The sequence below is a fragment of the Dietzia sp. IBK-p2-15D genome, from assembly GCF_057773105.1.
The window spans coordinates 392,527-450,197 of the sequence record NZ_JBYMTK010000002.1; the positions used below are offsets into that span (position 1 = coordinate 392,527).

Annotated in this window: 43 protein-coding genes and 1 pseudogene (2 of these 44 only partly in view); 17 read left to right on the forward strand and 27 right to left on the reverse strand. The window is 71.7% G+C overall.

Features of this window, described 5'->3' with window-relative positions:
• Nucleotides 1-22: the 5' end (the start) of a ferredoxin gene (locus AC3DEV_RS04770; RefSeq protein WP_007633389.1), read on the reverse strand. Its footprint begins 170 nt before the window's first position; only the first 22 of its 192 coding nucleotides appear in the window; the start codon lies at nt 20-22; the stop codon falls past the left edge of the window.
• Between the two features lie 148 nt (nt 23-170).
• Between AC3DEV_RS04770 and AC3DEV_RS04775 the strand changes: the two genes are divergently transcribed.
• Nucleotides 171-644, forward strand: a complete 474-nt coding sequence (locus AC3DEV_RS04775; RefSeq protein ID WP_472981852.1) for a PaaI family thioesterase — start codon at nt 171-173, stop codon at nt 642-644.
• A 94-nt stretch (nt 645-738) separates the two neighbouring features.
• A complete protein-coding gene (locus AC3DEV_RS04780) occupies nt 739-1,938 on the forward strand; it encodes a TerC/Alx family metal homeostasis membrane protein (protein ID WP_067714756.1) in 1,200 nt (399 codons plus the stop codon).
• Between the two features lie 61 nt (nt 1,939-1,999).
• On the opposite strand, the gene AC3DEV_RS04785 is transcribed toward AC3DEV_RS04780, so the two are convergent.
• The 6 genes and pseudogenes from AC3DEV_RS04785 to AC3DEV_RS04810 form a co-directional block, all read right to left on the reverse strand.
• A complete protein-coding gene (locus AC3DEV_RS04785) occupies nt 2,000-3,046 on the reverse strand; it encodes a hypothetical protein (RefSeq protein WP_472981853.1) in 1,047 nt (348 codons plus the stop codon).
• A 112-nt stretch (nt 3,047-3,158) separates the two neighbouring features.
• Entirely contained in the window at nt 3,159-3,902 is a 744-nt protein-coding gene (locus tag AC3DEV_RS04790; RefSeq protein WP_488371441.1) for a potassium channel family protein, read from the reverse strand.
• 32 nt (nt 3,903-3,934) lie between these two features.
• Nucleotides 3,935-5,806, reverse strand: coding sequence for a glycosyltransferase (locus AC3DEV_RS04795; RefSeq protein WP_488371442.1), 1,872 nt, complete (start codon nt 5,804-5,806; stop codon nt 3,935-3,937).
• 25 nt (nt 5,807-5,831) lie between these two features.
• A complete protein-coding gene (locus tag AC3DEV_RS04800; RefSeq protein ID WP_488371443.1) occupies nt 5,832-7,208 on the reverse strand; it encodes a DUF6541 family protein in 1,377 nt (458 codons plus the stop codon).
• Nucleotides 7,209-7,233: 25 nt separating this feature from the next.
• Nucleotides 7,234-7,890, reverse strand: a pseudogene (locus tag AC3DEV_RS04805) (DUF6541 family protein); the annotation flags it as partial.
• Between the two features lie 5 nt (nt 7,891-7,895).
• Nucleotides 7,896-8,420 carry a GtrA family protein gene (locus AC3DEV_RS04810; RefSeq protein WP_488371444.1) on the reverse strand — a complete coding sequence of 175 codons (525 nt, stop codon included), beginning with the start codon at nt 8,418-8,420 and terminating at the stop codon, nt 7,896-7,898.
• A 322-nt stretch (nt 8,421-8,742) separates the two neighbouring features.
• Here AC3DEV_RS04810 and AC3DEV_RS04815 point away from each other — a divergent pair, with 322 nt between their 5' ends.
• Entirely contained in the window at nt 8,743-8,925 is a 183-nt protein-coding gene (locus AC3DEV_RS04815; protein WP_067714780.1) for a hypothetical protein, read from the forward strand.
• Between the two features lie 91 nt (nt 8,926-9,016).
• Here the strand turns inward: AC3DEV_RS04815 and AC3DEV_RS04820 are convergent, their stop codons facing one another.
• Nucleotides 9,017-9,787, reverse strand: coding sequence for an ABC transporter permease (locus tag AC3DEV_RS04820; protein WP_488371445.1), 771 nt, complete (start codon nt 9,785-9,787; stop codon nt 9,017-9,019).
• 102 nt (nt 9,788-9,889) lie between these two features.
• On the opposite strand from AC3DEV_RS04820, the gene AC3DEV_RS04825 reads away from it, so the two are divergent.
• From AC3DEV_RS04825 to AC3DEV_RS04860, 8 genes are all read left to right on the forward strand, one after another.
• Nucleotides 9,890-11,284: a lipase family protein gene (locus AC3DEV_RS04825; RefSeq protein WP_488371446.1), complete on the forward strand. Its 1,395-nt coding sequence runs from the start codon at nt 9,890-9,892 to the stop codon at nt 11,282-11,284.
• A 96-nt stretch (nt 11,285-11,380) separates the two neighbouring features.
• The gene (dprE1, locus tag AC3DEV_RS04830) at nt 11,381-12,844 is read left to right on the forward strand and encodes a decaprenylphosphoryl-beta-D-ribose oxidase (protein ID WP_488371447.1); all 1,464 of its coding nucleotides are present in this window, start codon (nt 11,381-11,383) and stop codon (nt 12,842-12,844) included.
• A gap of 108 nt (nt 12,845-12,952) precedes the next feature.
• Nucleotides 12,953-13,459 (forward strand): hypothetical protein, encoded by a 507-nt coding sequence (locus tag AC3DEV_RS04835; protein WP_472981860.1) that lies wholly within the window; start codon nt 12,953-12,955, stop codon nt 13,457-13,459.
• Nucleotides 13,460-13,551: 92 nt separating this feature from the next.
• Nucleotides 13,552-14,313 carry a decaprenylphospho-beta-D-erythro-pentofuranosid-2-ulose 2-reductase gene (dprE2, locus tag AC3DEV_RS04840; protein ID WP_259821031.1) on the forward strand — a complete coding sequence of 254 codons (762 nt, stop codon included), beginning with the start codon at nt 13,552-13,554 and terminating at the stop codon, nt 14,311-14,313.
• Nucleotides 14,314-14,315: 2 nt separating this feature from the next.
• On the forward strand, nt 14,316-16,280 hold the full coding sequence (locus AC3DEV_RS04845; protein ID WP_488371448.1) for a galactan 5-O-arabinofuranosyltransferase: 1,965 nt from the start codon (nt 14,316-14,318) through the stop codon (nt 16,278-16,280).
• A 13-nt stretch (nt 16,281-16,293) separates the two neighbouring features.
• On the forward strand, nt 16,294-19,725 hold the full coding sequence (locus tag AC3DEV_RS04850) for an arabinosyltransferase domain-containing protein (protein ID WP_488371497.1): 3,432 nt from the start codon (nt 16,294-16,296) through the stop codon (nt 19,723-19,725).
• A 22-nt stretch (nt 19,726-19,747) separates the two neighbouring features.
• On the forward strand, nt 19,748-23,113 hold the full coding sequence (locus AC3DEV_RS04855) for an arabinosyltransferase domain-containing protein (RefSeq protein ID WP_488371449.1): 3,366 nt from the start codon (nt 19,748-19,750) through the stop codon (nt 23,111-23,113).
• Between the two features lie 76 nt (nt 23,114-23,189).
• Complete coding sequence (locus tag AC3DEV_RS04860; protein WP_120284990.1) at nt 23,190-23,705, forward strand: copper chaperone PCu(A)C domain-containing protein; 516 nt, start codon at nt 23,190-23,192, stop codon at nt 23,703-23,705.
• A gap of 27 nt (nt 23,706-23,732) precedes the next feature.
• Here AC3DEV_RS04860 and AC3DEV_RS04865 read toward each other — a convergent pair whose 3' ends face one another.
• From AC3DEV_RS04865 to AC3DEV_RS04915, 11 genes are all read right to left on the reverse strand, one after another.
• Nucleotides 23,733-25,286 carry an acyl-CoA carboxylase subunit beta gene (locus AC3DEV_RS04865; RefSeq protein WP_341254837.1) on the reverse strand — a complete coding sequence of 518 codons (1,554 nt, stop codon included), beginning with the start codon at nt 25,284-25,286 and terminating at the stop codon, nt 23,733-23,735.
• Nucleotides 25,283-30,352 carry a polyketide synthase Pks13 gene (pks13, locus tag AC3DEV_RS04870; protein ID WP_488371450.1) on the reverse strand — a complete coding sequence of 1,690 codons (5,070 nt, stop codon included), beginning with the start codon at nt 30,350-30,352 and terminating at the stop codon, nt 25,283-25,285. Before pks13 ends, AC3DEV_RS04865 begins: the two co-directional genes overlap by 4 nt.
• A gap of 91 nt (nt 30,353-30,443) precedes the next feature.
• Nucleotides 30,444-32,390: a long-chain-fatty-acid--AMP ligase FadD32 gene (gene fadD32 / locus AC3DEV_RS04875; RefSeq protein WP_067714808.1), complete on the reverse strand. Its 1,947-nt coding sequence runs from the start codon at nt 32,388-32,390 to the stop codon at nt 30,444-30,446.
• A gap of 175 nt (nt 32,391-32,565) precedes the next feature.
• The gene (locus AC3DEV_RS04880) at nt 32,566-33,531 is read right to left on the reverse strand and encodes a cutinase family protein (protein WP_082923820.1); all 966 of its coding nucleotides are present in this window, start codon (nt 33,529-33,531) and stop codon (nt 32,566-32,568) included.
• 177 nt (nt 33,532-33,708) lie between these two features.
• On the reverse strand, nt 33,709-34,203 hold the full coding sequence (locus tag AC3DEV_RS04885; protein WP_069388637.1) for a DUF732 domain-containing protein: 495 nt from the start codon (nt 34,201-34,203) through the stop codon (nt 33,709-33,711).
• Nucleotides 34,200-36,158: an alpha/beta hydrolase-fold protein gene (locus AC3DEV_RS04890; protein ID WP_069388638.1), complete on the reverse strand. Its 1,959-nt coding sequence runs from the start codon at nt 36,156-36,158 to the stop codon at nt 34,200-34,202. The genes AC3DEV_RS04885 and AC3DEV_RS04890 overlap by 4 nt, the downstream gene beginning before the upstream one ends.
• Before the next feature lie 240 nt (nt 36,159-36,398).
• Nucleotides 36,399-37,526, reverse strand: a complete 1,128-nt coding sequence (locus AC3DEV_RS04895) for an alpha/beta hydrolase (protein ID WP_488371452.1) — start codon at nt 37,524-37,526, stop codon at nt 36,399-36,401.
• Between the two features lie 195 nt (nt 37,527-37,721).
• A complete protein-coding gene (locus AC3DEV_RS04900) occupies nt 37,722-39,788 on the reverse strand; it encodes an arabinofuranosyltransferase AftB family protein (protein WP_488371453.1) in 2,067 nt (688 codons plus the stop codon).
• Nucleotides 39,789-39,804: 16 nt separating this feature from the next.
• On the reverse strand, nt 39,805-40,842 hold the full coding sequence (locus AC3DEV_RS04905) for a decaprenyl-phosphate phosphoribosyltransferase (protein ID WP_067714824.1): 1,038 nt from the start codon (nt 40,840-40,842) through the stop codon (nt 39,805-39,807).
• Nucleotides 40,839-41,474, reverse strand: coding sequence for a phosphatase PAP2 family protein (locus AC3DEV_RS04910; protein ID WP_067714827.1), 636 nt, complete (start codon nt 41,472-41,474; stop codon nt 40,839-40,841). The genes AC3DEV_RS04905 and AC3DEV_RS04910 overlap by 4 nt, the downstream gene beginning before the upstream one ends.
• On the reverse strand, nt 41,458-43,458 hold the full coding sequence (locus AC3DEV_RS04915; RefSeq protein WP_185951029.1) for a glycosyltransferase: 2,001 nt from the start codon (nt 43,456-43,458) through the stop codon (nt 41,458-41,460). The genes AC3DEV_RS04910 and AC3DEV_RS04915 overlap by 17 nt, the downstream gene beginning before the upstream one ends.
• Before the next feature lie 174 nt (nt 43,459-43,632).
• Between AC3DEV_RS04915 and AC3DEV_RS04920 the strand changes: the two genes are divergently transcribed.
• A complete protein-coding gene (locus AC3DEV_RS04920) occupies nt 43,633-44,370 on the forward strand; it encodes a peptidylprolyl isomerase (RefSeq protein ID WP_488371454.1) in 738 nt (245 codons plus the stop codon).
• A 33-nt stretch (nt 44,371-44,403) separates the two neighbouring features.
• On the opposite strand, the gene AC3DEV_RS04925 is transcribed toward AC3DEV_RS04920, so the two are convergent.
• Nucleotides 44,404-45,846: a DUF5129 domain-containing protein gene (locus tag AC3DEV_RS04925; RefSeq protein WP_488371455.1), complete on the reverse strand. Its 1,443-nt coding sequence runs from the start codon at nt 45,844-45,846 to the stop codon at nt 44,404-44,406.
• Nucleotides 45,847-45,910: 64 nt separating this feature from the next.
• Here AC3DEV_RS04925 and AC3DEV_RS04930 point away from each other — a divergent pair, with 64 nt between their 5' ends.
• On the forward strand, nt 45,911-47,296 hold the full coding sequence (locus AC3DEV_RS04930; protein ID WP_488371456.1) for a hypothetical protein: 1,386 nt from the start codon (nt 45,911-45,913) through the stop codon (nt 47,294-47,296).
• A gap of 79 nt (nt 47,297-47,375) precedes the next feature.
• Here AC3DEV_RS04930 and glf read toward each other — a convergent pair whose 3' ends face one another.
• A complete protein-coding gene (glf, locus tag AC3DEV_RS04935) occupies nt 47,376-48,578 on the reverse strand; it encodes a UDP-galactopyranose mutase (RefSeq protein ID WP_488371457.1) in 1,203 nt (400 codons plus the stop codon).
• 409 nt (nt 48,579-48,987) lie between these two features.
• Here glf and AC3DEV_RS04940 point away from each other — a divergent pair, with 409 nt between their 5' ends.
• Nucleotides 48,988-51,165 carry an N-acetylmuramoyl-L-alanine amidase gene (locus tag AC3DEV_RS04940; RefSeq protein WP_488371458.1) on the forward strand — a complete coding sequence of 726 codons (2,178 nt, stop codon included), beginning with the start codon at nt 48,988-48,990 and terminating at the stop codon, nt 51,163-51,165.
• Between the two features lie 180 nt (nt 51,166-51,345).
• Here AC3DEV_RS04940 and AC3DEV_RS04945 read toward each other — a convergent pair whose 3' ends face one another.
• Together AC3DEV_RS04945 and AC3DEV_RS04950 are read right to left on the reverse strand one after the other, a co-directional pair.
• Nucleotides 51,346-52,179, reverse strand: a complete 834-nt coding sequence (locus tag AC3DEV_RS04945) for an HAD family hydrolase (protein ID WP_067714844.1) — start codon at nt 52,177-52,179, stop codon at nt 51,346-51,348.
• Complete coding sequence (locus AC3DEV_RS04950) at nt 52,176-52,997, reverse strand: lysophospholipid acyltransferase family protein (protein ID WP_173674785.1); 822 nt, start codon at nt 52,995-52,997, stop codon at nt 52,176-52,178. The genes AC3DEV_RS04945 and AC3DEV_RS04950 overlap by 4 nt, the downstream gene beginning before the upstream one ends.
• A gap of 62 nt (nt 52,998-53,059) precedes the next feature.
• Here AC3DEV_RS04950 and AC3DEV_RS04955 point away from each other — a divergent pair, with 62 nt between their 5' ends.
• On the forward strand, nt 53,060-53,575 hold the full coding sequence (locus tag AC3DEV_RS04955) for a PaaI family thioesterase (protein WP_069388726.1): 516 nt from the start codon (nt 53,060-53,062) through the stop codon (nt 53,573-53,575).
• Between the two features lie 78 nt (nt 53,576-53,653).
• On the opposite strand, the gene serS is transcribed toward AC3DEV_RS04955, so the two are convergent.
• Together serS and AC3DEV_RS04965 are read right to left on the reverse strand one after the other, a co-directional pair.
• Nucleotides 53,654-54,916: a serine--tRNA ligase gene (serS, locus tag AC3DEV_RS04960; protein ID WP_488371459.1), complete on the reverse strand. Its 1,263-nt coding sequence runs from the start codon at nt 54,914-54,916 to the stop codon at nt 53,654-53,656.
• A gap of 60 nt (nt 54,917-54,976) precedes the next feature.
• Entirely contained in the window at nt 54,977-55,420 is a 444-nt protein-coding gene (locus AC3DEV_RS04965) for an ankyrin repeat domain-containing protein (protein ID WP_067714851.1), read from the reverse strand.
• A 47-nt stretch (nt 55,421-55,467) separates the two neighbouring features.
• On the opposite strand from AC3DEV_RS04965, the gene AC3DEV_RS04970 reads away from it, so the two are divergent.
• Both AC3DEV_RS04970 and AC3DEV_RS04975 read left to right on the forward strand, forming a co-directional pair.
• Nucleotides 55,468-56,586 carry a septum formation family protein gene (locus AC3DEV_RS04970; protein WP_241742416.1) on the forward strand — a complete coding sequence of 373 codons (1,119 nt, stop codon included), beginning with the start codon at nt 55,468-55,470 and terminating at the stop codon, nt 56,584-56,586.
• A complete protein-coding gene (locus AC3DEV_RS04975; protein WP_067714854.1) occupies nt 56,583-56,933 on the forward strand; it encodes a metallopeptidase family protein in 351 nt (116 codons plus the stop codon). Before AC3DEV_RS04970 ends, AC3DEV_RS04975 begins: the two co-directional genes overlap by 4 nt.
• Before the next feature lie 75 nt (nt 56,934-57,008).
• Here AC3DEV_RS04975 and AC3DEV_RS04980 read toward each other — a convergent pair whose 3' ends face one another.
• Together AC3DEV_RS04980 and pheA are read right to left on the reverse strand one after the other, a co-directional pair.
• Nucleotides 57,009-57,641: a histidine phosphatase family protein gene (locus AC3DEV_RS04980; protein ID WP_472981880.1), complete on the reverse strand. Its 633-nt coding sequence runs from the start codon at nt 57,639-57,641 to the stop codon at nt 57,009-57,011.
• On the reverse strand, nt 57,638-57,671 hold the 3' portion of the coding sequence (gene pheA, locus AC3DEV_RS04985) for a prephenate dehydratase (RefSeq protein WP_488371460.1). Its footprint extends 899 nt past the window's final position; only the last 34 of its 933 coding nucleotides appear in the window; the start codon falls outside the window, past its right edge; the stop codon is at nt 57,638-57,640. Before pheA ends, AC3DEV_RS04980 begins: the two co-directional genes overlap by 4 nt.

Below are 57,671 nucleotides of genomic sequence, written 5' to 3' on the forward strand. Positions count from 1 at the left end.
CCGGATCCACGATGATCCTCATGACGTGCCTCCTCGTCGTCGGCCACGATCGGTTCCGTGGTCGGACACCTGAAGTTAGACAAATCAGTGCCTTTTGTCTAGAGAATTCGCGGTTTCGTCACCGGATCGCAGCCGCCCCGAACTGACCCGCCGGTAAGTTAAGCTCGCCCGTGCCCAAGACGCTGCTGCACCGATACACCTCGAGCCCCCGGGCGTTCCCGGTCCTGGCCTCGCTCTATCCACCCCTGTTGGGCTCGGGGATCCGTATCCGTCACGTCGCGCCGGACTGGACCCGCGGGGAACTCGACATGCACGTGGCCCCGTGGACGGCCAACACCAACGGCACCGCGTTCGGCGGCGCGCTGTTCGCCGCCACCGACGTGCTCTACGGGGCGCTGCTGTCCGGGCAGCTCGGCACCGGCTTCCAGGTGTGGACCAAGTCCGCGACGATCGACTTCCGTACCCCCGGACGCGGTCGTCTGCGGTGCGTCGTGGAGGTCCCCCGCGTGGAGGCCGACTCCATCCGTGAGCAGCTGACCGCGCGGCCCCGGACGAGCATCGTCCACACGGCCCTGGTCACCGACGCCCGCGGCGGGACGGTCGTGGAGGCCCGGCACACGATGTCGATCCGCCGCAGGGATTGACGGGCAGCGGTCAGAGACCTCCGCCGGGGGTCTCCCGCCGCCGGACACGGGTAGGATAATCCGGTCCCAGGCCCTCCCCGGAAAGGAACCCCCGTTGGGAGCCACCCCGCTCGCATGGTCGTTGTCAGTCGGCCTCATCATCGCCCTGTTGCTGTTCGACTACTTCTTTCACGTGCGCAAGGAGCACATCCCCACCCTCAAGGAGTCGGCCATCTGGTCCGCGCTCTACGTGGGGATCGCCCTGATCTTCGGCGGCGTGGTGTGGATCTTCGGCGGCACAGACATGGGCGTGGAGTACTTCGCCGGGTACATCACCGAGAAGGCGCTCTCGGTGGACAACCTGTTCGTGTTCCTGCTGCTGCTCACCAGTTTCAAGGTGCCGCGTGCGGGCCAGCAGAAGGCACTGCTGTTCGGCATCGTGTTCTCGATCATCGCGCGGACCGCGTTCATCTTCGTGGGCGCCGCGCTGCTCAACAAGTTCGCCGTCCTGTTCTACATCTTCGGCCTGTTCCTCATCGTCACCGCCGGACGTCTGCTGGCCGAGGACGACGAGGACGACGACGCCGACAACGTGGTGGTGCGCCTGGCCAAGCGATTCATCCCGGCCACCGACCACTACGACCACGACAAGCTGTTCACCATCGAGAACGGCAAGCGCGTCATGACGCCGATGATGATCGTCATGGTCGCCATCGGCGGCACCGACATCATGTTCGCGCTGGATTCGATCCCCGCGATCTTCGGTCTCACCCAGAACGTCTTCATCGTCTTCACCGCCACCACGTTCTCGCTGCTCGGCCTGCGCCAGCTGTACTTCCTGCTCGACGGCCTGCTCGACCGGCTCGTCTACCTCAAGTACGGGCTGGCCGCGATCCTCGGCTTCATCGGCGTCAAGCTCATCCTCCACGCCCTGCACGAGAACAACCTCCCGTTCATCAACGGTGGCGAGCACGTGGACGTGGTGGAGGTCCCCACGTTCCTCTCGCTGGGCATCATCGTTGGTGTGCTCGTGGTGACGGTCCTCGGCTCCCTGCTCAGCCCGGCCGGCAAGGCGCTCACGGTGCTCGGCAACCTCAAGCGACACTCGCTCGAATACCTCGACAAGGACTTCGTCGACGATCCGGTCGAGCGGGCGAAGCTGTGGGCGAAGATCGTCGAGAACGAGGATAAGCTCAAGGACATCGAGCGCAAGTACTTCGGCAGCGAGGGCGACGTGTGGGAGCTTGAGCAGCTCCTGCGGAGGGTCTGGGACGAGCAGGGCCGCTACGAGAAGGCGACCGACTACACCCGCTGACGCCGGCGGCGGGGCCGGGACTTACCGGGGCTTCCTCACCGGGGTTCCTGACCCGGGCTCCTCACCAGGGGCTGCCGGACCACATGCCGTGCGGATCCACCGCGCCGTCCTCGCGCAACGGGGACCGGACCTCCGTCGATGGCCAGCGCGACCTCAGCACCGCCGCCGCGCGGTGACCGACCGCCCGGCCGGCGGGGGGTGTGGTGGAAGAAGCGAACGCGGCCGGCCCGGCGGACAGATCGGCCGGGGCGAGCGCGCGGGCACCGCCCGGGGAGCCGGGGCCGCCCGGGGAGCCGGGGCCGCGGACGACGATCACCGTCCAGCCGGCCCGCCGCAAGTGCTCGCGATAGCGTTCGGCGGGTCTGCCGAACGACGGGGCCCGCCCGCCGGGCGTGAACACCACGCACCGGTCGAAGGGATCGGCGAGCGGTAACTCCACCGTGAAGTGGCCCAGCCGGACCGTGTGCCCGTGCCCGAACGTCCCGCACCCCGCCGCCGCCAGCACGAGCCGGGCCCGGGTCGACGCGGCCGATCCCGAGAGCGGATCCGCCGCCCCGGCGACCTCGCGGAAGGCCCTCGCGCCCCGGCCGGCGGGATGCCCGGCGGCCCCCGACAACTGGCCCGGCAGTTCGGGCAGCATCCCGCACAGTCGCTCCACCGCGACGACCGCGTCCTCGAACGTCAGATCTCCCGACAGGTCCCGGCAGGTCCGCAGCGGGGTGGTGACTCGCAGCCCGTCGATCTCCGTGACAGCGGACGGGGGCATCGAACCGTAGCGGTACACCCTGCCCGGGCGCGACCTGCGCGTCGACGGCAGCCAGATCTCCGGAGGCGCACCCGCCGGCGCGGAGTCGTCGCCCCACAGCAGGGCGGCACTGCGCCCGCGCAAGATCCCCTCGGGCCAGGCCCGCGCCAACGCGACGCTGCGCAGCCGGAGATCATCCGGCTGGTCCTCCCGCCGGTACATCCCGTGCCAGATCCGACGGTAGCGCGCGCGACCGGCCGGGTCTGGCACGGCGGCCGCGAGTTCGGCCGTGGTCAGCGGGCCGGGCGGCGGGTCGTCGCCGGTGATGATCGGGTCGGTGTGGCCGAGTGCGGAGGTGTCCATGCCCACACTCTGCGGCACGCCACCGCCGGGACTCTGTCGGAAACACCGGCCCCGTGGCCCGCCTGTGGACAGGTCGGGCCTGTGGATTGACGCCGCTCGGGCGCGGGGAGCCCTAGGGGTGGTGCTCGCCGAGATACGCGTCAAACACCTGCTCCGGGGGGCCACCGCGGTGCAGGAACTGCTGGTCCAGCGTCACCGCGAGCCGCTCCAGCGCCACTGCGAGCTGGCGGCGACCCAGCTCCACGGCGGCCGGCGACCCCACCGGGCCGGGTTCGGACAGTCGCACCGCGCCGGCCAGCTGTCGTGGCAGGGACAGGTCCGCGGACTGCTCGCGGAAGTAGAAGCCCTCGGAGTGCTGGAAGAAGTCGATCCGGACCTCCTCGACCCTGTCGGCCACGGCCGTCAACTGTGCACACACCGGCTCCGTCGGCAGGTCCGGGATTCGCCCCGCGAAGTCGACCTCGTCCAGACGCGACAGTTCCTGCGCCAACGCCCGCCGTCGCAACAAGGGCGGATACACCTGGTTGAACCAGGTCAGGGCTCCGGTCAGCAGGGCGAACCCCGTCAACGCCTGGAACGGTGTGATCCACCGGACCCACGAATCGGAGGGGACCATGTCGCCGAACCCGAGGGTCGCCAGCGTGACGAACGAGAAGTACAGGGCCTCGACGAACGCCGGGAGCGTGTTCGAATCGATCCCGTCGGAGTAGGTGAAGTCCGCTGGCACGTGCGGGTAGTAGATCACTCCCCAGCCCAGTCCCTGGAGCAGCACCCACAGCAGGATGACCGTCACCAGGGCCGCCGGTCCCACCGCGATGAGCGCCACGCCCACCACCGTCAACACGATCTCGACCATCACCCCACCCTAAGCGGCGAGCGGACGGCGGGTCAGAGTCCGTACAGCCGCGCCCAGTTCTCCCGCGTGGTGAGCTCGGCCTGCGCGGCACGCCACCGCTCCTGGGCGGCCGGGGCCTCCCGGACGAACCTGGAGAGCAGTGCGACCAGCCGCTTCTGCAGCTCGGTGGCCCGCGCCGGGTCCACCTTGCGGTGGTGCACCCCCGTCTGCGAGGCGTCGGTCACGTACACCTCGTCGAACAGGGAGACGTGCCACCAGGCCGCGTCCTCGTAGGGGATCGCCACCACGCCGCGGCGCTGCCGGCCCAACTTCTGCACGAGCAGCCGCTTGGCGAGCACCTGGTCCTCGCGGTCCTCCCTCGGGATCCCCACCTTGCGCTGGACCCCGATCCCGGCGGGCAGGGCCTCCACCCCGAGCTTGGCGGTCTCCGGGTACCGCGCGCGCTCGGCGCGGATCGCGGCCAGCGCGGCCTGACCGCCGTCACCGACGCCGTGGGTGCCGTCGGGCCCGTCGAGGAACGCCTCGATCCCGCGCAGGCGGGTGGCGGCGAGCCCGTACTGCATGGCCGCCACCGCGCGCAGGACGCTCCGGGCGAGGTTCTTGGCCATGTCCTTGGGGTCGATCCCCTGCCGGACCGCCGCCGTGGTCAGCGAGTTGCGCAGGGAGAAGAACTGGCCGAAGTCGTCGCCGTCCTTCCAGTAGAAGTCCGCGTGCCACACCGCCGCACCCTGCAGGGTGCACGTGGGCATCCCCGCCTGGCGGCAGCGCAGGCCGTACTCGATGTCGTCCCACTGGAAGAAGTACGGCATGGGGAGTCCGACCCGCTCCACGGCCTCGCCGGGGACGAGGCAGGACCACCACGCGTTGTACTCGGCGTCGATCCGCCGCTCCTGCCGGCCCGCGACCACCGACTCGTCACGCAGCGCGAACTCGTCGGCGTCCAACCCGCCCCGGAGCTCGTCGAGCTGCGTCCGTTCGGCCGAGACCAGCAGGTAGTCGGGGTTGAACAGGTAGAGCATCTGGGCACCCACGAGCATCGGTTCACGGGTGACGGCGGCGAAGGCGAACAGCCGCAGCACCGTCTCGGGCTCCACCCGGACGTCGTCGTCCATGAGCAGCACGTCCACCGGCCCCGGGCCGTCCGGTGCGGTGGCCTCGAACAGCCCGCGGCTGAAGCCGCCGGCACCGCCGAGGTTGGGCTGGCGCAGGTAGTGCAGCCGGTCGCCGAACTCCTCCGCCGCGTGCCGGAACGGATCGCGGGTCTCCACCAGATCGGTGCCCTGGTCCGTGACATAGAGGTCGTCGATCAGGTCCGCGACGAGGGGATCCGAGGCCAGCGAGTCGACCGTGGCCGCACAGTCATCCGCCCGGTTGAACGTGCAGATGGCGACGGCGGCGCGGCGGGCGGGCCTCGTCGTCGTCGTATTCCACTCCACCTCCGACACCGTCGCGGGCGCGTCGACGGCGTGCACCTCCAGCCACATCGCGCCACCGTCGGTGAACGTGTCCACCGGCACGTGCAGCACCGCCATGCCGTCGCCGTGGTGGTGGACCACCTCCACCGTCCGCACGTGGGAGCCGATGTCGGAGGCGCGCACCAGCACGTCGACCTGCCCGGCTGTCTCCACCGACACCCGTACGGTCAGCTCCGTGACGATGGTCCAGCGCTGCCAGTAGGACGCCTCGAACCGGCCGAAGTAGGTGTTGGTGTCGACGATCGCGCCGGGCTCCAGGTGCAGCTCGGTGCGTGTGCGGCGCACCACGCCCCGCGTGATCCGCGAGTACAGGTCGTCGTTGACCCACCGGCGCGGGCCGGAGAACAGGGTGCGCTGGAGCAGCAGATCGCGCTCGGGCCGGTCGGTCCCGGTGTCGGCGTCTGCGGTTGTCACGGTGGTGGCGTCCATGGGGCGATGCGCTCCTGGGAGTCGGTTAGGCGGTGCCGTCCAGGCTAGCCCCCGGGCCGGGGGGCGCCGCCTCGACGACCGGTGAGTCGGTGTTCGGGGGCTGCCCCGGCGGCGTCACCGGGGGGATGCCGGGTGGCGGGGGCAGCGGCTGGTGGTCCGCGGGCACCGGCAGGACCTCGTACAGACGGGCGCCCGGAGTGGCCTCCACCAGCCGCAGGTTCGGGTTGAGGTGCAGCCCGATGAACCCACCCGGCCGGCCCGGCCCGCCCACGGACTCCGTCCCGACGATCACCCAGCGCACGTCCCGGAGTTGCATCTCGCGGGTGACGGTCGGGTCGAAACCGTAGCGGTTGACCGAGGTGTACAGCGTCATGCGGTCGGCGCCGACCTGCGCGACCGGGTCGTCGGCGAGCGGCGCCCCGAACACCACCGGCACCCCGTGGAGCGCGTAGACCCAGGCGGTGCCGTCGAACGGGTCGTTCAGGGCCACCCCGCCGTCGTACCTCTCCCCCAGCGCGTCCAGCACGAGCCGCTCGTCGGCGGTGACCGCGGGCCCGTCGGCGTACCCCCAGGCGGTCAGGTCCCGCGCCATCACCGCGTGCCCGGAGGCGGTGAGCAGGGCCAGCGCCGCCGCCACGGCCACGCCGACCCGGGCCGCCGGCCGGCGCAGCGACCCGCGCGGAACCAGCGCCCGCACGCCGGCCCCGGCCAGCACCGCCGAGGGCAGGACGAGCAGCGACGCGAACCGGTAGAAGTCGTCCCACCAGAAGCCGGTGAACGTCCGCACCCAGTCGCCCCGGACGGCCGCGGCCAGGACGTACAGGGTCCCGTAGACGAGGAGCGCGGCGACGGGGGCGGCGAGCGGGCGACGCCGCCGCGGGTCGGCGACCGCCGTCGCCAGTCCCACGATCACCGCCACGGCCATGCCCACCGAGGCCACCGCCGTGGGACCGAGGTCGAGCACCGCGGCGACCGCCCGCGCCACACCCACCTCCCGTGGCCACGAGAACCCGGCGAGCGACTGGGTGGTCCCGGACGACACCATGCTCACCGACCACCCGACGTACGCCCCCGCGGGCACGGCGGCCAGGACGAACGCGCCCAGCACCGCCAGCCGCGGGCGCAGGCCGGGCGCGGCGGCCAGCCCGGCGAGGGCCTGCGCGGCGAGCGGGATCGCCGCGGCCAGTGCCACCGACGGGTGCACCGACCACGCCCCGGCCATCCCGGCGCCCAGGAGCAGCGCGTGCGCGGGCATCCGGGACCGACGGGCGGCGAGGTGCTCACCCAGCAGGAGCAGTCCGGGGATCACCGCGACGCCCAGCGCGAACGGCAGTACGGGTCCGCGCACCTGGGCGAGGTACGGGAACGTCCACGCCGACGCGGCGACCGCCGCGGCCGCCACCGCCGCGAGTCGGGACCCCCCCGCAGAGGCGGGCCGCCAGGACCGCGACCCCCAGCACGAACACCACCCCGGTCGCCGCGGAGACGGCGCCCAGGGCCTCCGGCAGGCCGCCTCCGGGCAGCCCGACCAGCAGCGACGCGAACGCGTGATAGGTGTCCGGGTAGAAGAAGTGCGGGTTGGCGGGCTGGCTCACCGGCGCGAGGTCGGTCAGGCCGGCCCGCCCGGTCTCGGCGATGAACCGGGTGGCGCCGCCGTGGAAGATGGCGTCCCAGCCCTGGGGAATGGCGGTGAGACCGCGGGTGGCGACGAGGATGTGGGCGACCGGGATCACCGCGAGGACGACGACGAGGTCCGCCACCCCCGGGCCCGGCCCGCCGCGGCGGGGGTCGTCGTCGTACTCCCCCTCGCCACGCCGCCACGTCTCCCGGTCGGTGACCCGGGACGCGATACCCACGACGACGGCGCAGACCAGCGCGGCGAGCGCCGTCACCCCGGCCGAGACGACGCCCCAGCGCAGGTCCACCGCGGCGGTGACCGCGCTGCCGACCGCCACCACCGCGAGCGTCAGCGCCGGCCCGGCCGCCACCGCGTCCCGCCACCGGGTGCCGGCGGCCAGGCAGACCACCGCCCCCGGCAACACCACCAGCGCCACCGCGGCGAGCAGGACGAGCGCGACCGTCACGGTGCTCAGCGCACCCGGAAGATCACGGTCCGTTGGACGATGAAGTTGGTGACCGTGGCGACGCCCTGGGCGATGACGTAGGCCACGGTCGTGGCCCAGAACGGGCTCCAGTCCATACCGAGGAACCACGGTGTCAGCACCATGAACAGGCCCCACTGCACGCCGAACATCAGCGCGTAGAGGCCCATCGTGGCGATGAACCGGGCGCGCGACGGCTCGGCCTGGAACGTCCACCGGCGGTTGAAGGAGTAGGCGGTGAGCGTGCCGGCGACGAAGGACAGCGCCTTGGCCGTGCCGTAGTCCAGGCCGAGGACCCTGAGCAGCTGGAGGAGCCCGTAGTCGACGATCGCCGACAGCACGCCGGTCAGGAAGAACCGGACGACCTGCGTCTTCAGGTCGGTCGGGCGGGCCGGGTCGGACTCGTGGCGGGCCTCGAGGGGGTCCACGGCGCCCCGCAGGGAGTCGAGGACGGAGTCCTCCGGCGGGTCCGCCGGGTTGCCGTGGATGGGTCCGCCGCTGGATGTCGTCACGCGACCAGGGTAGATCGCCGGCCCGGGGCGCAGCGTCACCCCTCTTGCGATCAGGTCTGCGACGTGCCATTCTTTCTCCACTGCGGGCACACCAGCCCGCTTCTGGTCGAACCGGGAACGGCACATCCGCCGACTGAGTTCGATTCCGCGGGAGCGATCCGTTCCGGCCACCCCATCTCACCCGGCGCCCACACCACCAGGTCCGCGCCATTCCCGGGTAGCCGTCGTCGCCTCCACCCAACGCATCCGAGCACGGCTCGTCGTCTCGTCACCAGTGGACGTGGCGGCTGTGCAGCTCGCTTCCCGACCAGGAGGAATCCCCATGTCGCAGTACCGAAATCCCGCCATGAACAACGCGCCGACCGCGTTCTCGTACACGCCGACCGGCCGGGCCATCCCGCCGTCGTCGCCGCTGCGGACTCCGAACCGTCGCCCGGTCTCGCCGTCGTACACGCCCACCGGCCGCGTCGTCCTGTCGACGCCGGCCACCCGCGGCTCCGCCTGAGCGCGAGCCCACCGCACCGCTACTCGCGCGCGGCGCCCACCGTCCGGCCCACCGGCCGACAGTCGGGCGTCGCGCGCGAGGCGTCTCCCGGCTACAACCGGTCGGCGGCCACGAGACGGGTGGTCACCACCAGGGCTATCGCGCCACACGCGAGGATCCCGGTCGAGACGAACAGTTGCATCACCCCGGCCTCCCACGGACGGGCACCGCCGAGCACCATCCCGACGAACGCCCCGGGGATCGTGACCAACCCGATGGTGCGCGTCTGGTCCAGTGAGGGCTGCAGGGATGTCGCCGCCGCCTCGCGGCACACCATCATCCGCGCGGGGATGTCCGTGAAGCCGAGCGACAGCGCGGCCTCCACCTCACCGTGACGGGTGGCGAGTTCGTCGTGCGCGCGGCGGCCGGACAGGCCCGCCACCGCCATGGCGTTGCCCAGGAAGATCCCCACCACCGGGATGACCGACAGCCCGTTGGGGCGGACCACCCCGGCCGCGAGCAACCCCAGGACGATCACCGCACCCGGCAGAGCCACCGCCACCGCGCACCACAGCGCATCACGCACGGTCACCCGCGCCGCACCGGCCTGAGGCGCGCTGCGCTGCGCCAGCCTCCGGGCCGCGGCCCACGAGGCGACGGACGCCATCACCACCGCGAATGCCGCCACCAGCCACGGCCGGTCGGCCACGTATCCGATGACCAGCGAGAGCGCCACGAGCTGGACGGCCGCGCGGATCGACGTCCACGGGATCTCCCACTCCTGCCCCGTCCTGCCCAGCCACGCCGCCGTCGCGCCGATCACCACGAACAGGACGACGGCCACCGCCAACGCCGGCCCGATCTCGATCATCGTCGACCCCACGTGGGAGAGCCTACGACCGACCCGCCCCGACCGGGAGGGTCCGGCGAGGTCGATGTGCCGACCGCCCGGCGGCATGTCCGAGGCGCGCGATACCGTACGCGAATGAGGTCGCGGCGTCCCCTCCGTCCCGCCCGCGCAGTCGCCGCGGCAATCGTGTCCCTGGCCTGCGTGATGGCCGGGGTCCCGTCCACCGCCGCGATGCCGGCACCGGCGCCCGGGTCCTCGCCCGCGGCACCGCCCGATCCGCTGGCGGCGTTCCGACCGGCACCCCCGCACGAGCGCACGCCGGAGCGATATCTGCCCAGCCCGTCACCGGATCCCTGGTACTCCGCACCGCCCGAGGTCGATCCCGCCACGGCCCCCGGGACGATCCTCGACACGAGGCCGGTGACGATCCCGCCGCACAACGTCCGCAACTTCGGCCGCGGCTGGCAGGTGCTGGTCCAGAGTCTCGACTCGCACGACCGGCCGCAGCAGATCGTCTCCACCATCATCGAGCCGGCCACCCCCTGGACAGGGCCGGGTCCGCGACCGCTCGTGTCGTTCAACGTCACCATCGATTCCCTCGGCCTGACATGCATGCCGTCGCACACGCTGCCGCACGAGCTGAACATCGAGATGCCACCGTTCCTGCAGATCCTCGCCGACCGCGGGTACGGGCTGGTCGTGACCGACTTCCAGGGACCCAAGGCCGCCTACGCGGCCGGACGGGCCAACGGCCGGGCGGTCCTCGACGGGATCCGAGCGGCCCGCGCCTTCGTCCCACCCGGTGACGCCGGCCCGCTGTTCGTCGACTCGCGGGTCGTCCAGGTCGGCTACTCCGGCGGCGGTATCGCCACCGGCTGGGCCGCCCAGCTGCAGCCCGTCTACGCGCCCGAGTTGACCGGTGTGCTCGTGGGATCGTCCGTGGGCGGTGTCCCCGCCGACTACTCGGAACTGTTCGACACGATGGACGGCAACCTCGCCTCCGGGCTCTACCGAGCAGCGGTACTGGGGATCGCGCGCGAGTACCCCGAGCTGTACACACTGCTCAGCGACGCCGGGGACGTCGCCGCCCACGGGCTCCGCGACTCGTGTGCCGCCGCCAACACCGCGTCGGGGCTGTTCCCCGTCCCGCTGGCGACGCTGATCACCACCGACCCGCGGACCGACCCGACCGTGTCGGAGGTGCTCGCCCGCAACCGGCTGGGCACCGCCGACCCGGCCCACGGCGCAGACCCGCGCGAGGTGCCGACCGGCCCGGTGCAGGTGTGGCACGGGGACGCCGCCGCGCCGATCGGGCCCGGCCCGGGCTCGTCGCGGGGTCCCGGAGACCCGTTCGTCCCCGAATGGACGGCCCGGCAGCTGGCCGACGAGTGGTGCGCGGCCGGCGCCGACGTCGAGTACACGCCCGTTCCGGGCGAGCACATCCTGGCCGCCTACACCGCGGTGGGCCCGGCGCTCGACTGGGTCGACGACCGCGCCCGCGGGGTCCCGTTCACCGCCGGCTGCCGATAGCGTCACCAGCGGTCGGGCGCGCCGGGGGCGTTGCGGACGTCACGCCGGGGCCGTCGCGGGGTGGGTCGGGAGCCGCTGAGCGGTACCCTCGACCCTGTGAGCACCGCCCAGAACAGCCTCCCCGGCCAGCCCTCCACGAACACCGTCTCCCTGGACACCGAACTCAAGCGCCTCACCGGCTGGGGGCGCACCTCTCCCGCGATGAGCCACGTGCTCACCCCACGGTCCGTGGAGGAGATATCGGCAGCCGTGGCGGCGGTCAACGACGCCAACGCGTCGAGCCCCGCCCACCTGCGCCGCGGCGTGGTGGCCCGCGGGCTCGGTCGCTCCTACGGCGACAGCGCCCAGAACTCCGGCGGTCTCGTGCTGGACATGAGCCACTTCAACCGCATCCACGAGCTCAACGCCGAGAAGGCGCTGGCCGTGGTGGACGCGGGCGTGAACCTCGACCAGCTCATGCGCGCGGCCCTGCCGTTCGGCCTGTGGGTTCCGGTGCTCCCGGGCACCCGGCAGGTCACGGTCGGCGGCGCGATCGGTCATGACATCCACGGTAAGAACCACCACTCGGCCGGCTCGTTCGGCAACCACGTCACCCGCATGGAACTGCTCGTCGCCGACGGCCGGGTGCTGACCCTGGAGCCGAGCGGTACCGCCGACGACCCGGAGGGCACCCTGTTCTGGGCCACGGTCGGCGGCAACGGCCTGACCGGCGTGATCCTCAAGGTGTGGATCGCCATGACCCGCACCGAGACCGCCTTCTTCCTGGCCGATACCGATCAGACCGGGTCGCTCGACGAGACGATCGCCCTGCACACCGACGGTTCCGAGTCGAAGTACACCTACTCCTCGGCCTGGTTCGACGCGATCAGCGCGCCGCCGAAGCTCGGCCGGGCCGCCGTGTCCCGCGGGTCGCTGGCCACCCTCGCCGAACTCGAGGAATACGCGCCCAAGCTGGCGAAGAACCCCCTGGCGATGGACGCCAAGCCGCTCATCACCTTCCCGGACGTCTTCCCCAACGGGCTCGCGAACAAGTACACCTTCGGCCCCATCGGCGAGGTGTACTACCGGCTCGGGGTCACGTCCCGGAACCAGATCAAGACACTGCCGGCGTTCTACCACATGCTCGACCTGTTCTCCGAGTGGAACCGGGCCTACGGGTCCAAGGGATTCCTGCAGTACCAGTTCATCGTCCCGCCCGGCGAGGTCGAGGGTTTCAAGGAGATCATCGGCGACATCCAGCGCTCGGGGCACTACTCGTTCCTCAACGTCTTCAAGCTCTTCGGGCCGGGAAACCAGGCACCGCTGTCCTTCCCCATGGAGGGATGGAACGTCTGCGTGGACTTCCCGATCAACAGCCGTCTCAACACGTTCGTCAACGAACTCGACGCCAAGGTCATGTCCATGGGCGGCCGCCTGTACACGGCCAAGGACTCCCGCGTCCCGGCCGAGCGCTTCCACGCGATGTACCCCCGGATCGACTCGTGGATCGCCACCCGCCGCGGGATCGACCCGAACGGCGTGTTCGTCTCCGACATGGGGCGTCGCCTCGAGCTGATCTGACGGTCGTCACCGGCTCCGATAAAGGTATATACATGTGACCATCGGCGGAGCACACTGGGATGACCCCCGGGGGACGCAGGTCACCCGGATCAGCCCAGGGAGCGCATCATGATCCGTCGTACCGCCACCGCCGCACTCGCCGTCGCTGCCGCATCCGCCCTGACCCTCACCGGAGTGGGCGCGGGCATCGCGGGCGCCGACCCGATCACCGACAGTCTCGAGGCCCTGCCCTCCGCCGTCATCGGTGGGCCCTCCACGCTCGAGTGGACACCGTCCGGCAGAGCCATTCCGGTCACGTACACCAACCGCACCGCGTCGCCACAGAGTTGCCAGTTCAAGTACGCCGACGCCGGGCAGGTGCAGATGCTGCAGGGCGCGGCCACGGCGACCGCCGGCCTCCCCCCACTCGCCCGGCTGGTCGTGGACGTGGGCGAGTCGCAGATCGGAGCGGGGAACGAACTCGGCGCGCCGGTGACCGTCGCGCCGGGCGCCTCGACCTCCTGGCTCAAGATGTTGATACCGGGCCGCGCGTACGGGATCTATTCCCGGTGTACGTACGTCGACCAACCACAGACCATCGGTGTGGTGTTCACCTACTACCCGCCCCTCGGCTGACCCCTGCGACGCGAGGGGCCGCGACACGAGGGGTCGCGATACGGATCACGTGGACGGTGCCCACGTGTGACCCCCTCGGTAGACTCCTGCCCATGATCAATGCCGTCGGCGTCCCCCAGACCCTGCTCCTCCTCGGTGGTACCTCCGAGATCGGCCTGGCCATCTGCGCCGAGTACCTCCAGCAGGGCCCGATGCGCGTGATCCTCGCCTGCCTGCCCGGCGACCCGGGGGTCGACGACGCGCGCGCGGAGATGACCGCCGCCGGTGCGAGCGCGGTGGAGGTGGTCGACTTCGACGCCGCCGCGACCGAGTCCCACCCGGCCGCGTTCGAGCAGATCTTCGCCGGCGGGGACGTGGACGTGGCGATCGTCGCGTTCGGCCTGCTGGGTGAGAACGAAGAACTCTGGTCCGACCAGCGCAAGGCCGTCCAGATCGCCCAGATCAACTACACCGGCGCGGTCTCGGTGGGCGTGCTGCTCGCCGAGCGGATGAAGTCGCAGGGGTACGGCCGGATCATCGCCATGAGTTCGGCCGCGGGTCTGCGTGCTCGCCGCTCCAACTTCGTCTACGGCTCCACCAAGGCGGGACTGGACTCCTTCTACACCGGACTCGGGTACGCGCTGGCGGAGCACGGGGTGGATGTCCTGGTCATCCGGCCCGGCCAGGTCCGCACCCGCATGTCGGCACACGTCAAGGAGGCGCCGCTGACCATCAACAAGGACGAGGTCGCCCGCATCGCGGTGAAGAAGTCCGGCGCGGGGAAGGGCGCGGTCTTCGCCCCGGCCGCCTTCGGTGGGGTGATGGCCGTGCTCACCCACGTGCCGCGCCCCATCTTCCGCAAGCTCCCGTTCTGAGGATGCCTGTCGCGCTGATGGGGCGGTCGGCGCTCCGGGGACTCGGCCTCGCCGGCGCGGCGACGCTGCTGGCCGCCGTCGTCACCGCGGTCGTCCTCGCCGGGTTCTCCCTCGTCTCCTTCCCCGCCTACGGCAACTCCAACGTCCTGCGGGCGCTGACGGTCGTCGGTCAGGTCGCCGCCCTCGCGCTGGTGGTGCTGGGGATCCTGTCCGCACGCGCAGGCGAGCGGCCGGGGGGTCGGCCTGCGCTGGTCCGTCTGGGTAAGCTCGCGGCCCCCACCGGCTCGGCGTTGCTGGTCGCCGCCACGCTGGGGATCCCGCTCGCCGCGTCGCGGTTGTACCTGCACGGCGTGAGCGTGGACCAGGAGTTCCGCACCCAGTTCCTCGGTCGCTCGGCGACCTCGCTCGGCCTGCCCGACATGGCATACGCCGACCTGCCCTCGTTCTACCCGTCCGGTTGGTTCTGGCTGGGCGGGCGGTTCGCCGACCTCGTCGGCCTCGAGGGCTGGGCGGCGTACAAGCCGTGGTCCATCCTCTCGCTCGCGATCGCTGCCGCGCTGGTCACCGTGCTGTGGACCCGCCTGTTGCGCACCGACCTCGGGGCGGCGGTGGGACTGGCCTCGACCTCGATCATGCTCGCCTACGGCAGCCCCGAGCCCTACGGCGCGATCGCGGCGCTGTTCCTCCCGCCGGTGCTCATCCTCGCGTGGCACGCCGTCAACCCCACGGCGCGGCACGCCGGTCGCGGTGCGGCCGTGGCCACCACCCTGTTCCTGGGCGTCTCGGCCAGCATGTACACGCTCTACACGGGTCTGGCGGCGGGCACCGTCGTGCTCATGGCGCTGGTCGCGACCGTCGGCGCCGCGGTCGCGCATCGCCGTGCCGGCCGCGGGCCCTTCCCGCTCTGCCTGCCCGCGGCCCGGCTCGCGGCGATCGGGTTCGGCTCCATCGCGATCGCGCTCATCGTGTGGGCCCCCTATCTGCTCGCCGCGCTTCGCGGCACCCCGGCCGACTCCGGGACGGCGATGCACTACCTGCCCGACGCCGGCGCCCGCCTGCCGCTGCCCATGACCGCCGGCGGCCTCACGGGCTGGGTGTGCCTGGCCGGTCTGGTCTGGATCGTCGCCCGCGCGTGGACCTCGCGCCGCGCGCAGGCGCTGGGCCTGGGCGTCGTGGCCGTCTACCTGTGGTCCCTGGCCTCGATGGCGATCACCGTCCTGGGCACCACCATGCTCGGTTTCCGTCTCGAACCGGTGCTCATCGGGCTGCTCGCGGTGGCGGGCGTCTTCGCGATCGCCGATGTCGCCGGCCTCGTCGTGCGCCTCGCCGGGCGCCAGAACGGCACCGACCGGCCCACTGCGGAGGCGGAAGACCGACGTCGCCGGGCCACCGCGGTGGTGGGGGTCGTGGCCGCCCTGGCCGCACTCGCCCACGCGCAGGGCATCCCCGATCACCTGCACGAGGAGATCCGGCTGGCCTACACCGACACCGACGGTCACGGCGAGCGGGCGGACCGCTACCCGCCCGGGCCCGAGTCCCACTACGCCGAGGTCGACGAGACCATCCGGGAGGCGTTCCCCGGCCGCGACCGCACCGACCTCGTCGTCGTCAGCACCGCCGATGCCTTCCTCGCCTACCACCCGTACCTGGCCTACCAGGCCGTCACCTCCCACTACGCCAACCCCCTGGGGCGGTACGCCGACCGCAACGAGGCCATGCTCCGGTGGGAGGACGCCACCAGCGGCGCCGAGCTGCGCGCCATGATGGACCAGACCCCGTGGCGCGGCCCCGACGCGATCGTCGCCCGCCCGTCGGGCGACGGATATGCACTGCGCCTGGCCGAGGACACCTACCCCAACGACCCCAACGTGCGACGGTTCGGCGTCACCATCCCCGCCGAGGCCGTGGAGGGTCCCCACTTCGAGGTCCACGACGTGGGACCGTTCGCCGTGATCGTGGTGCGGTGATCAGGCGGTGACGATGCGGGGAGCGGGTGACGGCCGCGGGTCCGGTGACGGCCCGGGAGCAGGGACCGTGCCGGGGGGCGACGACGACGAGGTGCGCGTCACCGACCGTGAGCGTCCCCTCGGACTGCACCCCTACCCCGGAATGGACCGCCACCGCCGGTGGGCGATCATCACCGGGTTCCTCGGTGCGTTCCTCGCCGTCCTCGCCGGGATACTGCCGGTCAACCAGGACACCACCCGTGTGCAGTGGACGGCCGGGCCCGACTACGCCCCGGTCACCGCGCCCCTCGTCTCCGGGCGGCCGCTCGACCTGACGATCACCGCCCCCTGCGCGCCGCTGGCACAGGTACCGGAGAACACGATCGTGTTCTCCACCCTCCCGCAGGACGCCCCCGGGCGGATCTCCGACGGGCTGGTCGTCCAACGCGTCCGCGACGCCGCGGGCGATCCCGTCATCGAGGTCGCGGTCCGCAACATCACGCTGCTGTCCGTGCCGTTGTCGACCCTGCGGGACCCCGCGTGCGAGACGCTGCACGTGCGCGCCGAGACCGGGATCCTCACCGCAGAGTTCACCGGCCTCGAACGGGATCCCGACGACGCCGACGACGCCGTGCGCGCCGCCGTGCCAGGAAGCATGCGGCCGCAGGTCACCGGCGTGTTCACCGACCTCACGGCCACGACCGCGCCCGATGGGCTCGGTGAGTCGACGGTGGAGGTGACCGTCGACTCCCGCTACTCGTCCAGCCCCACGCTGCTCAAGCTGGTGCTGATGGTCATCGGCGTCCTGGCCACCCTCGCGTCCGTGGTGTTCCTGCACCGCCTCGACGGCATCGACGGCCGCTCGGGCCGGCGGTTCGTACCACGGTCCTGGTCGCGACTGTCCGGGGTCGACGGCGTGGTGATCGGCGTCCTGGGCTTCTGGCACCTCGTGGGTGCCAACACCTCCGACGACGGCTACCTGCTGACCATGGCCCGCTCCGCCGGGCCCAGCGGATACATGGCCAACTACTACCGCTGGCTCGGCTCCCCCGAGTCCCCGGTGGGGTGGTACTACGAGATCCTGCGGGTGTTCGCCGAGGTGTCCACGGCCAGTCCGTGGATGCGCCTGCCCACCCTGGTGTGCGGCATCCTCGCGTGGCTCATCATCAGTCGGGAGGTCGTGCCCCGGTTGGGCCGGCTCGCCCGCACCTGGCGCGGCCCGCGCTGGACGGGGGCCGCCCTGTTCCTCGCCTTCTGGATGGCGTTCAACAACGGGCTGCGGCCCGAGCCCGTGATCGCGCTGGGCGCCCTGCTCACCTGGTCGCTGGTGGAGCGGTCCATCGCCACCCGCCGCCTCGTGCCGGGCGTCGCGGCGATCGGTGTGGCCGCGTTCTCCCTCGGTGCCGGCCCGACCGGGCTGATGTGCGTGGCGGCGCTGGCCGCCGGTGCACGCGAGTTCGTCCGCATGGTGCGCCGCCGCGCGCAGGTCGTCGGATGGGCGGCGATCCTCGGACCCGTGCTGGCGGTGGGCCTCGCACTGCTCTACACCGTGTTCGCCGACCAGACGCTGGCCGCCGTCCTCGAGGCCACCCGCATCCGCACCGAGCTCGGTCCGAGTCTGCCCTGGTACGGGGAGAAGGAACGCTGGGAGGCACTGTTCGGCGTCTCCGCCGACGGCGGGGTCGCCCGGCGCTTCCCCGTCCTGCTCATGCTCATGTGCCTCGTGCTCGTCTCGGCCGTGATGCTGCGGCGTGGGCGGATCCCCGGCGCCGCCGCGGGACCGTCCCGCCGGCTCATCGGCGTGATCGCGGGATCGTTGCTGTTCCTGGTGTTCACGCCCACCAAGTGGACCCACCACTTCGGGGTGTTCGCCGGACTGGCGGGGGCGCTGGCGGTGCTGGCCGTGATCGCGCTGCGCTCCTCGACGGTGTCGCTGAGCCGGAACCGCTGGCTGGTGTGGGCGGCGCTGTGCCTCGTCGTCGGACTCTCCACCGCCACCGACAACACCTGGTGGTACGTCTCCGACTACGGCATCCCCTTCTCGGACTCCTTCCCCGCGATCGGCGGGGTGCAGATCCAGTACGTCGCGTTCGTCGGCGGATTCGTGTGTCTGCTCATCGCCGGGCTCATCCACTCCGGGATCCTGCCCGACGACCCCGGCGCCGCCCTCCGCGTCCGCATCAGACAGGCGGTGCCCTTCCTGCGCACGCACGCCGACACCCCCGCGTCGCGACGGCGGGACGGCGGCTCCGGGGACACGGCCCGCCCGCGCCGGCGCGCCGGGATCGGCGGCGCCCCGCTGACGGTCGTCGCGTTCTCCGTGGTGATCTTCGAACTGTCCTCCGCGGTCATCGCCGTGTTCGCCCAGACCCCGGCCTACACGGTCGGGCGCGGCAACATGCGCGCCCTGGCCGGCGAACCCTGCGCACTGGCCGACTCGGTGCTGGTCGAGGAGGACTCCAACGACGGCCTGCTCGGCGCCATCGGGGCCGGGCCTGAGATCTCCCTCGGGGCCGGCGTGGTCAACGGCTTCGCCCCCAACGGTCTGCCGGACTCCATCACCGTCGACAGCACCGAGGCCTCCGGTTCCCTGGCGACGTCCGAGACCGGCGAGCGCGACCCCGGCGACGGCGTGGACGCCGGCACCACCGGTGGCCGCGGTGCCGTGACCGTCAACGGTTCCACCGTGGCCCTGCCCTTCGGCCTCGACCCGGACACCACTCCCGTCCTCGGTTCGTACCGGCGCGGGCCGCAGGTCGCCGCCGAACTCACCAGCGCCTGGTACCAACTGCCCGCCCGCAGCCCCAACCGGCCACTGCTCGTCATGGCCGCCGCCGGCCGGATCGGGAGCGGCGACCTGCGGATCGAGTACGGACGCCCCGGCCGGGTCGGCCCCGCCGGACCCACCGATTTCGAGGTCATGGGGTCCATGTCCCCCATCGACATCGGGCCGGCCCCCGCCTGGCGCAACCTGCGCATCCCGCTCGAGTCGATCCCCGCCGAGGCCGAGGTCGTCCGCGTGGTCGCCACCGACGGCAACCTCGATCCCGACCAGTGGCTCGCTGTGACCCCACCACGGAACCCGCGCCTGCGCACCCTCGACGAGGTCGTCGGCCACACCGACCCAGTGCTCGTCGACTGGGTGGTGGCACTGGCGTTCCCGTGCCAGCGACCGTTCGTGCACAACGGTGGCGTGGCGGAGATCCCCCGATACCGCATCCTCGCCGACCGGGAATCCTCCTCCGCCGCGAACTGGTGGCAGAGCGCCGGCGGCGGCGGACCCCTGCTGTGGACCACCCAGACGGTCGAGGCGATCACGGTCCCCACCTACCTCGACCACGACTGGTCGAGGGACTGGGGTTCGCTCCAGCGGTTCGAACCTCTGGACCCGCAGGCGAGTCCGGCCGAACTGGTCCGCGGCAGCGAGTTGCGGTGGGGCTGGACCACGCCGGGTCCGATGAAGTGATCGTCGCCTAGAATCGGTCGTCGTGTCAGACTCCTCGCCGGCCCCGTCCCCGGAAACCGCCCCGGCCACCGGCCCGGTGGCCGGCTCGGTCGCCGCCGACTCCCGCGTCAAGCGACTCCGTCTCATCTCGATAGTCAGCGGGCTCCTGGGGACCCTGTGCTTCCTCTCCCTGCCGTTCCTGCCGGTCGAGCAGACGACCTCGACCGTGCAGTGGCCGCAGAACGGGTCCGTCGACTCGGTCACCGCCCCGCTCATGGCGCACTCGCCGCAGCGGTTCACCGCCTCCGCACCGTGCACCCTGGTCGCGGATCTCCCGGAGGACGGGGGCATCCTGCTGGCCACCGCGCCCGCCGGCGGCGAGGAGGCCGGCGACCGCGCACTGTTCGTGCGCGCCTCCGCCGAGACGGTCGACGTGATCTCACGCAACCGGGTGATCGTCTCCGCACCGCGAGACCGCGTGGAGGCCGGCGACTGCACACGGCTCAGCGTCGTCGCGGCCCCCACTTACGTGGAGGCGGCGTTCGAGGGGATGGACGATCCCGCGGCCACCCGCAGGGTGGACGCCGAGGACCTGCGCCCGATGGTGGTGGGCGTCTACACCGACCTGCCCTCGGACACAGCCGTGCCCGACGGTCTCGGCGCCACCGTGGAGGTCGACTCCCGGTTCACCACCGACCCCACCGCCCTCAAGTGGGCCGCCATCGTGATCGGCCTGCTGGCCACCGCGGTCGCCCTGTGGGCCCTGCACGCACTCGACCAGACCGACGGCCGGCGCGCCCGCCGCTTCCTGCCGCGCGGCTGGTTCAAGATCCGGCCGCCCGACGTCGTCGTGATCGGCACACTCGGCATCTGGCACTTCATCGGCGGCAACACCTCCGACGACGGCTACATCCTCACGATGGCCCGCGCCGCCGACCCGGCCGGGTACATGGCCAACTACTACCGCTGGTACGGGGTCCCCGAGTCGCCCTTCGGCTCCCCCTACTACGACCTGCTCACGCTGTTCGCACAGGTCTCCACCGCCAGCCCGTGGATGCGCCTGCCCGCGCTCGTCGCGGCCATCCTCTGCTGGCTGGTCATCAGCCGCGAGGTCCTGCCACGCCTCGGCCGGGCCGCCCGCACCACCCCGGTGGTGCTCTGGAGCGCCGCCGCCGTGTTCCTCGCGTTCTGGATGGCGTTCAACAACGGCCTGCGGCCCGAGCCCGTCATCGCGCTGGGGGCCCTGCTCACCTGGGTCTCCGTCGAACGGGCGATAGCCACGCGCCGGATGCTCCCGTTCGCGATCGCGGTGATCATCGCCTCGTTCTCACTGGCCACCGGCCCCACCGGCCTCATGGCCGTCGCCGCCCTCATCATGGGGCTGCGGGCGGTCGTCCGCACCGTGGTCGTGCGCGGCCGCCGGATCGGCTCGTACCTCGCCCTGATCGCCCCGGTGCTGGCCTCCGGCACCATGGTGCTCATCGTCGTCTTCGGCGTCCAGAACCTCGCCGCCGTCCTCGAGGCCATCCGCGTCCGCGGCGAGATCGGCCCCAACCTCAACTGGTTCGAGGAATTCGTCCGCTACTACTACCTGATGATCCCCACGGTGGACGGGTCCCTCGCCCGCCGCCTGCCGGTCCTGCTCGTGCTGCTGTGCCTGGCGCTGGTGATCGGCACCATGCTGCGCCGCGGCAAGGTGCCCGGCGCAGCCTCGGGACCGGTCTGGCGCCTGGTCGGCGTGGTCGTGGGCACCGCCTTCTTCATGATGTTCTCGCCCACCAAGTGGACCCACCACTTCGGTGTGTACGCCGGCATCGGCGGGGCGATCGCCGCGTTGGGTGCCCTCGCGATCTCCGCGTCCGCCGTCCGGACAGCCCGCAACCGCACGTTGTTCCTGGGCGTCATCCTCGTGGTGGTCGCGCTCGCCTTCGCGGGCCCCAACGGTTGGTGGTACGTCTCCAGTTACGGCATCCCGTGGTGGGACAAGGCACCCAGCGTCCGCGGCATCGACGCCGCCAGTGTGCTGCTCGCCCTGGCCGTGCTCACGTTCGCCTTCGCCGGCTGGCAGCACCTCCGTCGTGACTACATCGGTGAGCACGCGCCCCGCACCTCGGCGGGTCGTCGCCGGGTGCGGACCTTCGCCGCCGCCCCCATCGCGGTGGTCGCGGGACTGCTGGTGGTCTTCTCGTTCGCCTCGTTCGCCAAGGGGATCCACAAGCAGTACCCGGCCTACACCATCGCCGCCGGGAACGTGTCCGCGCTCGCAGGCAACCCCTGCATGCTCGCCGACCGCGTCCTGGTCGAGCCCGACGCGAACGCCGGCATGCTGGACCCGCTCGACGCCACCCCCCTGCCCGACGGGTCGATCGACCCGCGGGACCGGGCCGCCGCCATCGAGGCCGGGGAGAACACCGCGTTCACCCCGGACGGTGTCGCCCCGGACCTGTCGGCCGACGCGGTGGTGGCCGACCCCGGCGCCGCCAACACCACCTCCGAGCCCGGCGGCGGCCCGTCGGTCAGCACCGGGGAGAGCGCCGGCACGGCCGGCGGCCGCGGGGCGGAGGGCGTGAACGAGTCCACGGTGGCCCTGCCGTTCGGGCTCGACCCCGCCACGACCCCGGTGCTCGGGTCGTTCTTCGTGGGCCCGCAGCGGGAGGCGAGCCTGGAGACCGGCTGGTACCGCCTGCCCGAGAACCGCGAGTCCCACCCGCTCCTGGTGATCTCGGCGGCCGGCCGGATCGGCCGCTACGACGCCGACGGGCTCTACGAGTACGGCCAGGAGGTCGTGGTCGAGTTCGGCCGGTCCGGCGACGCCGGGGTCGACACGGTGGGCGAGCCGGTGGTGCCGTTCGACATCGGTCCCGCGCCGACGTGGCGCAACCTGCGGGTGGACATGCAGGACGCCCCCGCCGACGCCGATGTCATGCGGGTCCGGGTCGACGACAACGACCTCACCCCCGAACAGTGGACCGCCATCACCCCGCCGCGCGCACCCGAGCTCGTGACGGTCCAGGAGATGGTCGGGTCGGAGTCGCCCGTCCTGCTCGACTGGGCGGTGAGCCTGCAGTTCCCGTGCCAGCGGCCGTTCGAGCACTACGCGGGTGTGGCGGAGTTGCCGGAGTTCCGGATCCTGCCCGACCGTCCGCTCGCCGTGAGCGCCACCAGTACGTGGATGTCCTACGAGGCCGGTGGGCCGCTCGGGTGGATCGAGACCGCCCAGCGTGCCCGGACGATCCCGTCGTACCTGCGCCACGACTGGAACCGTGACTGGGGTTCGATCGAGGCGTACACGCCGCTGGGCACCTATCAGGAGGACCCGCCGGCGCCCGCGGAGGTGACCACCGGGACCGAGACCCGTTGGGGCTGGTGGCAGCCCGAGGGGCCGATCCTGGTGACCGACCCGGAGTAGGCCGCACCGCGGTACCGGGGGAATGTGGTGTGCCGACACGCCCACCGTGGGTACCGTGTCGGCTACGAGCATCTCAATGACCCGGTACGCCGCTTCGGCCGCGATGGTCCTCGCCCTCGGGGTGTCGACCGCATGCTCGTCCGACGACCCGGAACCGGATTCGACCAACCGCGGCGGAGGAGAGACGGACGGTCAGACCTCGGTCGAGAACGTCTTCATCGCACCCGCCTACGCGATCGACTGTTCGCTGCAGGTGGACGCACCCGCCCAGCTGAGCTTCACCGCGGTCAACGACAGCTCCACCGAGGCGGAGACTCTCTCGGAAATCACCAGCCCCGCCGCGGAGCGGGTCGAGATCGACGCCCCCGCGGGCGCCCTCGAAATCGCCCCCGAGTCGTCGATCGCCGCCGGTCAACCGGTGGAGAACGTCGAGGACGCCGACGCACCCGACCGGCCGTTCAGGTCCTTCATGTTCGGTCTCGACGACAGCGCCGAGCCGGGGAAGTCGATCCCGGTCACCTTCACCTTCGAGCGGGCGGGGGACATCACCCTCCAGGTGGCCGTCGACGCCTGTCCGAACCAGTCCGAGTAGCCGCCCAGTCGACCCCGCCCGCGGCGGTCACATGGGCGCGATGGGGTGCTTACGCGGCGGCTCGTTGCTGATCTTGTCCCGCAGCTGGTTCAGCGCACCGCGCAGCACCAGGCGGGTCTGCGACGGCTCGATCACGGCGTCGATGTACCCGCGCTCGGCGGCGGTGTACGGGGTCGCGATGAACTCGTTGTACATGTCGATGAGCTGCTTGCGGAGCTTGGGACCCTCCTCGGGGCCCGCCTCCTCGATCTGCCGACGCTGCAGCAGGTCGACCGCGCCCTCGGCACCCATCACCGCGATGCGCGCGGTGGGCCAGGCGAAGTTGAGGTCGCCACCCAGGTTCTTGGACCCCATCACGGCGTACGCGCCGCCGTAGGCCTTGCGCACCACGAAGGTCACCTTGGGCACCGAGGTCGCGGCCACGGCGTATCCCATCTTGGCGCCGCGGTGGATGATGCCGAGTTTCTCCTGCTGGACGCCCGGGAGATAGCCGGGGGTGTCCACCACGTAGACCAGCGGGATCGAGTAGGCGTCACACAGCATCATGTGCCGCGTCGCCTTCTCCGAGGCGTCGATGTCCAGCGAACCGGACAGGTGAAGCGGCTGGTTGGCGATGACGCCGACGGACTCACCGTCGACACGGGCGAATCCCGTGATGATGTTGGACGCGAACTGGCCGGAGGTCTCCACGAACTCGCCGTCGTCGAACATCCGCAGCAGCACATCGTGCATGTCGTACGCGGCGTTGTCCGAGTCCGGGATGATCGTGTCGAGGTGCAGATCCGACTCGGTGCGCACCGGCTCGAGCCCCGGGTTGATCCGGGGAGCCTTCTCCGCCGCCGAGGACGGCAGAAAGCTCAGCAGGTTGCGCACGTACATGAACGCGTCGTTCTCGCTCACGGCCACGTGGTTGACGTTGCCGTTCTTGGCCTGCTGCAGGGCCGAACCGAGATCCTCCATGGAGATCTCCTCGCCCGTGACCTGCTTGATGACGTCCGGGCCGGTGACGAACATGTACGCCTGGTCCTGGACAGCCACGACGAAGTCGGTGGTGACGGGAGCGTAGACGGCGCCGCCGGCGCACTTGCCCAGCATGATCGAGATCTGGGGGACGTAGCCCGACGCCGGGTACTGGCGCTTGGAGATCTCGGAGTAGTAGGCCAGCGAGGTCACGGCGTCCTGGACACGGGCACCACCGGAGTCGTTGATGCCGATGATGGGGCACCCGATCTTGATCGCGAAGTCCATGATCGCGCAGACCTTCTTGCCGAAGCCCTCCCCTACCGACCCGCCGAACACCGTGTTGTCGTGCGCGTACACGGCCACCGGGCGACCGTCGATGGTGCCGCGGCCGGTGACCACGCCGTCACCGAACGGGTTGTCCGGGCTACCGGGAGCCTTGGCCAGCTGGCCCATCTCCACGAAACTGCCCGCGTCGAGCAGTAGTGCGATCCGCTCCCGCGGCGGGGTGTGCCCCGCGGCGTCGCGGCGGGCCTTCGCCCGCTCGCTGCCCGGGTCCTTGGCCTGCTCGGTCTTGACCCGCAGTTCCGCGAGCTTCTCCGCGGTGGTCTTCACCGTCACGCGTCTGTCCCCTTCCGTACACCCGCGTCGAGCTCGGTGAGCCGACGCGCCAGATGCTTACCGACGGTACCGACCACCGGTTCGTCGACCATCGCGAGGTGGTCCCCGTCGAGCTGGACGACCTCCAGGTCGCCGACGATGCGGGCCCAGCCGCCGTCCGGGTCGATGTGTGCGTAGCGGGGCTCGAGCTCGATCGCCCCGTCGTGCATCCGCTCCGCGCGGTACAGCACGAACGGCACCTCGGCGCCGACACCGGCCCAGGTGGACAGGTCCGCGCTCTGCAGGATCCGGTTGTCGACGAAGCTGGCCCGCTGGTGTTCGATGACACCGCCGCCCATGGCGTTGGCCTCGGCACCCAGCGCCCCGAGCAGCATGCCCAACACGCCGTCCTCACCGTGCTCGGCCAGGAAGTCCCGCGGGACCTCCACGTCCAACCCGTAGGTGCGCTTGGCGAACTCCGAGTACCGACGCCACCGGGCCTCGGCCTCGTCGAGGGTGTCGGGGATCGGCTCCGACGGCTGCACGGTGTCCAGCAGGACCACCAGCGCGACCTCGTCGCCAGCGGCCCGCAGTTGCCGGGCCACCTCCACGGCCAGCGCGCCGCCGAAGGACCAGCCCCCCACGGCGAGCGGACGGCCGGCCGCGATCTCGCGGATGCGGTCCAGGTAGCTCGCGGCCCGCTCCTCAAGCGGCCCCTCGACGCGCTCGACGCCGTACACCGGGGTGTCCGCGCCGAGTCGGTCGACCAGCGGCTCGTACACGAACGACGACCCGCCGGCGGCGTGGAACAGGAACAGCGGGGTGCCCTCGGCCGACCCCTCGGCCAGCACGCGGATGTTGCCCTCCACCGCGACCTCGGTGAACGGACGGAGCAGATCCGCGACCTCGGCGATCGTCGTGGCACCCGCGACCTGCGCGGCGGTGATCTCGCCGCCCGAGCGGGCCGAGAGCCGCTCGGCGAGAGCGACCCGGGTCGGCTCGTCGACCGGGGGCAGCGGGCCCGTCACACCGGGTGCCGCGGCGCCGGTGACCACGGCCCAGGCGCCGAACGCCATGCGCTCGGTGTCATCGCGCGGCGCGATGGAGACCGAGGCGTCATCGCCGCCGGAGCCCTCCTCGGACGCCGGCGCGTCGCCGCGCAGCGCGGCCACGTCGACCGCGCCCTCACCGCGGGCCTGCTGGGCCGCCAGGTCGCCGACCTGATCCGGGTTCTCGACGGCGAACCGCACCATGTCCGCGACATCGTCCAGCGACGCGTCGCGCATCGCCTGCAACTCGAGCGGCGGGATGGAGAACTCGTGCTCGACACGGTTCTTGATCCGTACCGCCATGAGCGAATCCAGGCCGAGATCGAGCAGCGGCAGCTCCCTCGGCAGGTCGTCGGGGCTGTATCCCATCGAGGAGCCGATGATCCGGGCCAGGCGGTCACCGATCGCTTCGCCGGACTCGGGGTTCCAGCGGTTGTCGACCTCGTCGTCGTCGTCCTCGTCGTCGACCACCGGCGCGTCGGACTCACTCGACACGTAGTGCTGCTCGGGCGCGGAGTCCGGGGCGATGGGGGCGCCGCCGGTCACGGCGCACTCGGCGACCAACACGAACGCCGCGGGGGCGTCGCCGGCCCGGGCGTGGACCTGCACCGACGCGCCACCCGGGTGCGGGGTCATGGTGGTGGTCACGGAACCGGCGGCCGGCAGCACGCCGGGCCGGTTCACGGCGGTGAGGGTCGCACCCTCGAGCACCGACGCCGCGGCGGCGGTCATCAGCGCATCGACGCTGGGCACCACCTCGGCACGGACCTGCCACGCGTGGCGGCCGTCGGGCAGCGCGACGTGCGAGCCCGGCATCCGGCCCTCGCCCGACCCGCCCCCGGCGGTGACCTTGGGCCACAGGGTGCGGCGCTTCCACGCAGTCCCCGGCACCGGCGCGTACCGGCCGGGGCCCGTGACGTAGCCGTGGATCATCTCCACGACGCTGGGCACGTCGATGGTGTGGCCGTGCACGTACAGCTGCGCGACGGCGTGCAGGAGCGTGTCGGCCTCGGACTCCTTGCGCTTGAGCGTGTGGAGGAGGTTCGGCTCCATGAGCCCCGCGTCGAAGCAGGTCGCGGCCACCGACATCGCCGCCACCGGGTTGGGCGCGAGCTCGAGGAACGTGACGTACCCGGCCTCGACGGCCTTGCGCACGGCGTGGGTGAACCACACGGAGTGCCGCATGCCCTTGACCCAGTACTCCTCCGCGTGTACCGGCTCGTGACCGGCGCGGTAGAAGGTCTCGCGATCGACCGAGGAGAACAGGCCGGAGGTGAGCTCGCGCGGCTCGAGACCCGCGATCTCCGCGGCCAGCTCGCCCAGGAGCATGTCGACGTCCGAGGTGTGCCCGGCGCCGCGGACCTGCAGCTGACGGGCGAACTTGCCCTGCTCCTCGACCCACGCGACGAAGTCGGCGACGGGCTTGGCACGGCCGCCGACCGTGGTGTGGGTGGGCGCGGCGTAGACGGCGGGCTCGATGGAGGCGAACTGCGGGTTGTCGGCGATGATCTGCGCGATCTCCTCGGCCGAGTACTCGACCAGCGCCATCGCGCCGGCCTCCTCCTCCGAGACCTGCCCCTCGGCGTCGCCCATGAGACGCGAGCGCACGCAGATCACGCGGACGGCGTCCTCGAGGCCGAGGCCTCCGGTCGCGTACGCGGCGGCCACCTCGCCCATCGAATGCCCGATCACGGCCTCGGGCTTGGCCCCGAGCGCGCGCAGGGTGTCGACCAGCGCCACCTGGATGGCGAAGATCCCGACCTGGGAGTTCTCCAGCTCGTACGTCTGGGAGTCATCGAGGATCAACTCCGCGATCCGGTAGCCGGCCTCGAAGTCGATGAGCTCGTCCACCGCGTCCAGGCACGAGGCGAACAGCGGGTTGGACAGGTACAGCTCCTTGGCCATCTTGCGGTGCTGGGACCCGAAGCCGGAGAACACCCACACGTCGCCGGTGCCGGCGGGGGCGTCGGCGCTGAACACGCCCGGCCCGGGGTCGCCGGCGGCCAGCGCACGCAGGCCCGCCACGAGCTCGTCACGGGTGTGGCCCACGACGGCGCCGCGCGACCGACCATGGTTGCGGGTGGCGAGGGTGCGGGCGACGGCGCCCAGGTCGACCGAGTCGTCCTGCGCCTCGAGCCAGTCCGCGATCTGACCGGCCGTGGACTTGCGGCGCGACGGCAGGGAACCGGAGACGACGAGCACGGTCGCGGGGGCGCCGGGCACGGAGGTGCCGGTGGTGGCCAGCTCGTCGGCGTTGCGCTCCACGGCCTCGGCCACGCAGCGTGCGATGTCGTCCGCGGCGGCCGGGGTCGCGGCGGCCGGGGCCTCGGGGGCCTGGGCTTCGGCGGCAGGGGCGTCAGGGGTGGCGACCTCGCCGGCCCGGACGTCGGAGACGGAGTCCTCGTCGACCGTGGTCTCCTCCGACGCGCGCACCGGCGCCGGCTGGTACTCGGCCACCACCACGTGCGCGTTGGTGCCACCGAACCCGAACCCGGAGATGCCGGCCAGGGCGCGCCCGCTGTAGCGCGGCCACCCGGTGGTCTCCGTGACCACGCTCAGTCGCGCGGCGTCGAAGTCGATGTACGGGTTGGGGCCCGCGAAGTTGATCGTCGGCGGCAGGGCGTCGTTGGTCATCCCGAGGATGATCTTGGCGAGGCCGGCGGCGCCCGCGGCCGACTCCATGTGGCCGAAGTTGGTCTTGGCCGAGCCGAGCAGCGTGGGGCGGTCGGCCTCGCGGCCGCGGCCGAGCACCTGGCCCAGGGCGGTGGCCTCGATGGGGTCCCCGAGGATGGTGCCGGTGCCGTGCGCCTCGATGTAGTCGACCTCGCGCGGGTCGACGCCCGCGTCGGCGTAGGCCTGGCGCAGGACCGCGACCTGAGCGTCGGGGTTGGGTGCGGTCATACCGTTGGAGCGACCGTCCGAGTTCACGGCGGACCCCTTGATGACGGCGAGGATGTCGTTGCCGTCCCGTTCGGCCTCCGACAGGCGCTTCAGGATGAACACTCCCCCGCCCTCCGACCGGCAGATGCCGTTGGCATCGGACGAGAACGCCTTGATCCGCCCGTCGGGGCTGAGCGCGGCACCGGTCTTGGCGAAGCCCATGGTCGCGGCGGGCGCGAGCATCATGTTGACACCGCCGGCGACGACCAGGTCCGATTCGTGCAGTCGCAGCGAGTTGACGGCCTCGTGGATCGCCACCAGGGACGTCGAGCAGGCGGTGTCCAGCGTCATGGACGGGCCGCGGAAGTCGAACGTGTACGAGACCCGGTTCGAGATGATCGAGTTGGAGGCGCCGGTGACCGCGTACGGGGAGGCCGCAGCGGAGTCCGAGGTGAGGAACACCTGGTAGTCGCTGGAGGACGATCCCATGAAGACGCCGACCTCGTGGCCCTTGAGGTCACTGGCCGGCAGGTGGGCGTTCTCCAGGGCCTCCCAGGTGAGCTCGAGTGCGAGCCGCTGCTGCGGGTCGACCATCTCGGCCTCGCGGGGGCTCATGCCGAAGAACTCGGCGTCGAAGTCCCGGACCTCGGCGTCGTCGAGCCAGCCGCCACGATCGGGTGCCTCGGACAGCACCTGCTGGACGTAGGCGTCGCCGGACCACTCGGACCAGCGGGTCGCCGGGCGGGGGGTCGTGGCGTCCCGGCCGGAGGCGAGCAGTTCCCAGGTCGCCTCCGGGGTGTCGGCGCCGCCGGGGAAGCGGGTGGCGAACCCGATCACGGCCACGTCGAACTCCATGCCCGCGCCGCGGTCACGGAACGTGTGGAAATCGGTGGGCGCCTCGGATTCGACCGGCCCGTTGACGACGTACTCGGCCAGCGAGGCGATGGTCGGGTGCTGGTAGGCGACGGTCGCGTCGAGCGGCCGACCGACGAGGTCCTCGAGGTCCGCGGACAGGGACACCGCGTCGCGGGACGACAGCCCGTACTCCTCCAGCGAGCGGTCGTCGGTGACCTTGGAGATGTCGAGCCCGGTGGCCCGGCAGACCCAGCCCCGCATCCATTCGCGGAGCTCTACTACCGTCATCTCGCTCTGTGCCATCGTCCTGGCTCGCCTTTCCTCGGGTGTCGTCCGGTGTGTCCCGTCGCGGCGGGGCACCCGTGGTGCTTGAACCGGCCCGGCCGGGCGGACGCTACTGCGCCGGCAGGTCCGGGAAGGCGGTCTGCTGATGGCCCCCGCGCAGGGTGCCGTCCACGTAGGCCGCCTTGCACGCGCGCCGCGCGATCTTGCCGCTGGACGTGCGGGGGATGGATCCGGCGGGGACCAGCAGCACGTCCTGGGCGGTGACGCCGTGACGTGCCGAGATCGCCGTGCGGACCGCGTCCGCGATGGGGCCCGGGTCGGCCTTGCCGGCACCGGGTGCGCGCTCGCCGACCACGACGAGCGTCTCCGAGGAGTCATCGGCGGCGATCTCCGCGCCGTTACGCGCCTCCATCGGCAGCTGGTTGGCCGGCACCGAGAACGCGGCGACGAATCCGGGGCGCAGCGCATCGGAGGCGCCCTGCGCCGTGTTCTCGAGGTCCTGCGGGTAGTGGTTGCGGCCGGCGACGATCACCAGGTCCTTGACGCGGCCGGTGATGTACAGCTGACCGTCCACGTAGGCGCCGTAGTCGCCGGTGCGCAGCCATCGCGCGTCGGAGGGCACGGTCCCGAACTCCCGGACCGTGCGGGACCCCTCCTCGAGGCACTCGACGAGCCGGTTGCCGAAGGTGGCGTCCGACTCCTCGGGGCGCCCCCAGTAGGCGCGACCGACGTTGGTCCCGTACAGCCAGATCTCGCCGACGCGCCCCTCGGGCAGCTCCCGTCCGGTGCCGTCGTGCTCACCCGTGGCCTCGTCGATGTTCGCCTCGACGATGGTGGCCCACTGGCTCGGTGCGACGTACCCGCAGGCGACCTGCGGGATCGCGTCCTCATTGCCTTCCACCTGCGCCGGGTCGAGGACGGTCATGACGCCCTTGTTGAGGTCCGACCGGTCCACGTGGATGACGATCGCCTCGTCGTCGCGGCGCGGCGAGGAGACGAACAGGGTCGCCTCGGCCATCCCGTAGGACGGCTTGATGACGGTCGGTGCGAGCCCGTAGGGCGCGAAGGCCTCGTTGAAGGCACGCATGGAGGCCGGGGTGACCGGCTCCGAGCCGTTGATGATGCTGGTCACGCCGGACAGGTCGAGGGTCTCGCCGTCCCTCGGCAGCCCCCGGCGGGCGGCGTGCTCGAACGCGAAGTTGGGGGCGGCGGCGAACACCCCGTCGCCGTCCGACATCGCACCCAGCTGCGAGACCCAGCGACCCGGGCGCTGCACGAACGCGCGGGGGCTCATCACCGTGATGGTGGCCCCGCCCATCGCGGGCAGGATCACCGTCAGCAGGCCCATGTCGTGGAACAGCGGCAGCCAGGTGACCCCGCGGGACGCGCGGGTCAGCCCGAGCCCGTCGAACAGCTGCATGACGTTGGTGACCACGTTGCGGTGGGTGATCTCCACACCGGCCGGCACGCGGGTCGAGCCGGAGGTGTACTGCAGGTAGGCGATGTCGTCGGCGCCGAGATCCGGTCTGGTCCACCCCGAGCCGAGCTCCGCGGGGATGGCGTCGACGGCGACGGTGCGCGGACGCTCGCGCGCCGGCAGGGAGCGGAACAACGTCCGGACCCCGGCCGCGGATTCGGTGGAGGTGAGGATGACCGCGGGCGCGCAGTCCGCCAGGACCGCGTGGAGGCGGTCGTGGTGACCGGGCTCGTCCGGGTCGAACAGGGGCACCGCGATGAGCCCGGCGTGGATGGCCGCGAAGAACGACACGATGTAGTCGAGTCCCTGCGGCGCGAGGATCGCGACCCGGTCCCCCGGCTTCGCGACCTGCTGGAGTCGGGCGGCGATGGCGTAGAGCCGATCACCGAACTGCGACCACGAGAGTTCGTGCACCTCGCCGTCGCGGGAGGACGAGTAGTCGATGTAGCGGTAGATCAGCCCGTCCTCGGCAGGATCCTCGCGGGCGGCGGAGACATTGGCTTCGACGAAGTCGACAAGGGTGGTGCGATCAGGGATGACGATCGCCCCACCGGCGTCGTGGTACTGCTCGAACTCCACGTTGCTCCGTTCCGATCCGTCTTACGTTGGTCGACGTCGTCGACCACGGAAATGCCGGGTGCACTGACGACAAGCTTGGTCGATCCTACAGCGTGCCCCAGAGCGCATCCGAACTCCGAATCATCCGGCTCGTCAGGCGTGTCGCAGGCCGAGCCCTCCGGAGGACGTGGACGGGTCACCCGTGGGCGATCTCCGGGGCGGCGTCGACGAGCTCGCGCACGTGCCCGATCGTCCACTCCGGGACCGTCGTCCCCTCGATCACGTCCGGGTTGGTCGCGTACATGGCGTGGATCGCGTTGTTGGCGACGAACTCCTGGAACCGGGCGGCGCCGTCCACCACGTTGAGCGGGGCGTTGCAGATCAGGTCACGGGAGTCGCAGATCTGGGCGGTCCTGTCGCCGAGTTCGCCGAAGCCACCCGGGCGGGGCCCGGTCATGGTGGCGCCGGCGATGAGCTGGGTGAGCCCGGTGGCCGGCTGTAGGGAAATCTCCATCCCCTGCCCGTTTCCGGGCGACAACCCCGGCGACTGACCCTGGCCCGGCACGCGGCGGCCGTCGGCGATGAGGACCGATCCCCGGACCAGGTCGGCGGGCACCGGCCCGTTGCCGGTACCGATCTCGCTGGTGAGGTCACCCGCGATCACCGCACCCTGGGAGAAGCCCAGGAGCACGAACGACGTGTACGGGCACCGCTCGTGCGTGGCGGCGAGCTCGGCGCGGGCCCTCTCGGTGCCCTCCGCCCGGCTCTGGTCGTAGGGGATCTCGTTGGGCGCCTGCGGGTTCCTGAACTGGGCCACGTAGGGGACGGTGAACACCTCGAGCCGGTCGTCCGGGTACTGCTCGCTCAGCGGGTCGGTGATCGTCCTCAGCAGGGCGTTGGGCAGGAAACCCGGGTTGTACGGGTCGTCGGTGGGGCTGCTCTCCCAGGTCCCCGGCACGGCGACCATCTCCACGTCCGGACAGTCCGCGGGCTGGGTCAGCTCCGGCTCCCCCGGGCCGGGCAGGGGCCCGTCGGGCCCCGTGGGCAGCCCACGATTCCCGATCCACCATCCGATGCCCAGCACCAGCAGGACCACCAGCACGAGTGCCCCCAACGAGCACCCGAGACGACGGCCTCTCCCACGACGCATTCCGCGAGCCACGATACGAACTCCTTCCCGGCCTCCCCGCTCGACTGGGGCGGGTGGCCGACGACCGGTCAACGCCCCGGTGGCGCTGCGGGTTCCGCGAGCAGCCGGAGGGTGTCCCGTCTCACCCGGGGGCGACGCGTGCCGGATCCTGACGGGCCCGGCGCCGCGGCGCTGTGTGCATTCGTCGGACTACGGACAGAGCTGGCCCGCCGAGGCGTCCACCACGACGCGGGAGAGCTCGTCGACCTCGCGATCCGAGTACCCGCCCGCCGAGATCTGACCGGCGACCGCGTCGGCGATCGTCGTCGTCTCGTCGGCGGCGCCCCCGGTCGTCCGGATGCGGCAGATGGTGTTGCCGGCGGCGACGAGCGAATCGGAGAGGTCCGCGGTGTCGATGCCCTCGCGCTCCAACGCCGCGAGATACCCGCGCTCCCGCGCGCCGACGGCCGGGGCGGTGTACCCGGAGGCGTCCGGATCGACGGGTGCGGGCGCCTCCGTGTAGCGGCCGGAATCCTCCGTCGCGGGAACGCGCGACACCCCGGGTGATCCGCTGCCGCCCGGGGGCGGGGCCAGCGTCTCGGAGTCGGGCACGCCGGAGACCGTCGAGTCCCCACCGCCGCAGGCGGTGAGCATCCCACCGCCGACGAGCAGCGCGGCGGTCAGCGTCGCCAACCGGGTTCTCACGACGAGATCTCCGCCCGGCCACCGCTCACGGTGATGCGGCCGCCCTCGAACTCCATCTCCTGACCGTCCCTCGTGGTGCGCAGCGGGCCGGTCGGGTAGCCGAGCCGCCCGCGTTCGTAGTCGACCGTGCCCCAGGCGTCGAACACCGGCCCACGGGGGACCACGTGGGCCCCGGTGCGCGGGGACCAGTAGATGTACCCGCCCTGGAACCGGCTGAACGCGCCGTCCCGGGTGCTCAGGGCGATCTCGTCGGTGGTCGGGTAACCCAGCTCGGAGTTCTCGGCGCCGGCCTCGCGATAGGTCTCGAGGATCTTGCCCTCGACGACCTTCGGGCCCGTCTCCTCGGACCAGTAGACGGTCCCGCCCTGGAAGCCCTGGACGACACCCGGCTTGTTGGGGTTGGTGATCTCGTCTGTGGTCGGGTAGCCGAGCTCGCCGCGCTCGGCGCCGCGCTCCTGCCACATCGCCCGGATGCCACCGCGGACGGCGTGCGACCCGGTGGTGGGCGACCAGTAGATGACGCCGTTCTGGAAGGTGGAGAACCGGCCGCGGCCGTCCGGGGTGGTGGTCTCGCCCGAGGTCGGCAGCCCGAGCACCCCGTCGGGGCCGCCCTCGGCCTGGTAGGCCGCGCCGATCGCGCCGAGGACCGAGTGGGCCCCGGTCCCCTGCGACCAGAAGGCGCGGCCGAAGCGGAAGTCGGTGGCCTTGCCGCCGCGGACGTCGTACTCGCCGGTCAGACACGGCCCCAGGCCGGGCTGCCGCTCGGCGAGGCGTGCGATGTCGCCACTCGCCGCGCACGGCTTCTCGACGTTCTCGATGCCCACCGCGGCGGCGAACTGCGGCCATGCCTGGGTCATCTCGAACTGCCAGTACGGCCAGGTGTGCGTGCCGGACGGGCGGAAATTGGCGGTGACCTCGACCCCGGCGGCGCGGGCCCGGTTGACGAAGGTCTGCGTGGTCATCCGGGAGAGCAGCTCGAGGCCGTAGCCGGGGAAGTTGGTCGGGATGTCCGGCAGGCCGGACGGCTGGTCCCAGGGCCCGGTGTTGCCGCTGCCGGCGGAGACGTAGACGCTCTGCCCGCGCATCTTCTCGGTGTGGAGCTTCGGGTCCTGTTCCTGCCAGCGCCGGGAGCCGAGCGGGCCCCACATGCTCTCGGCCGGGTAGCCGCCGGCGTCCTGCATGGCCACCTTGACCGCCTCGGGCATCCCGAAGCTGGTGGTGTCGAGGAAGCCCGAGTAGCTGGCGGCGAACGCGAAGTGATCCGGGTAACGCTGGGCCAGCATCATCGCGGCCGTGCCGCCCATGGACAGCCCGGCGACACCGTGCTGGTCGCCCACCCGCCAGTCGCGCGCCAGCAACGGCGGCAGTTCCTGCATGAGGAACGTCTCCCACTGGTACGCCGAGCCCTTGGCGTCGGAGACCCAGTCCGTGTAGAAGCTCGACTCGCCACCGATGGGCAGCACGATGACCGCGTTCTTGGCGTCGAAGAACTGCGAGATCTTGGTCTCGAGCGTCCAGCCGCTCGCGTCGTCGCGGGCCCGCAGCCCGTCGAGCAGGAGCAGGGACGGGTAGGTGCGCTCGGGGTCGGCGTTCCACTGGGCCGGGAGCATGAGCTGCACCTGGATCGCCTGCTCCATGGCCGGTGACCGGACCCAGAGTGCCACCCGGTTGGCGGACTTCCACTCGACCTTGTCGAGCCGGACACCGGACGGCGGCGTCGACGGCACGCGCAGGGTCGGCGCCTCGGGCGCAGTGGCGGGACTCTCCGCGGGGGTCGACCGCGCCGGGCTCTCCGCCGGGCTCGTCTGCCCCGGGGTCGGCCGGGACGGCGTCTCCTGTGCAGCCGCGACGGGCGGAAGGACGAGACCGGAACCCACCACGGACGCCACGAGGGGAGCCGCGAGGAGGGACGCCCACCGGTGCCGGGGGCTCGCGTCTGAGCTGGGGGTCGCCATGTGTTGTTCTCTTCCTTGCCGCGTCGTCTCGCCGAATAGTTAGTGGGCGCGCGTCAGAACGACCCGCGCCACATGTATCCGGAGCCCGGGTCCGTGGCGCGCCCGCGGGTTCCCCTCCCGCGGCCGAACCCGGTGGTCAGATGCGACCGGGGCCCCGCACGAGAATCTACGCGCGGGGCCCCGGTGTGACGGGTGAGGACTCGCTGACGGGAGTCCGATTCGTCGGCTAACTCTGCGCGATCACCACGCGTGGGCGTCCATCACGTCGAGGATCTGCGCCGAGCGGGCCGCGATGAGGTCGTCGTTCCAGTAACCCCAGCCGTGGATGCCGGTGGTCCGGTACTCGAACGTGGCCTTATTCGGCGCGGCGTTCATGGTGTTCTGGAACGCCAGCGTCGAGCCACGGGACAGGCCCTCGAGGATGATGCCGTTGAACGTGTTGAACACGGCCTGCAGGCTGGAGGGCTGGTCGTACCGGCCCGGGATCGCGGACCCGGCGGTCACGTACATCGGGATGTCGCGCAGCTTGGCGGCGTTGAGCAGCGGGTCGTGCTCGCCCCACTTCGGCGAGCCCGGCAGACCCCACATGGCGAACGGGTCGCACTTGCACTGGTCGAACATCGCCAGCGGGATCATGGTGTACATGCCCGGCGCGGTCGGGTTCATGTAGCCGGAGAACACCGAGACCTGCTTGAACTGGTTCGGGTGCTTGGCGGCGAGTGTCGCGGCCGCCGAGCCGCCCATCGACAGTCCCGCGATGGCGTTGTTGTCGCGACGGACGCCGAAGTGGGCCGCGAGGTAGTCCGGCAGTTCCTTGGTCAGGAACGTCTCGTACTTGTACTCGAGCAGGTTGCCGCCCAGGTTGATCGGCCGGTCCCAGTCGGAGTAGAAGGACACCTGGCCGCCGACCGGCATGACCAGGGTGATGTTGTCCTGCAGGAAGATGCGGTGCGCCTGCGCGTCCCGGGTCCACGCGTTCCAGTCGTCGCGCGCACGCAGGCCGTCTAGGAGGTACAGACCCGCGTTGCCGCCGAAGCGGGCCGGCTGGACCTGCACCTTGATGTCGCGGTTCATCGACGGCGACCACACGTTGCAGAACTGGACCCAGGAGCGGGCCTGATCGTCGTACCAGCATCCGGGCCGGAGCCTGCCGCGGTCTCCGAGCGGATCCTCGTTACCTCCGGCCGGCCGGAACGCGGGGGCGGCGGGCGGCGGGGCAGCCGAGCCCGCGGACCCGAGGCTGGCCGACGAGCCCTGCTCGGTCGCCTGTGCGCCGACCAGTGCCGGGGCCCCGACGATGAGCCCTGCGGCCGTCGCCAGAGCGGTGAGCCCGGCGGCGAACCTGCGCCGGAGGGTGGATTGGGACATTCGTTGGTTCCTTTGTTCGTTCCTGGTGCCCGGGAGGGCATCGGTGACGTTCATCGGACCGGCCCCACCAGGGGAGGACCGGAACTGCGACATCGAGTTCATCGATACTGTCGCGCACTTTGGGGCAGGTGTTACAGGTCGGGGACCGTTTCGACCCCCGACTGTTACCGTTTCGAGACAACAGCGTGCGCCACACTACCGAGTGCCCTGATACTTCTCCACTTCCTCCGGCATCGGCAGCCCGCACCGCTGCACCTCGTACGCAGGGATTCTGTTGATCCTGTACTCGGCGTATGAGAATGCGTTCACCACGTTGGACCAGCGCCTCTCGAGGGTCAACGGGGCCGTGTAGGACTCGATGAGCGCCTGCGTGGCGGGGCACTGGAGCGCGACCTCGGCCTGGTTCACCCAGTTGACGTCGATCCACCGCGGGAAGTTGACCGGGTCCTCCACGACGCCGGTGCGCGCGAGCACCCAGTCGTACGGCAGGAACTTGTCGTGCCCGATCCGGCCGTCCTCCATGCGGTCCGTGTGCGCGGCCAGCGGCGAGGCGAGCCCGACGGTGTCGTAGACGTCCACGTCGAGCGGCAGGTTCATGCTGGTCATGCCGAGGTTGAGGAACACCACCGTCTTGACGGGCTCCTCCGGCAGCTCGAACGGTGCCAACCCGGGCATCGGTCGGTCGTAGGACACCACGTCCCACCGGTCCTGGAACCCCGGCACCGGGAGGAACACCGCGCCGGTCCGGTTCCGGGTGACGTCGTTCACCAGGGCCCGCATCCGGGGGAAGTCCAGATAGTCCTCGGCGAGCAACGGGTGTCTGTGTCCGGTCCGCTGGATGTAGAACTGGCGCTCGTCGACGATCCCCGCCGACGTGATCGACTCCGGTTCCTCCCGGAACGGGTCCTCGGTGACCTGGACGGTCACCGCCCAGCCGACGACGACGAGCCACGCAGCCGCGATCGCCGGGACCGCCACCCGGCGCACCGAGGCCTCCGCGGACCCGCCGGCGGGACCGACGGGGAGGGGCACCACCGAGACCGGCAGGAGGAGCAGGAACAGGGACGGCAGCAGCACACGGCCGTGCATGAAGTCGCCGCCGACGCGGATGACGTAGAGCAGCATCACCAGTGCCACCACGAGGAACACGACCGTGACTACCGGGGTGGAGCGGGCCCGGCGGCGCAGCCGCGGCAGGCGACCGCCCTCGTCGTCGTCGTGGTCGTCGGCGCCCCCACCGTCGCCGCCACCGTCGCCGACGCCGCCTCCCCGCGGATCCGCTACCGTCCCTCGGGATCCGCTAGCCGAATCCGGATAGCGGATCCGGAGCGGGAGTAGCGGATTGTCGCTGCGGGGGGCCAGGCGGGCCCAGAGGGCGACTATTCCCGCGACGAGCACGGCGGCCAGCGGCAGCAGCAGGACGTACGGCGACAGCAGGTTCCACAGGTACTCGGCGCCCTTGTCCCACTTCGACCCGCCGGCGTCCTTGGCCACGGCCGTGAGCGGGTACGGCAGCGCGTAGAACGACATCCGCCAGACCTGGTAGACCACCGGGACCGTGCCGGCGAGCACCACCAACCACCCGAGGTGACGCCACGACTGGTGGGCGACGGCCATCAACGCGAGGAACGCCGCTGCGGCCAGCGCCATCTCGGGACGCACCAGGGGGCCGAGCCCGGCGAGGAAGGCGATCGCGGCCGTGCCCGGGGCGGGCAGGCCGAACCGGCCCTCACGATGGGGCGCGCGGGCCCACAGCTGCAACCCCAGCCACATGGCGCCGATCCAGCAGATGACCAGGCCCGTCTCGAGACCCGAGGTGGCGAAGTCGCGGGCCGGGGGCAGCATCACGTAGACCAGCACGCCGAACGGCAGCAGCACCATCGGCCCACCGGCCGGTGCACGGCGGGTGCCGCGGTACATCACGCGAGTACCCAGCATCGCGCACACCACCGCGAGCATGCTCAGCGTGAGCGCCACGCCCAGGACGACCAGTTCGAGCCGGTACCCGACGAGCTCGTGGACGCCGTAGATGAGGTACGTCCACAGCGTGGAGGTGTTGGACTCGACCCGCTCCCCCGCGTTGAACACCGGGCCGTTGCCGGCGATGAGGTTGCGGACGGTCCGCAGGACGATGAGGCCGTCGTCGGCGATCCACCGGCGCTGCCAGGCGCCGGCGAAGAAGACCGCCGCCACCACCACGACCCCGGTCCAGAAGACCGTCCCGGTGCGCCCGAACCGGCGCGCCGCCGTCACCTGCGACATCGTCCGTCCGCCGGACTCAGGCGATCGACGGGACGATATAGACGCCGATCACGACGGTGAGGACCCACAGCGCCGCGAGGACCTGCAGGACGCGGTCGCCGAGGGCGATGTCCTCGGGCTCGCCGGCCTGCGCGGCGTCGACGTCGACCGCGTAGCGCAGGACGGCGATGGTGAACGGCACGATCGAGATCTGCAGCCAGATCGCCGCCCCGTTCGGCTGCGTCGGGTCGGAGCCGCGGTCGTACGCCCACAGGGCGTAGCAGAGCACGAGCACCGTCGCCGAGAGCGTCCAGACGAACCGCAGGTAGGTGGGGGTGTAGCTCTCCAACGCCTTGCGGATCTTGGCACCGGTCTTCAGGTGCAGGCTCAGCTCGGCGTAGCGCTTGCCGGCGGCCATGAACAGCGAACCGAACGCCATGACCAGCAGGAACCACTGCGAGATCTCGACCTCGGCGGCCGCGCCACCGGCGACCGCGCGCAGCAGGAAGCCGGAGGAGACGAACGCGATGTCGAGCACCGGCTGGTGCTTGAGCCCGAAGCAGTACATGAGCTGCAGGACGATGTACACGGCCACGACGATCGCCAGGGCCGGGTGCGCCAGCAGCACCGAGATGGCGATCGACGCGATGATGAGCACCACCGCCATGCCGTACGCCAACCCCACGGGCAGGACGCCCGCCGCGATGGGGCGGAACCGCTTGGTCGGGTGGGCGCGGTCGGCCTCGACGTCCAACGCGTCGTTGATGAGGTACACGCTCGAGGCGGCCATGCAGAACGCCACGAACGCGATGAACACCGAGAACAGGACGCTGCCGTCGGTGAGGGTCTGGGACCCGGCCGCCGCGGGCGCGGCGATGACGAGGACGTTCTTGACCCACTGACGCGGCCGGAGCGCCTTGACCATGCCGTCGAGGAGGTTCTTGGGCGGCGCGCCCTTGGCATCCTCCTCCGCCTCGGCGATGTCGTCGATCTCGTTGGCGGTGTGCGGTTCGGCGCCGAGGAGGTGGTGGTCTGCCCCGCCCCGGGTCACCGGCGCTCCGGACTGATCGGTCATCGCTTCTCCTCGCGGTTCTGGGTGACGCCTGGGCCCGCCGCGCCGTCGCGCAGTGTCTCGGGCAGCACGCTCTGGACGGCGGCCGAGGGCCACACAGCGCGGGTGAGCGCAGCGCAGCCCGCGCCGACCGCGGCGCCGGCGAACACATCCGAAGGGTAGTGGACTCCCAGCACCAACCTGGACGCCAGCATGACCGGCACGAGCGCCGGCGCCACCGGGACCCCGGCCACCGACCCCGCGAGCAGCGCGAACGCGGTGGTCGACGTGGCGTGGGACGACGGGAAACTGAGCTTGGAGGGGGTACCGACGCCGACGGTCACCGCGGGGTGGTCCGGTCGCCGCCGTCGGATGACGCGCTTGACGACGACGGACGTGGCATGGGCGCCGAAGCTGCCGACGCCGACCATCGCCCACCGACCGCGGCGGGCCGGATCGACGGCCATCCCCGCGGCCGCGACCGCCATCCACCCCAGGGCGTGCTCCCCGACATGCGACAGTGTCACGGCCGCCTCCCGTGATCCGGGCACGGCCAACAGCTGACGCTGGATCGCCGCCAGCAACCGGACCTCGCCGGTCGGTACGGGGATCTCCACGGCGGGATCGGACACCACCGGATCAGGATTCGAAGACACGGCCCCAGGCCTCCTTGGTCACGAGATCGGCGTGGGCGTCGCGGTAGCGGCGGCGCATCTCCGGGAATCGGCGGAACAGCTCACGGTGCACGGCGGCCGACTCCTTGAACAGGGCGGCGGCGAGGTCGCGGTCGCGCTTGCGGTAGACGACCCCGCGACCGTCGGCGGTGGTGACGGTCGCGCCGTCGACCCTGCTGAGCGAGTACCAGCGGGCCTCGATCGGCGGGAAGTTGGCCTGCGGCACCTCGTGGTGCGTCTTGTCGTCCCTGCTCAGGGTGTGGGCAAGGCCCCGCGCCAGCGCCACCGCCTTGCGGACCGGGCCGCGGGGCTCGGAGTGGATGCCGGCCGGGCCACCCGACGGTGCGGGCAGGTCGACGGCCGACGGGATGACCACCGCGTCGGGGAACTCCGCCCGCATCGCGCGCACCTTGGGCAGCGCGGTGGGCAGCAGTTCGTACAGGGCCTCCGGCCCCTTGAGGAAGTCGCGGATGGCCTCGATCTGGATGGCGACCGTCGAGTACTCGAGGCACACCAGGTGCTTGACCAGCGCCTTGAGGCTGGACTGCATGATTCCCCTGTGGTCGCCGTCGTGGTACATCGACGCCACCACCAGGCGGTTGCGGAGGTGGAAGTAGGCCTGCCAGTCGATCGCGTCGTCCTTGTCCGACCACGCCATGTGCCAGATCGCCACGCCGGGCATGGTGACGGTGGGGTGTCCGGCCTGCCGGGCGCGCAGCCCGTATTCGGCGTCGTCCCACTTGATGAACAGCGGGAGCGGCTGCCCGATCTTCTCGGCGACCACGCGCGGGATGAGGCACATCCACCAGCCGTTGTAGTCCACGTCGATGCGGCGGTGCAGCGGCTTGGGGTTCTCGCGGTCCGTCAACTGGTAGCGCGAGAAGTCGTAGTCGTAGTCCGCGTGCGGGGCGGCGGTCCACATGAAGTCGTGCGCGCCCACCACCTCGCCCATGGTGTGCAGGTGGCTGCGTTCCTGCAGGTTGAGCATCTGCCCGCCGACCAGCATCGGGACGGTGGAGAAGCGTCCGAACGCCAGGGCCCGCAGGATCGAGTCGGGCTCGATCTCGATGTCGTCGTCCATGTACAGGATGTACGGGGAATCGGTCAGCCTGCGCGCCTCGTACATGATGCGGCTGTAGCCGCCCGAGCCGCCGAGGTTGGGCTGGTCGAAGATGTGGAGTCGGTCCCCGAGGAACTCCGCCGCCTCCGCGAACCCGGGCTCGTCGCGGACCTTGCGGTCGCCCTGGTCGGGCATGAGGACGGCGTCGATCACGGCGTCGACCTCGGGATCGGAGGTCAGTGCCCGCAGCGCGGCCACCGCGTCGCCGGGCCGGTTGAACGTGGGGATGCCGACGGTGACCCGCCGGTCGTTGGGCACCTGCACCGCCGGGTCGGGCGTGCCGTCCGGGCGGGCGTCGGGACGCGTGGACGGCGCGTCGACCGAGGAGTACCACCCGCCGGCGAGCAACTCCACGTCCGTGTCGGAGGTGAGGTCGAACCAGATCCAGCCGCCGTCCTCGAACGGGCCCAGGTCGCAGACGAATTCGACCGTCGTCACCTGGTCGGCGCGGCCCGGTTCACCGACGACGTCACCGGTGACCGCGATCCGCGAGCCGTCGATCTTGGAGCGGTACAGGTCCACGCGACCGGAACCGCGCACCGTCAACCGGAGGACGACCTCGCCGAGGACGGACCAGCGCCGCCAGTACGCCGCGGCGAACGCGTTGAAGTAGGTGGCGAACGAGACCTCGGAATCGGCCCCGATCCGCAGCGAGGTCCGGGCGGAGGAGTGCGCGCGCCGGACGTTGGTGGGCGCCTCGGCGAGGTAGAGCGAGCGCACGTCGAGCGGCTCACCGGCCCGCGGCAGGATGATGCGTTGGAGGCATTCCCGGCCACGTGGAGCGGAGAGCGCGACGACCGACCGCTCGATCTCGTCGATCAGTTCGTGGTGGCCGTGGTGTTCCATGTGTGCCAGTCCCCGTCCCGACGGCCGGGGGCCGCCCTCATCAGCCTTGCTGCGCCTCGCCCTGCCCGCACGGCGGGCAGGAAAGCCGGGTCGATCGTACCCGTCAGGGGCGTGATGCCCAGTCCAGCACGCGCCGCGGCCCACCCGGGCCGGCGGAAGAAGTAGGTTCGTCCCATGCACCTCACCGGATCCGCCCGCCGCCGCCCGACCGTCCGCACCGCCCTGGGGGTGCTCGCCCTCGCCACGCCCCTCGCGCTCGCCGGGTGCGGCTCCGATGACGCCCCGTCCGACGACGCGGCGACCACCGGGGCGACCGCGGCGTCCCAGTCCGAGGGCCGCGAGTCCGGCGGGTCCACCGGGGGCGCTGTCGAGTGCCCGCCCGCCGAGGGCGCAGCGGAGCGCACCACCTCGTTCGAAGCGGCCCCGCCGATGTGCCTGACCGACGGCGTCGACTACTCCGCCGTCATCACCACCGACGCCGGCCCCGTCACCGTGGACCTGCTCGAGGAGAAGGCCCCGGAGACGGTGAACAACTTCGTGTTCCTGGCCCGCAACAAGTACTACGAGGGAGTCACGTTCCACCGTGTCATCCCCGGCTTCATGATCCAGGGCGGCGACCCGCAGGGCACCGGCAGCGGCGGCCCGGGATACGAGTTCGCCGACGAGCTGCCCGAGTCCGGCGAGTACGAGATCGGGTCGTTGGCCATGGCCAACGCCGGACCGGACACCAACGGCTCCCAGTTCTTCATCGTCACCGGCGACTCCGGCGTCTCCCTGCCGCCGGACTACAGCCTCTTCGGCACCGTCACCGACGGGATGGACGCTGTCACCGCGATCGAGGACGACGGCAGCCCGCAGGGCCGGCCGCAGACGCTGCACACGATCGAGTCCGTGGAGATCGTCGAGGGCTGAGCCGACCCGGGCCGGGCGGGCGGTGCCGAGGCTCTAGTACCCGCTCGATCCTCCGCCGCCGGAGAACGACGCGTTCGAGTAGCCGGTGGTGGTGGAGCTGGCCGACTGCGCCGCCTGCACGTCGTGCGCGTGCCAGCTGGAGACCACGTAGTACGGAACGAAGCCGTTGTAGCCGTAGCCGGCCCGCCAGTCGCGGTCGTACAGCCGGGGCGCGTGGCGGTCGCCCGCGTCCTTCGCCGCCTCGACGTCCGCCATCTCGCGGGCCCGGATCGCCTCCACGACGAGCCGGTAGTCCACGACGAGCCGGGCGTAGCGGCCCATGAAGTCGGGGGCCTGCGGATCCCGGGCCAGCTCGTCGGCGCGGGCGTCCAGGGCCCGGGCCTCGGCGGCCAGTCGCTCGTCCTGCGTCCCCAGCGCCGCGGCGAGCATGTCCTCGTGCAGCTCCCCGAGCTGGCGGCGGCGTACGTCGGCGTCCCCCTGCTCCATGCGGAAGAGCTGGTCGATGTTCTGTTCCGCCGTGATCATCTGGTCGACAGTGGTGTGGGCGGTGTCGATGTCACCGGCCTTGGCGCGGAACTCGGCGTCCGTCGAATCGGGCCGCAGGTCTCCGATCCGGCCCATGACGGTGTCCAGCGCGAGGAACCGGCCGCGCACGTCCTCCCACTGGGAGCGCAGCTCGTCATCGGCCAACGGGGAGGTGAGTGAGTTGGCGCGGATGTCCAGCCCGCTGAGCTCCCCCGCGACCCGTCCGTATTCGCGGGAGACCCGGTCGTAGCGCTCCCTCGCCGTCGTCGCCTTCTTCTTGCGGCTCGCCGCGACCCCGGCGCCGACCGCGCCCGCGACGACCACCCCGGCCCCGGCGAACGCCCACGGCAGCCACGCCGGCGCGGGCTCGGGCTCCGGCGCCTGCACCGCGGGATCGGCCGCCGCCTGCGCACCCGCCAGCAGCCCGACCGCGTGGTTCTCGCGCCGCATCGGGTCCTTCATCGCCTCGAGTGACCCGTCGAGGTGACCGCCCTCGAAGAGGTCGAGCGCGGCGCACACGTCGTCACCGCAGTAGATGCCGACGTCACGCGCCTCCGTGTCGTTGGCCACGATCAGGGTCCCCGGCGCCCACTTCTCCCTGTCCTCCGCCACCAGGTCCGGTCGCTCGGCCTGGGCGAAGCGCTCGGTGGTGTCGTTGAGGTTGTCGCCGTCGTCGTCGAAGACCAGGTACTCGACGTGCGCCACCTGCGGCGGGAACGCGATGCGCCCGGTCTCGGTGCGGAGCAGATCCTGGTCCCCGGGTGAGAGCACCCCGGCCCGGTCGGTGATGCCGACCTCGACCGCCTGCGCCGGGGCCGGCGCGGGGGCGGGGGCGGGGGCCGGCGCCTGCGCGCGGGCCGGCGCGAGCGGGAACAGCAGGAGCAGCAGGGCCGCGACGCCGGCGAGCACCACGAGCAGGCGCAGGGCCGGGGCGGTCGTCGTCCGTGTCATGACCCGAGCCTAGTGCCGCAGGTGGTCGGTGGCGGCGACACCGATCGGCGATAGTCTCGACCGGGTGTTCGTCCTGGAAACGCTCATCGCCCTCACCGTCGCCCTGACGACCGCGTTCGGCGGCCTCGTCGCGGAGGACCTCATCACCCGAGACGCCTCGTGCACGATCTCCTCCGTGCCGGACCTGTGGTCCGAGGCCTGCACGTCGCCGTCCCGGCTGGGCTGGTTCATCGGCACCCTCGTCGTGCTCGTCGTGGCGATGGCCCTGCGGGCATGGCTGCTCGCCCACAACGGCACCCTGTACTACCTGCGCCTGCTGCCGGCCGAGAGCGCGGACCGGATGCGCGCCGCGGTGGACGTGGCCAACGCCCGCAGCCTGGGCTTCCGTTCGGCCACCGGGTGGTTCGGCACCGCGAACGAGGTGGTGGACCTGCGCCGCGAGGTCGACCACGTCTCCGACGAGCTCGAGCGGGCGATGAACGACGACGACGACGCGACAGGCTTCGTCCTGGCCCCCAACCTCGCGTTCCCGGCGGCGCTGGCGGTCGGATACGACGTCCTCCTGCGCGAGCGCACCCATCTCGCCGAACTGCCGGTCGAGGCCCGCAGGCGTCGCCTGCCCGGCGGCGACACGGGCGTGCGGACGGTGTACTTCGACGACGGCGACGACATGTGGGCCGAGCGCCGGTGGCGGTCCCGCCGCAGCCAACCCGGAGCCGAACTCTCGATGGTCACCCTCCCCACCGGGTCGGCGACCGCGGCGCGGGCCGACCGGACCTCCGTGCAGAGGGTCTGGCTCTCACTCCAGCTGGACGGGGGCGGTCCGGTGTCCGAGGTGGACGCGGGCCATCCACTGCGGGAGGCGGCGGACCTCGTCGTCGTCGTCGGCCCCACCGACGGCGGACCCGCCACCGGCACGGACGGTGACCGCACGGGCGACGCCGGCCCGGGAGCAGCCCAGACCCTGGTCCCATGGACGCTCCCCGCCGGACGGTGGTACCCGGGCGCGAGCGGGCGACAGATAGACCGGCGGGCCTTCGCTCGGCTCGTCGAGGAACTGTCCGGCGCGGTCGAACAGGTCCTCGACGACTACCCGGAGGCGCAGGTCCTGCTGTCCGGTCGGATGCCACGGAGTGTGGCGTTCGCGCTGGGCTACGTGATCTCCCAGCGCAAGGACGACCGGATCGAGGGCAAGCGCGCGGCCCTCCACCCGACCCGGGCCGACGACACCCGCGCCGAGCGCGCCCAGGCCCTGGCCGAGAACGAGGGGCTGAGCTCGCTGAGCCGCTTCTGGACCTCGGTCACCCCGGTGCTCGAGCACCTCGGCGAGGCCAAGCCCACGCTGGTGCACATCGCCCAGCGCGACGCGGTCGTGCGCGGGCTCGTCGCCCCGGCCGGCAGCACCACCGCCGAATCCGCTACCCCGACTGGGGATCCGCTATCCCGATAGGAGTAGCGGATCCCGATTCCGAGTAGCGGATTCTGGGGGTGAGGCACGCGGTGCGGGCCCGGCGCCGCGGCGAGCAGGCTCAGCCTTCGGCCAGCGCGGCGCCGTCCCGCAGGTGCGGCGCCAGGGTGTTGTCGAACATCGTCAGCGCCGAGGCGATCGCCATGTGCATATCGAGGTACTGGTAGGTGCCCAGCCGGCCGCCGAAGAGCACCTTGTTGGCGGCGGTCTCGGCCTTGGCCCGCTCGCGGTAGGCGGCCAGCCGCTCACGGTCGGTGGACTCGTTGATCGGGTAGTACGGCTCGTCGTCGCGCTCGGCGAAGCGGCTGTACTCGCGCATGATCACCGTCTTGTCGGTGGGGTAGTTCTTGCGCTCGGGGTGGAAGTGACGGAACTCGTGGATGCGGGTGTAGTCGTATTCCGCGTCGTTGTAGTTCATCACCGGAGTGCCCTGGAAATCGCCGGTGGGCAGGACCTCGGTCTCGAAGTCCAGGGTGCGCCAGCCCAGCTCGCCGTCGGCGTAGTCGAAGTAACGGTCCAGCGGGCCGGTGTAGACGACCGGCGCGTCGGGGCTCGCGGCGCGGACGGCCTCGCGGACGTCGAACCAGTCGGTGTCCAGCACCACGTCGATCTTGTCGTCCGCGGCCATGTTCTCCAGCCACGCGGTGTAGCCGTCGACGGGCAGGCCCTCGTGGGTGTCGTTGAAGTAGCGGTTGTCGAACGTGTACCGCACGGGCAGGCGGGTGATGTTGCCGGCGGGCAGGTTCTTGGGGTCGGTCTGCCACTGCTTGGCCGTGTAGTCCTTGATGAACGCCTCGTACAGCGGGCGGCCGATCAGGGAGATGGCCTTCTCCTCGAAGTTGGCCGCGTCCTCGGCGGAGAACTCGGCGGCCTGCTCGGCGATGAGCGCGCGCGCCTCGTCCGGCGAGTAGTAGCGGCCGAAGAACTGGTTGATCAGGCCCAGGCCCATGGGGAACTGGTACGCCGTGCCCTTGTGCATGGCGAACACGCGGTGCTGGTACCCGGTGAAGTCGGTGAAGCGGTTGACGTACTCCCACACCCGCTCGTTGGAGGTGTGGAACAAGTGCGCGCCGTACTTGTGGATCTCGATGCCGGTCTCCGGCTCGGGCTCGGAGTAGGCGTTACCGCCGATGTGGTGGCGCCGATCGAGCACCAGGACGCGCTTGCCGAGCTCGGTCGCCGCCCGCTCGGCGACGGTCAGGCCGTAGAAGCCCGACCCCACCACGATGAGGTCGTAGGTGTCCCACTGCCGTTCGCCTGCCATAACCGTCGGGCCTTTCCGTAGTACGTCGCCGCGGTGTCCGCCGGGTAGTGCGTCCGCCGGCCGCTCGCCTGACCGCGCGCCGGTCGGCGCGGGTGCGGGTCCCAGGGTATCCGGCGGGTCGGGGGTGGGTTCAGGGCACGCCGACGACGACGAGGTGGACGACTTCTCGAGACGACCGCGGTGGCCCACGGTGCAGGTGGGGCGTCGGCGCCGTCGTACGCCGGTTCGAAACTACATCCCTGTAGTCCCAAGATTCACGTCTTTATCACTTGGTTTCACGAGTTTCTTGGATAACATTGACCCCGTTCGTCACATTCGTCCCAGTGGTCGCGCTCCGGTGCGGCCTCCGGGCAGTTGTGCCCCGCAGGTGAGCAGCTTCGGGACACAGACATCTGATCTGGAGAAGCCCTTGAGAACACGACGCCGCCCCCTGTACGTCAGTGGTCGACGCCGGACCCTCGCCCTGGCGGTGGCGGTCGCGGCGTCCGTCGTCACGCCCCTCGCCGTGCACGGGGCGGACCAGGTCGTCCAGTCCGGCGACGACATCGCCACCACTGCGGGCAGCGCCCTGCCCACCGCCGAGACCGAGGTCCCGCTGGCCGAGGCGCCTCCGGCCGTCGGCGTGGAGACCGACATCGCCTCCGGCGGCACCACGGTCCGCCAGGTCACCTCCGACACACCGTTCTCGATGGCCGGCGTCACGTGGAAGGGGCACAACCCGGCCGCCGTCGCCACCCTGCGCGCCCAGAACCCCGACGGCTCGTGGGGCCCCTGGTACGAGGCCGAGTCCACCGACGGCAAGGGCGAGAGCGTCACCGGCACCGGTGGCACCGAGCCCGTCTATCTGGGGACCGACACCACCGCCGTCCAGATCACGCTCTCCGGGATCGACCTCGCCGACTCCTCGCTGGCCGACGCGCCCGAGGTCACCGTCCCCGACGACGAGGCCGCCCCGGCTCCCACAGAGCCCACCGAAGACGCCGCTCCCGCCGCCGCTGATACCGGCGCCGCTGATTCCGCCGCCCCTGACGCGGACGTCGCGGCCACCCGCGCGGCCGAACCCGCCGCTCCCCGGACTTCTGCTCCCGCCGGCCCGACGTCCGAGCCGGCCCGGCCGGCCGCCGCCGGCACCCCGCCGGTGCCGACCCGCTACGCGGACATCAAGCCCGTGGCCGAGACCTCGGGCCTCGGCGCCGGCTCGGGCAGCACCGATTCGATCGAACCCGCCTCGGTCAAGGCCGTCCTGCTCTCCCCCGACGACACCCCGACGCCCGATCCCGAGGCGTTCGCCGACATCACCGCCTCCGGCGGCAGCGGCACGCACGGGGACATCGCGGCCAGGCAGCCGTCGATCATCTCCCGCTCCGGCTGGGGCGCCGACGAGTCGATCCGCTGCCGCAGCGCGAGCTACGACCCCACCCTCGCCGCGGCGGTCGTGCACCACACGGCGGGCAGCAACAACTACTCCCGCGAGGGGTCGGCCAGCGTCATGCGCGGCATCTACACGTACCACGCACGCACGCTCGGCTGGTGCGACGTCGGATACAACGTGCTGGTCGACAAGTACGGCCAGGCCTTCGAGGGCCGCCACGGAGGACTCAGCCGCAACGTCCAGGGCGCCCACGCCGGCGGCTTCAACGGCAACACCTGGGGCATCTCGATGATGGGCGACTACTCGACCGTCTCCCCGTCGGACGCCACCGTTCGCAAGGTCGGCGAGATCATCGGCTGGCGCCTGTCCGTCGCCGGCGTCGACCCCAAGGGCACCGACACCCACTACTCCGAGGGCACCTCGTACGCCAAGTACTCGTACGGGACCGCCGTCCGGCTGCCCAACATCTTCGCCCACCGCGACGTCGGCCTCACGTCCTGCCCGGGCAACTCCGGTTACGCCAAGATGGGCCAGATCCGCGACATCGCGGCCTCCTACGCCAAGAGCGGCGGGGGCGGCGCCCCGGCCCCGACCCAGCCGAGCCCCAGCCCGGGCACGGGCGGTGGCACCGGTGACGGCGGTGGCACGGGTGGTGACGGCGGTGGCACGGGTGGTGGCACCGGTAGCGCGGATCTCCCGTCGGTCATCACCCAGGGAAGCGTCCAGGAGGCCGTGACCTCCGCACTGCGGACCGTCCTCACCGGCGGCAAGCTCGATCCCGCGACCCTGACCCGGATCCTCACCGGCGGCAAGTCGCTGTCGGACATCCCGCTCGACGCGGGGTCGGTGCAGGACGCCATCGGCCTCGACGCGGGCTCGGCGCAGAACGTACTCAGCCGCGACTTCTCCGGCCTCGCCCAGAAGCTGTCCGGCCCGCTCGGCAAGGCACTGTCCGGAGTCCAGCGCTTCGGCGACGTCTCCCTGGTCAAGCACGAGAACGGCGCGCTGTACTCCTCCCCCGAGACGGGCACGCACCCCGTGTGGGGCGTGATCGGTGACGCGTGGGCCGCCCAGGGCTTCGAGCACGGTCCGCTCGGACTGCCGGTCTCCGCGGAGGCCGAGCGCGCCGACGGAACGGTCGCCCAGCGGTTCGTCGGCGGCACGCTGGTCTACGACCCGGCGACGCGGGAGCTCACGGTCGAACCGAACCCCTGATCCTCGGCCGGCGCCGCCCGATCACCGGGCGCGCGCCGGCCGACCACATCGTGCGGACCGGGTCCCACCAGGTGTGCACCCCTCCCCCACCCGGGGCGGCGTGCACACCGGGGAAGTGGTGGGGACCGGTCCGCATCCCATTTCGACCCATTTCGACAGGGCCCCGGTCGGGTCAGGCGCTCAGCCCCACCAACGCCGTAGGACGTGCGCGATCCCGGCTTCGTCGTTGGTGAGCGTGACCTCGTCGGCGGCCGCGTGCACGGAGGGGATCGCGTTGCCCATCGCGACCCCGTGATCTGCCCAGCGCAGCATCTCCAGATCGTTGGGCATGTCGCCGAACGCGACGGTGACCGGAACCGCGTCGGACGGGACGGCCGCGCCGGCCGCCGTCCCCGCCGCGATCCGGGACAGCCCACTCGCCTTGGTCACACCGCGGGCCGCGAACTCGATCAGCCCGTCGGTGGTCGAGTAGGTGAGATCCGCCAGGTGGTCCACCTCCCCGCGCAGTGCCGCCACCATGTCGGCGCTCGGCATACCGGGAACCCGGGCGAGCAGTTTGAGCACCGGCTCGGAGAGGACCTCGTCGTGACCCACCTCGAGGTGCGCGGGATGGATCCAGGCGTGTTCGTAGTCCGGGCTGGCCACGAAATCGGCATCCGCGGCGTCGGCGCCCAGGCGCTCGGCCGCGATCCCGCTGCCGGGCAGCAGCCTGCGCAGCACCTCGTCGATCGCGGCGAGCGTTTCGGGATCGAGGAGACTGGTGGCCAGGAACTCGCCACTGTCGGTGTCCATGATGACGGCTCCGTTGGCGCAGACCGCCAGGGGCGCGACGGGCAACTGGTCGACCACCTGGGGCAGCCAGCGTGGCGGGCGTCCGGTGGCCAGGACGAACGTGGCCCCGTCCGAGACGAGGTCCGCCACGACGGCCCGGTTCGCGGCCGGGACGAGGTGATCGTTGTCGATCAGGGTCCCGTCGACGTCGGAGGCGACGAGCAGCGGTCGGGAACGGGTCACGGAGCGTCCGGGCCCGCCGGTCCCTCCGGCTCGTCACCGGCATCGGCATCCGGGTCGACTGCCTTCTGGGCACGGCGTCGCATGCGCTCGGCGTGCTCGGCCTCGTCCAGGGCGGTGGCCTCCTCCAACGTGGGGGCGGAACCGCCGAGGCGGGCGGGCACCCAGTTGGCGCCGGCCGGGTAGGCGCCGTAGCGCTCCGCGTACTCCTGTTGGAGGCGCTCCAGGGTGGCCTGGATGCGGGAGCGCAGCTCCTCGGTGCACTCTTCGACGGGCTCGTAGGCCCGCATCGGCTCGCCGACCTCCATCATGATCGGCACCTTGGGGCGCAGGAGCTTCTTGGGCAGGCCCTTGGTCCACACCCGCTGCGATCCCCACAGGGTCACGGTGATGATGGGGACATCGGCCGCCAGTGCCATCCGCACCGCACCCGACTTGAAGCCCTTGACCTCGAAGCTGCGGCTGATGGTGGCCTCGGGGAACACACCGACCAGCTCGCCGGCCCGGAGACGGGCGACGGCCTCGTCGAAGGACGCCTTGCCCGCCGTCCGGTCGACGGGGATGTGCTTGAGCTCGCGCATGATCGGCCCGGACACCTTGTGGTCGAACACCTCGACCTTGGCCATGTAGCGGATGAACCGCTTGTGCACGCGCGCCGGAATGCCGCCGTAGACGAAGTCGAGGTACCCGGTGTGGTTCATCACCACCACCGCCCCACCGACCTCGGGGAAGTTGCGCTCCCCGCGAATCGTGAGGTCCAGGCCCTGGACCTTGAACATTGTGCGGGCGAACCCGATGATCCCCGTATAGAGCAGCTCCACGGCCACCAGCGTAGCCGCCCGCACCGACACGGGTGCCCGCCCCTGCCGGTAGGTTCGGCGGGGTGGATGACGCCCCCTTCGATTCGGTCGACCCGGTGGCACGCGGCCGCCACTACTCCTGGCCTGCCCTGCCGGATGCGGCCGAGCGCAGCGTGCACGCGGGTCTGGAAGCGCTGCGCCTCATCATCGACGGCGAGCGACACCTCTCCCCCGGCGCGCACACGCTCGGCGTCCGCTTGTCCGCGGCCGAGGTGGGCGCGGTGACCATGACGGCCGAGCCCGCGGAGTGGGCGCTGAACAACGGCGGGACCGTCCACGGCGGGATCGTCTCCGGGTGGGTGGACACGGCGCTCGGCTACGCGACGGCGACGGTCGTGGAGGAGGGCGTCGGCTACAGCACCCTCGACCTCACCGTGCGGTACATCCGGGCGCTCCGGTTGGAGCGCACGCCCGCCACGATCCGCGCGGAGGTCGAGCACGCGGGCCGGTCGACGTGCGTGGTGCAGGTCCGGGTCACCGACACCGACGGCCGGACGTGCGCCAGCGCGAGCGGCGTGATGATGCTGTTCCGCCCGTGACCCGGGCGGCGGCCCGCGAGGCGTCCGAAGACCTCGTCGTCGTCCCCGGACACCCCGGCGACCACCCGCGGTTCGTGGTCAGCGGATCGGCTCGAGCACGTCCTTGCCGACGAACGGCCGCAGCGCCTCCGGCACCACGACGGAGCCGTCGGCCTGCTGGTGGTTCTCGAGGATCGCCACCAGCCACCGCGTCGTGGCGAGGGTGCCGTTGAGGGTGGCGGCGGTCTGCGTCCGACCCTCGTCATCGCGGTACCGTACACCCAGGCGGCGGGCCTGGAACGTCGTGCAGTTGGAGGTCGAGGTGAGCTCGCGGTAGGTGCCCTGGGTGGGGACCCACGCCTCGCAGTCGTACTTCCGGGCCGCCGAGGAGCCGAGGTCGCCACCCGCGATGTCGATGACGCGGTACGGCAGGCCCATCGCCTCGAGCATCTCCTTCTCGAAGCCGAGCAGTCGCTCGTGCTCGGCGTGCGCCTCCTCGGGCTTGCACCACGAGAACATCTCCACCTTGTCGAACTGGTGGACGCGGATGATGCCGCGGGTGTCCTTGCCGTGGCTCCCGGCCTCGCGGCGGAAGCAGGAGGACCAACCGCAGTACCGCTTCGGCCCGTCCGACAGGTCGAGGATCTCGCCCTGGTGGTACCCCGCGAGCGCGACCTCGGACGTGCCGACCAGGTAGAGGTCGTCGGCGTCGAGCTTGTAGACCTCGTCGGCGTGCGCGCCGAGGAACCCGGTGCCCTGCATGATCTCCGGTCGCACCAGGACGGGCGGGATCATCATCGTGAAGCCGTTGGCGGTCGCCTTCTGCGCCGCCAGCTGCAGCATGCCCAGCTGCAGCAGCGCGCCGTAGCCGGTGAGGAAGTAGAAGCGCGCGCCGGAGACCTTCGCTCCGCGCTCCATGTCGAGCAGCCCCAGGCTCTCGCCGAGCTCGAGGTGGTCCTTCGGCTCGAAGTCGAAGGTCGGGATCTCGCCGACGCGCTCGATCTCCACGAAGTCGTCCTCGCCGCCGGCGGGCGTGCCCTCCTCGACGACGTTGGACAGCAGCCGCTGGAGTCGCTCGACTTCCGCCGCGGCGGTCTTCTCGGCCTCCTCGGCGTCCTTGACCGCCTGCTTCAACGCACCCGCGGCCTCGAGCAGCGCGGGACGCTCGTCGGGCGAGGCCTGTCCGACCTTCTTGCCGTGGGCCTTCTGTTCGGCGCGGGCCCCGTCCGCGGCCGCGATCGAGGACCTGCGGGCCTCGTCGGCGGTGAGCAGCTGGTCGACCAGCGACGGGTCCTCACCACGGGTGCGCTGGGAGTCGCGGACGACGTCGGGGTTCTCGCGGAGCAGCTTGAGATCGATCACGCACCTCAGCCTAGCGGCCCCACCCGGCCGGCCCGAGCCGCGACCGTGGCCGCAGGTGGATCAGACGCCGAACAGCTCGAGGAAGGCGTCCTTCTCGAACATGCGCGCGGTGTCGACCGCGGTGGGTGTCCCGCCGTAGGGGTCCGCACCGGCCTCGAAGAGCGCGCGGACGACCTCGCCGTACCCCTTGAACACCGCTCCCGCCAGCGGCGTCTGGCCCCGGTCGTTGGCGCGGTCCACCTCGGCGCCGCGTTGGAGCAGGGCGCGGACGGTGTCCGGGTGCCCGTTGTAGGCGGCGAGCATCAGCAGGGCGTCGCCCCGCTCGTTGGTGAGGTCCGGGCTCACCCCGGCGTCGACATACGCCGCGAGCCGCTCGGTCTCGCCGTCGCGGGCCAGCTGGAACAGCATCTGTGCGAACTCGAGAACCTCCGGGTCCACCCCGTCCCGCGGCGAGCGCACGTCGCCGTCCGCACCGGCCGGCTCGTCGTGGTTCTGTCCGCTCATGCAGTGGATCCTATCGGGACCGCGCGATTGCGGCATCATGGAAGGCGATGACCACTTCCACCCGATCGTCGCGCCGTGGTCGATCGCTGCTCCGCACACGGGGCGCGGTCATGGCCTCCCTCCTCGCCATCCTGTCCGGCGGGGCGGTCACCGGTGCGCTCATGGCGTCGGCGATCAACGATCCCAATTCCTCCCGCGCCGAGCGCATCGCGGCGGTCGTCCCGCAGGTCGACCCGCGCACCCTGTCGGGGCCCGCGTACGCCGAGGCCGCGCCGGGTACCTGCCTGACCTGGTCGCTCGACGCCGCGGACCGCGTCACCTCGTTCGACACGGTGGACTGCGCCGAGCCGCACCGGTTCGAGGTGGCGGCCCGGATCGACCTGTCGCAGGTGCCTGGCTTCGGGGAGGGCGCGCCGCTGCCGGTCAGCGCCGAGCTGGCGCCGGTGGGGACCGAGCGCTGCCTCCCGCTGATCTCCAGGTACGCCGACGGGCGCGAGGTCGACCCCGACGGCCGTTTCACCGGGCTCGTCGTGCCGCCGTCCGAGGAGGGCTGGGACAAGGGCGACCGCAGCGTGCTGTGCGGTGTCGCCGCCGCCGAACTCGACGGGCGCTCCGCCCTGTCGACGGGCACGTTCGCCCAGGCAGACCAGCACCGCCGATGGGAGCCGGGTACCTGTCTGGGCTTCACCGACGAGGGCCTGCCCGGCGCGACCACGCCCTGTTCGGAGGACCACTCGATCGAGATCGTCGCCGACGTGGACGTCTCCGCCGTGTTCCCGGAGGGGCCGGTCCCGCCGGACCCCCGCCAGCAGTCCGAGCTCACGGCCGACGCCTGCCGGGAGGCCGGTGTCGCCTACCTCGGTGACGCCGAGGCACTGCGGCGGACGACCCTCATCTCGACGCTGGTCAACCCGATCTCGGAGGTCTCGTGGCAGACGGGTAGCCGGACCGTCAACTGCGGGTTGATGAAGGCCGCGGAGCCCGGGCCGTTCGCGGTACTCCGGGGATCGGCGCGCCAGGGCGTGCTGGTCGACGGAGCCACCCCGGTCGCTCCCACCACCACCCAGATCCCGCCGCCGGGTCAGCCGCCGGGGGGCGTCCCCGGAGCCCCGACCGACACGGGCCAGGGCACGGTGTCGGTACCGGTGCCCGGCGGGACGCCGTGAGCCTCCGCGTCACCGAGACGCGATTCGAGGAACTGGTGGACGACGCGTTGGACTCGGTGCCCGACGCGCTGTTCGAGGCGATGGACAACGTCGTCGTGCTCATCGCCGACCGCCACCCGGACGAGCCCGACCTGCTGGGCCTGTACGAGGGGGTGGCGCTGACCGAGCGTGACACCACCTACTCGGGGTTCCTCCCGGACACCATCACGATCTACCGGGGCGCACTGTGCGCGTTCTGCTCCACCGAGGAGGAGCTGGTCCACGAGGTGGCGGTGACGGTGATCCACGAGATCGCGCACCACTTCGGGATCGACGAGGAGACGCTCCACGCGCTCGGCTGGGGCTGAGCCCGATCGGGGCTGAGCCCGATCGGGGCTGAGCCCGATCGGGGCAGAGCTCGATAGGGGCTGAGCTCGCCGCCGTCAGTACCCCGGCCGCCCCAAGTGGTCGCCCCACCGCTCGCACGCCCAGCCGCCGCCATCCGGCGCGAGCTCGATGACCCCGCAGTTGGGGATCCGGTTGTCCAGCGCCCACTGCGAGGGGACGGCGCCGGCGAACACGGCGAGCATCCGCATGAGCGTGCCGTGCACCACCAACACCACGTCCACGGCGTTGTCGAGATGGGACTCGCGCAGCTCGGTGATCAGCGGCATCGCCCGGTCCCGCACGTCGAGGGCGCTCTCGCCGTCGGGGAGCCGGGAGTCGAGGTCGCCGAGTTCCAACCAGTCACGCACCACCCGGTTGTAGGCCAGGAGCGCCTCGGCACCGGTCCGCATCTCGTAGCGGCCGGCCTGCACCTCGTGGACGCCGGGCACGGCCTGGGTGGGCAGGCCCATCTCCCCGGCGATGAGCCCGGCGGTCTCGCGGGCGCGCGCGGCCTCGGAGCTGAGCACGACGGACGGCCTGATCCCCGACCCGGCCAGCTCCCCGCCCACCAGCCGTGCCTGATCGCGTCCGAGGTCGGTGAGCGGCGCGCCGGGCAGGGCGGTGTCGAGGGCGCCGGCGACGTTGGACGGGGTCTGTCCGTGGCGGACCAGGTGGAGGCGGGCGCTCACCCCGCGTCCTCCCCGCGTCGCAGGCGGTCG

Bases quoted from the DNA above. Each gene is read 5' to 3' on its own strand.
- AC3DEV_RS04785 (WP_472981853.1), bottom strand. From the start codon at position 3,046: ATGGACACCTCCGCACTCGGCCACACCGACCCGATCATCACCGGCGAC.
- AC3DEV_RS04790 (WP_488371441.1), bottom strand. From the start codon at position 3,902: ATGGTCGAGATCGTGTTGACGGTGGTGGGCGTGGCGCTCATCGCGGTG.
- AC3DEV_RS04795 (WP_488371442.1), bottom strand. From the start codon at position 5,806: ATGGACGCCACCACCGTGACAACCGCAGACGCCGACACCGGGACCGAC.
- AC3DEV_RS04815 (WP_067714780.1), top strand. From the start codon at position 8,743: ATGTCGCAGTACCGAAATCCCGCCATGAACAACGCGCCGACCGCGTTC.
- AC3DEV_RS04825 (WP_488371446.1), top strand. From the start codon at position 9,890: ATGAGGTCGCGGCGTCCCCTCCGTCCCGCCCGCGCAGTCGCCGCGGCA.
- AC3DEV_RS04835 (WP_472981860.1), top strand. From the start codon at position 12,953: ATGATCCGTCGTACCGCCACCGCCGCACTCGCCGTCGCTGCCGCATCC.
- dprE2 (WP_259821031.1), top strand. From the start codon at position 13,552: ATGATCAATGCCGTCGGCGTCCCCCAGACCCTGCTCCTCCTCGGTGGT.
- AC3DEV_RS04845 (WP_488371448.1), top strand. From the start codon at position 14,316: ATGCCTGTCGCGCTGATGGGGCGGTCGGCGCTCCGGGGACTCGGCCTC.
- AC3DEV_RS04850 (WP_488371497.1), top strand. From the start codon at position 16,294: ATGCGGGGAGCGGGTGACGGCCGCGGGTCCGGTGACGGCCCGGGAGCA.
- AC3DEV_RS04860 (WP_120284990.1), top strand. From the start codon at position 23,190: ATGACCCGGTACGCCGCTTCGGCCGCGATGGTCCTCGCCCTCGGGGTG.
- pks13 (WP_488371450.1), bottom strand. From the start codon at position 30,352: ATGGCACAGAGCGAGATGACGGTAGTAGAGCTCCGCGAATGGATGCGG.
- AC3DEV_RS04890 (WP_069388638.1), bottom strand. From the start codon at position 36,158: ATGGCGACCCCCAGCTCAGACGCGAGCCCCCGGCACCGGTGGGCGTCC.
- AC3DEV_RS04895 (WP_488371452.1), bottom strand. From the start codon at position 37,526: ATGTCCCAATCCACCCTCCGGCGCAGGTTCGCCGCCGGGCTCACCGCT.
- AC3DEV_RS04900 (WP_488371453.1), bottom strand. From the start codon at position 39,788: ATGTCGCAGGTGACGGCGGCGCGCCGGTTCGGGCGCACCGGGACGGTC.
- AC3DEV_RS04905 (WP_067714824.1), bottom strand. From the start codon at position 40,842: ATGACCGATCAGTCCGGAGCGCCGGTGACCCGGGGCGGGGCAGACCAC.
- AC3DEV_RS04915 (WP_185951029.1), bottom strand. From the start codon at position 43,458: ATGGAACACCACGGCCACCACGAACTGATCGACGAGATCGAGCGGTCG.
- AC3DEV_RS04920 (WP_488371454.1), top strand. From the start codon at position 43,633: ATGCACCTCACCGGATCCGCCCGCCGCCGCCCGACCGTCCGCACCGCC.
- AC3DEV_RS04925 (WP_488371455.1), bottom strand. From the start codon at position 45,846: ATGACACGGACGACGACCGCCCCGGCCCTGCGCCTGCTCGTGGTGCTC.
- glf (WP_488371457.1), bottom strand. From the start codon at position 48,578: ATGGCAGGCGAACGGCAGTGGGACACCTACGACCTCATCGTGGTGGGG.
- AC3DEV_RS04965 (WP_067714851.1), bottom strand. From the start codon at position 55,420: ATGAGCGGACAGAACCACGACGAGCCGGCCGGTGCGGACGGCGACGTG.
- AC3DEV_RS04970 (WP_241742416.1), top strand. From the start codon at position 55,468: ATGACCACTTCCACCCGATCGTCGCGCCGTGGTCGATCGCTGCTCCGC.